Source organism: Bacteroides sp. DH3716P, assembly GCF_025914115.1.
In the GTDB taxonomy this organism is placed as follows: Bacteria; Bacteroidota; Bacteroidia; order Bacteroidales; family Bacteroidaceae; genus Bacteroides; species Bacteroides ovatus.
Window position 1 is genome coordinate 5,651,834 of the sequence record NZ_CP083673.1, and the last position, 57,481, is coordinate 5,709,314.

General features: G+C 44.1%; 50 protein-coding genes and 1 pseudogene. 27 read left to right on the forward strand and 24 right to left on the reverse strand.

Annotation, left to right across the window (positions count from 1 at the left end; all coding sequences use genetic code 11):
* Positions 1-45: 45 nt before the first annotated feature.
* The 3 genes and pseudogenes from KQP79_RS21620 to KQP79_RS21630 form a co-directional block, all read left to right on the forward strand.
* A pseudogene (locus tag KQP79_RS21620) lies at positions 46-231 on the forward strand (hypothetical protein); the annotation flags it as partial.
* A gap of 23 nt (positions 232-254) precedes the next feature.
* Entirely contained in the window at positions 255-929 is a 675-nt protein-coding gene (locus KQP79_RS21625) for an ABC transporter ATP-binding protein (protein WP_004295738.1), read from the forward strand.
* A gap of 18 nt (positions 930-947) precedes the next feature.
* Complete coding sequence (locus KQP79_RS21630; RefSeq protein WP_004295739.1) at positions 948-3,266, forward strand: ABC transporter permease; 2,319 nt, start codon at positions 948-950, stop codon at positions 3,264-3,266.
* A gap of 39 nt (positions 3,267-3,305) precedes the next feature.
* On the opposite strand, the gene KQP79_RS21635 is transcribed toward KQP79_RS21630, so the two are convergent.
* Positions 3,306-4,670, reverse strand: coding sequence for an MATE family efflux transporter (locus tag KQP79_RS21635; RefSeq protein ID WP_004295740.1), 1,365 nt, complete (start codon positions 4,668-4,670; stop codon positions 3,306-3,308).
* Between the two features lie 150 nt (positions 4,671-4,820).
* On the opposite strand from KQP79_RS21635, the gene KQP79_RS21640 reads away from it, so the two are divergent.
* The 3 genes from KQP79_RS21640 to KQP79_RS21650 all read left to right on the forward strand — a co-directional run bounded on the left by KQP79_RS21640 (position 4,821) and on the right by KQP79_RS21650 (position 7,702).
* Positions 4,821-5,468, forward strand: coding sequence for an HAD family hydrolase (locus tag KQP79_RS21640; RefSeq protein WP_004295741.1), 648 nt, complete (start codon positions 4,821-4,823; stop codon positions 5,466-5,468).
* A 245-nt stretch (positions 5,469-5,713) separates the two neighbouring features.
* The gene (panB, locus tag KQP79_RS21645) at positions 5,714-6,535 is read left to right on the forward strand and encodes a 3-methyl-2-oxobutanoate hydroxymethyltransferase (protein WP_004295743.1); all 822 of its coding nucleotides are present in this window, start codon (positions 5,714-5,716) and stop codon (positions 6,533-6,535) included.
* Positions 6,536-6,544: 9 nt separating this feature from the next.
* Positions 6,545-7,702, forward strand: coding sequence for an MFS transporter (locus KQP79_RS21650; RefSeq protein WP_004308817.1), 1,158 nt, complete (start codon positions 6,545-6,547; stop codon positions 7,700-7,702).
* A 14-nt stretch (positions 7,703-7,716) separates the two neighbouring features.
* Here KQP79_RS21650 and KQP79_RS21655 read toward each other — a convergent pair whose 3' ends face one another.
* Complete coding sequence (locus KQP79_RS21655) at positions 7,717-9,936, reverse strand: RelA/SpoT family protein (RefSeq protein ID WP_004308819.1); 2,220 nt, start codon at positions 9,934-9,936, stop codon at positions 7,717-7,719.
* Positions 9,937-10,042: 106 nt separating this feature from the next.
* Here KQP79_RS21655 and KQP79_RS21660 point away from each other — a divergent pair, with 106 nt between their 5' ends.
* The 5 genes from KQP79_RS21660 to KQP79_RS21680 all read left to right on the forward strand — a co-directional run bounded on the left by KQP79_RS21660 (position 10,043) and on the right by KQP79_RS21680 (position 15,550).
* Positions 10,043-11,560, forward strand: coding sequence for a DUF4301 family protein (locus tag KQP79_RS21660; RefSeq protein ID WP_004295746.1), 1,518 nt, complete (start codon positions 10,043-10,045; stop codon positions 11,558-11,560).
* 101 nt (positions 11,561-11,661) lie between these two features.
* Complete coding sequence (locus KQP79_RS21665) at positions 11,662-12,285, forward strand: chloramphenicol acetyltransferase (RefSeq protein ID WP_004295747.1); 624 nt, start codon at positions 11,662-11,664, stop codon at positions 12,283-12,285.
* A 33-nt stretch (positions 12,286-12,318) separates the two neighbouring features.
* Positions 12,319-13,713, forward strand: coding sequence for an acyloxyacyl hydrolase (locus KQP79_RS21670; protein ID WP_004295748.1), 1,395 nt, complete (start codon positions 12,319-12,321; stop codon positions 13,711-13,713).
* A gap of 24 nt (positions 13,714-13,737) precedes the next feature.
* The gene (locus tag KQP79_RS21675; RefSeq protein ID WP_004308858.1) at positions 13,738-14,301 is read left to right on the forward strand and encodes a Crp/Fnr family transcriptional regulator; all 564 of its coding nucleotides are present in this window, start codon (positions 13,738-13,740) and stop codon (positions 14,299-14,301) included.
* Between the two features lie 97 nt (positions 14,302-14,398).
* Positions 14,399-15,550, forward strand: coding sequence for an acyltransferase family protein (locus tag KQP79_RS21680; protein WP_004308859.1), 1,152 nt, complete (start codon positions 14,399-14,401; stop codon positions 15,548-15,550).
* A 151-nt stretch (positions 15,551-15,701) separates the two neighbouring features.
* Here the strand turns inward: KQP79_RS21680 and KQP79_RS21685 are convergent, their stop codons facing one another.
* Both KQP79_RS21685 and purT read right to left on the reverse strand, forming a co-directional pair.
* Entirely contained in the window at positions 15,702-16,172 is a 471-nt protein-coding gene (locus tag KQP79_RS21685) for a GNAT family N-acetyltransferase (RefSeq protein WP_004308860.1), read from the reverse strand.
* Positions 16,173-16,193: 21 nt separating this feature from the next.
* A complete protein-coding gene (purT, locus tag KQP79_RS21690; RefSeq protein ID WP_061448193.1) occupies positions 16,194-17,360 on the reverse strand; it encodes a formate-dependent phosphoribosylglycinamide formyltransferase in 1,167 nt (388 codons plus the stop codon).
* Between the two features lie 678 nt (positions 17,361-18,038).
* On the opposite strand from purT, the gene atpD reads away from it, so the two are divergent.
* From atpD to KQP79_RS21740, 10 genes are all read left to right on the forward strand, one after another.
* A complete protein-coding gene (gene atpD / locus KQP79_RS21695) occupies positions 18,039-19,559 on the forward strand; it encodes a F0F1 ATP synthase subunit beta (RefSeq protein ID WP_004295754.1) in 1,521 nt (506 codons plus the stop codon).
* Between the two features lie 12 nt (positions 19,560-19,571).
* Entirely contained in the window at positions 19,572-19,817 is a 246-nt protein-coding gene (gene atpC, locus KQP79_RS21700; protein WP_004303467.1) for an ATP synthase F1 subunit epsilon, read from the forward strand.
* An 83-nt stretch (positions 19,818-19,900) separates the two neighbouring features.
* Positions 19,901-20,335 carry a hypothetical protein gene (locus tag KQP79_RS21705; protein ID WP_004303466.1) on the forward strand — a complete coding sequence of 145 codons (435 nt, stop codon included), beginning with the start codon at positions 19,901-19,903 and terminating at the stop codon, positions 20,333-20,335.
* Entirely contained in the window at positions 20,319-21,461 is a 1,143-nt protein-coding gene (atpB, locus tag KQP79_RS21710) for a F0F1 ATP synthase subunit A (RefSeq protein WP_004303465.1), read from the forward strand. Before KQP79_RS21705 ends, atpB begins: the two co-directional genes overlap by 17 nt.
* A 108-nt stretch (positions 21,462-21,569) precedes the next feature.
* On the forward strand, positions 21,570-21,827 hold the full coding sequence (atpE, locus tag KQP79_RS21715; protein WP_004308863.1) for an ATP synthase F0 subunit C: 258 nt from the start codon (positions 21,570-21,572) through the stop codon (positions 21,825-21,827).
* Between the two features lie 56 nt (positions 21,828-21,883).
* Positions 21,884-22,387 carry a F0F1 ATP synthase subunit B gene (atpF, locus tag KQP79_RS21720; RefSeq protein ID WP_004295759.1) on the forward strand — a complete coding sequence of 168 codons (504 nt, stop codon included), beginning with the start codon at positions 21,884-21,886 and terminating at the stop codon, positions 22,385-22,387.
* A gap of 5 nt (positions 22,388-22,392) precedes the next feature.
* Positions 22,393-22,953, forward strand: coding sequence for a F0F1 ATP synthase subunit delta (locus KQP79_RS21725; RefSeq protein WP_004295760.1), 561 nt, complete (start codon positions 22,393-22,395; stop codon positions 22,951-22,953).
* Positions 22,953-24,536 carry a F0F1 ATP synthase subunit alpha gene (gene atpA, locus KQP79_RS21730; RefSeq protein WP_004308864.1) on the forward strand — a complete coding sequence of 528 codons (1,584 nt, stop codon included), beginning with the start codon at positions 22,953-22,955 and terminating at the stop codon, positions 24,534-24,536. Before KQP79_RS21725 ends, atpA begins: the two co-directional genes overlap by 1 nt.
* 123 nt (positions 24,537-24,659) lie before the next feature.
* Complete coding sequence (locus KQP79_RS21735; RefSeq protein ID WP_004308865.1) at positions 24,660-25,556, forward strand: F0F1 ATP synthase subunit gamma; 897 nt, start codon at positions 24,660-24,662, stop codon at positions 25,554-25,556.
* A gap of 735 nt (positions 25,557-26,291) precedes the next feature.
* Entirely contained in the window at positions 26,292-28,889 is a 2,598-nt protein-coding gene (locus KQP79_RS21740; RefSeq protein ID WP_022199401.1) for a helix-turn-helix domain-containing protein, read from the forward strand.
* A 28-nt stretch (positions 28,890-28,917) separates the two neighbouring features.
* Here KQP79_RS21740 and KQP79_RS21745 read toward each other — a convergent pair whose 3' ends face one another.
* The 3 genes from KQP79_RS21745 to KQP79_RS21755 all read right to left on the reverse strand — a co-directional run bounded on the left by KQP79_RS21745 (position 28,918) and on the right by KQP79_RS21755 (position 31,127).
* Positions 28,918-29,538, reverse strand: coding sequence for a lysine exporter LysO family protein (locus KQP79_RS21745; RefSeq protein WP_004295766.1), 621 nt, complete (start codon positions 29,536-29,538; stop codon positions 28,918-28,920).
* A complete protein-coding gene (locus tag KQP79_RS21750) occupies positions 29,535-29,813 on the reverse strand; it encodes a LysO family transporter (protein WP_004303461.1) in 279 nt (92 codons plus the stop codon). The genes KQP79_RS21745 and KQP79_RS21750 overlap by 4 nt, the downstream gene beginning before the upstream one ends.
* A 402-nt stretch (positions 29,814-30,215) precedes the next feature.
* A complete protein-coding gene (locus KQP79_RS21755; RefSeq protein ID WP_004308867.1) occupies positions 30,216-31,127 on the reverse strand; it encodes an SDR family oxidoreductase in 912 nt (303 codons plus the stop codon).
* Positions 31,128-31,265: 138 nt separating this feature from the next.
* Here KQP79_RS21755 and KQP79_RS21760 point away from each other — a divergent pair, with 138 nt between their 5' ends.
* On the forward strand, positions 31,266-32,435 hold the full coding sequence (locus tag KQP79_RS21760; protein WP_004308868.1) for an RtcB family protein: 1,170 nt from the start codon (positions 31,266-31,268) through the stop codon (positions 32,433-32,435).
* 272 nt (positions 32,436-32,707) lie between these two features.
* Here KQP79_RS21760 and KQP79_RS21765 read toward each other — a convergent pair whose 3' ends face one another.
* From KQP79_RS21765 to KQP79_RS21775, 3 genes are all read right to left on the reverse strand, one after another.
* Positions 32,708-33,991 carry a clostripain-related cysteine peptidase gene (locus KQP79_RS21765; RefSeq protein ID WP_004308869.1) on the reverse strand — a complete coding sequence of 428 codons (1,284 nt, stop codon included), beginning with the start codon at positions 33,989-33,991 and terminating at the stop codon, positions 32,708-32,710.
* A gap of 386 nt (positions 33,992-34,377) precedes the next feature.
* Positions 34,378-35,277, reverse strand: a complete 900-nt coding sequence (locus KQP79_RS21770) for a helix-turn-helix domain-containing protein (protein ID WP_004308870.1) — start codon at positions 35,275-35,277, stop codon at positions 34,378-34,380.
* Positions 35,278-35,307: 30 nt separating this feature from the next.
* Positions 35,308-36,210, reverse strand: a complete 903-nt coding sequence (locus tag KQP79_RS21775) for a helix-turn-helix domain-containing protein (RefSeq protein WP_004295775.1) — start codon at positions 36,208-36,210, stop codon at positions 35,308-35,310.
* A 204-nt stretch (positions 36,211-36,414) separates the two neighbouring features.
* Here KQP79_RS21775 and KQP79_RS21780 point away from each other — a divergent pair, with 204 nt between their 5' ends.
* Positions 36,415-37,422, forward strand: a complete 1,008-nt coding sequence (locus KQP79_RS21780; protein ID WP_004295777.1) for an SDR family oxidoreductase — start codon at positions 36,415-36,417, stop codon at positions 37,420-37,422.
* 139 nt (positions 37,423-37,561) lie between these two features.
* On the opposite strand, the gene KQP79_RS21785 is transcribed toward KQP79_RS21780, so the two are convergent.
* The 4 genes from KQP79_RS21785 to KQP79_RS21800 all read right to left on the reverse strand — a co-directional run bounded on the left by KQP79_RS21785 (position 37,562) and on the right by KQP79_RS21800 (position 41,214).
* Complete coding sequence (locus tag KQP79_RS21785; RefSeq protein ID WP_004295778.1) at positions 37,562-38,110, reverse strand: hypothetical protein; 549 nt, start codon at positions 38,108-38,110, stop codon at positions 37,562-37,564.
* An 81-nt stretch (positions 38,111-38,191) separates the two neighbouring features.
* Positions 38,192-38,965, reverse strand: a complete 774-nt coding sequence (locus KQP79_RS21790; protein WP_004295779.1) for a hypothetical protein — start codon at positions 38,963-38,965, stop codon at positions 38,192-38,194.
* Positions 38,966-38,988: 23 nt separating this feature from the next.
* A complete protein-coding gene (locus KQP79_RS21795) occupies positions 38,989-39,684 on the reverse strand; it encodes a response regulator transcription factor (protein WP_004295780.1) in 696 nt (231 codons plus the stop codon).
* A gap of 12 nt (positions 39,685-39,696) precedes the next feature.
* Positions 39,697-41,214, reverse strand: coding sequence for a sensor histidine kinase (locus KQP79_RS21800; RefSeq protein ID WP_004295781.1), 1,518 nt, complete (start codon positions 41,212-41,214; stop codon positions 39,697-39,699).
* Positions 41,215-41,346: 132 nt separating this feature from the next.
* Here KQP79_RS21800 and KQP79_RS21805 point away from each other — a divergent pair, with 132 nt between their 5' ends.
* A complete protein-coding gene (locus tag KQP79_RS21805) occupies positions 41,347-43,455 on the forward strand; it encodes an outer membrane beta-barrel family protein (RefSeq protein ID WP_004295782.1) in 2,109 nt (702 codons plus the stop codon).
* Between the two features lie 175 nt (positions 43,456-43,630).
* Here the strand turns inward: KQP79_RS21805 and aspD are convergent, their stop codons facing one another.
* Both aspD and aspT read right to left on the reverse strand, forming a co-directional pair.
* The gene (aspD, locus tag KQP79_RS21810) at positions 43,631-45,274 is read right to left on the reverse strand and encodes an aspartate 4-decarboxylase (RefSeq protein WP_004295783.1); all 1,644 of its coding nucleotides are present in this window, start codon (positions 45,272-45,274) and stop codon (positions 43,631-43,633) included.
* A gap of 22 nt (positions 45,275-45,296) precedes the next feature.
* The gene (gene aspT, locus KQP79_RS21815; RefSeq protein WP_004295784.1) at positions 45,297-46,991 is read right to left on the reverse strand and encodes an aspartate-alanine antiporter; all 1,695 of its coding nucleotides are present in this window, start codon (positions 46,989-46,991) and stop codon (positions 45,297-45,299) included.
* Positions 46,992-47,158: 167 nt separating this feature from the next.
* On the opposite strand from aspT, the gene KQP79_RS21820 reads away from it, so the two are divergent.
* Positions 47,159-48,826: a formate--tetrahydrofolate ligase gene (locus KQP79_RS21820; protein WP_004295785.1), complete on the forward strand. Its 1,668-nt coding sequence runs from the start codon at positions 47,159-47,161 to the stop codon at positions 48,824-48,826.
* A 338-nt stretch (positions 48,827-49,164) separates the two neighbouring features.
* Here the strand turns inward: KQP79_RS21820 and glyA are convergent, their stop codons facing one another.
* From glyA to KQP79_RS21860, 8 genes are all read right to left on the reverse strand, one after another.
* Complete coding sequence (gene glyA, locus KQP79_RS21825) at positions 49,165-50,445, reverse strand: serine hydroxymethyltransferase (RefSeq protein ID WP_004295787.1); 1,281 nt, start codon at positions 50,443-50,445, stop codon at positions 49,165-49,167.
* Between the two features lie 134 nt (positions 50,446-50,579).
* Entirely contained in the window at positions 50,580-51,317 is a 738-nt protein-coding gene (locus KQP79_RS21830) for a porin family protein (RefSeq protein ID WP_004295789.1), read from the reverse strand.
* Positions 51,318-51,333: 16 nt separating this feature from the next.
* Positions 51,334-51,903 carry a flavin reductase family protein gene (locus KQP79_RS21835; RefSeq protein WP_004325806.1) on the reverse strand — a complete coding sequence of 190 codons (570 nt, stop codon included), beginning with the start codon at positions 51,901-51,903 and terminating at the stop codon, positions 51,334-51,336.
* 16 nt (positions 51,904-51,919) lie between these two features.
* A complete protein-coding gene (gene pyrI, locus KQP79_RS21840) occupies positions 51,920-52,381 on the reverse strand; it encodes an aspartate carbamoyltransferase regulatory subunit (RefSeq protein WP_004295791.1) in 462 nt (153 codons plus the stop codon).
* A complete protein-coding gene (gene pyrB / locus KQP79_RS21845) occupies positions 52,378-53,319 on the reverse strand; it encodes an aspartate carbamoyltransferase (RefSeq protein ID WP_004325807.1) in 942 nt (313 codons plus the stop codon). The genes pyrI and pyrB overlap by 4 nt, the downstream gene beginning before the upstream one ends.
* A 112-nt stretch (positions 53,320-53,431) precedes the next feature.
* The gene (locus tag KQP79_RS21850; protein ID WP_138343532.1) at positions 53,432-54,211 is read right to left on the reverse strand and encodes a DUF4373 domain-containing protein; all 780 of its coding nucleotides are present in this window, start codon (positions 54,209-54,211) and stop codon (positions 53,432-53,434) included.
* Positions 54,212-54,234: 23 nt separating this feature from the next.
* Entirely contained in the window at positions 54,235-54,579 is a 345-nt protein-coding gene (locus KQP79_RS21855; RefSeq protein WP_008648001.1) for an SH3 beta-barrel fold-containing protein, read from the reverse strand.
* Between the two features lie 227 nt (positions 54,580-54,806).
* The gene (locus KQP79_RS21860) at positions 54,807-55,217 is read right to left on the reverse strand and encodes a DUF4119 family protein (protein ID WP_061448191.1); all 411 of its coding nucleotides are present in this window, start codon (positions 55,215-55,217) and stop codon (positions 54,807-54,809) included.
* Between the two features lie 131 nt (positions 55,218-55,348).
* Here KQP79_RS21860 and KQP79_RS21865 point away from each other — a divergent pair, with 131 nt between their 5' ends.
* Together KQP79_RS21865 and KQP79_RS21870 are read left to right on the forward strand one after the other, a co-directional pair.
* Positions 55,349-56,302, forward strand: coding sequence for a tyrosine-type DNA invertase cluster 3b (locus tag KQP79_RS21865; protein WP_008777059.1), 954 nt, complete (start codon positions 55,349-55,351; stop codon positions 56,300-56,302).
* A 354-nt stretch (positions 56,303-56,656) separates the two neighbouring features.
* Positions 56,657-57,310, forward strand: coding sequence for a UpxY family transcription antiterminator (locus KQP79_RS21870; RefSeq protein WP_264386562.1), 654 nt, complete (start codon positions 56,657-56,659; stop codon positions 57,308-57,310).
* Positions 57,311-57,481: the final 171 nt, after the last annotated feature.

Consider the following 57,481-nt stretch of genomic DNA (forward strand, 5'->3'; position numbering starts at 1 on the left):
TACACAAGGAGTATCGTCGGCAGCGTCAGATGTGTATAAGAGACAGGTGTAGCGGCATCATGGTACGTCAATGATATGTGGATGGATATGTTTGCCGAGCACGTGCCTGTCAGTTGGGCGGCGTATGTACTGATAGCGATTGTAAATCTTCTCGTTATCGTAGCCTGCGTACTTTGGAAATCGTGGCGGATTGCCAATGAAAATCCGGTGAATAGCCTTAAAAGTGAATAATTAAAAACATAAATAAAAAGAGTATGATTGAAATAAACAACATCAGTAAAGTATTCCGTACTTCCGAAGTAGAGACAGTTGCCTTGAATCACGTAAACCTTGAAGTAAAAGAGGGAGAGTTTGTAGCCATTATGGGCCCCTCCGGTTGTGGTAAATCCACTTTGTTGAATATTCTGGGTTTGCTCGATAACCCCACCGAAGGTTCCTACCGCTTGATGGGTGAAGAAGTGGGCGGATTGAAAGAGAAAGAACGTACCCATGTGCGTAAGGGCAAACTCGGATTCGTATTCCAGAGCTTTAACCTGATCGACGAGCTGAATGTTTACGAGAATGTAGAACTTCCTCTGACATACCTGGGCTTTAAAGCATCCGAACGCCGCCGCATGGTAGAAGACATTCTGAAACGGATGAACATCAGCCATCGTGCCAAACACTTTCCGCAACAACTTTCCGGTGGTCAGCAACAACGTGTCGCCATTGCCCGTGCCGTAGTGACCAACCCGAAACTGATTCTCGCCGATGAGCCGACCGGTAACCTCGACTCAAAGAATGGGGCAGAAGTGATGAACCTGTTGACCGAACTGAATAAAGAAGGAACAACCATCATCATGGTGACACACTCACAACACGACGCATCCTTTGCCCATCGTACAGTTCATTTGTTCGACGGCAGCCTGGTAGCCAGTGTGATAGCATAAACCAGATCAGAAGCAAGTATGAGACAAATCTATTATAGCATACGTACATTACTGCATGAGCGTACTTTGAATATCGTAAGAGTGCTCTCCCTTTCTTTAGGACTAACAGTTGGCATCTTGCTTTTCTCGCAAATAGCTTTTGAGATGAGCTATGAGAAATGTTACCCGGAAGCGGAGAATCTGATAATGGCGAGAATAGCGGCACAGAATATGACGACCGGCGAAGTGCAGGGTGATGACGGAATGAATTATGACTATACCGTCTGTGATCCGGTAGCTTTTACCTTGGCGCAGGATATGCCTGAAGAAATAGAATCAGCCACCTGTGTACTTCCTTCCCAGTTTTATCATATTTATAAGGAAGACAAACTGCTGTCAAAAGCAAATTACATGATGGTCGACACCTGTTTCTTTGAAACGATGGGTATACCCGTACTAAAAGGGAACGCGAAAGATCTCATCATCTCGAATAGCATATTTGTATCAGAACATTTTGCCCGTGAAACATTCGGTAGCGCAGACCCTATTGGGAAAACCCTTTCGGCCGACAAGCAGTTGGAGCTCACAATTCGCGGCGTCTATAAAGACATACCCGAAAATTCGATGCTCTCCCGTGACTTTGTGATTACCATCCACCGCGATGGTCGCTATGCGAGTGGTAACGGTTGGAATGGGAATGATATCTTTTATGCCTTTGCACGCTTGCGTCATGCGTCGGATATAGACAAGGTGAACAGCAAAATTCAACAAGTAATGGCAAAATACAGCCCCTTGCAATGGGATGACTGGAAGTTGGAATACAGCGTTGTTCCTCTTTCGAAACGCCATCTGGATTCTGCCGATACCCAGAAACGTTTGATGATATTCGGCTTCCTCGGCTTTTCAGTGTTTTTTGTAGCCATCATGAATTATATGTTGATTTCAATAGCCACTATCAGTCGTCGTGCAAAAAGCGTAGGAGTGCATAAATGCAGTGGAGCCAGTTCCGGAAACATCTTTGGCATGTTTCTGGCAGAAACCGGAGTATTGGTTCTACTATCCGTCCTGTTTAGCTTCCTGTTGATAATCAACATGGGCGAATTGATCGAAGACCTGTTGGGAACCAGCCTTGCCTCACTGTTTGCCTGGGACATCATTTGGATACCCTTGCTCACTGTAGTAGTCCTTTTCCTCCTGGCAGGAGGCATACCGGGAAAACTGTTCTCACGTATTCCCGTCACGCAGGTATTCCGGCACTATACGGATGGAAAAAGAGGATGGAAACGTTCATTACTATTTGTCCAGTTCACGGGTACCTCCTTTGTACTCGGATTATTGCTGGTTACCCTGTTACAATATTCTCACCTGATGAATGGAGATATGGGAATCAAGATTCCGGGACTGGTAGAAGCCGAAACCTGGATGTCCGGCGAAACAGTAGAACATGTAAAAGACGAGTTGCTCCGCCAACCGATGGTGGACGGGGTATCGGCATCCACACACAGCGTACTGGGAGAATATTGGACACGTGGATTGATTGGTAACGACGGCAAACGCATTGCCACCCTTAATTTCAATATGTGCGACTATGATTATCCGAATGTGATGGGAATCAGAATAACAGAAGGCACTACCATCAAGAAAAAAGGCGATCTATTGGTAAATAAAGAACTCGTTCGTTTGATGAAATGGACCGATGGTGCCGTAGGAAAATCAGTGAGTGGGGTAGAAGGTACCATCGTGGGAGTGTTTGATGATATTCGTAATAGAAGTTTCTATTCCAGTCAGTCTCCTATCGTATTGATTGCCGATAAAGAATCGGCCAATCACACCATCAATGTTCGTCTAAAAGAACCCTATGACGAGAACCTGAAACGCTTGAACGAATGTGTGGCAAAAACATTCCCGAATGTAGCCCTGAACTTCAATTCAGTAGACAGCATGATTCGCGAAGGCTATAAGAGCGTATACCGTTTCCGTAACGCAGTCTGGATTTCGTCCTGCTTCATCCTGCTTATTGTCATCACGGGATTGATTGGCTATGTGAATGGAGAAACTCAACGCCGCAGCAAGGAAATAGCCATACGCAAAGTGAATGGGGCAGAGGCCTCCGGCATCCTGAAACTATTGATATACGACATTCTGAATATCTCCGTAATCTCTGTGCTGATAGGTACTGCCGCTTCCTATTTTACAGGCCAAATATGGTTGGAACAGTTTAGCGAACGAATTGATATGGATCTGTTACTTTTTATAGGAATAGCCCTGCTGGTACTATTGGTTATCGTGGCTTGCGTGGTAGTGAAAGCCTGGCACGTTGCCAATGAAAACCCCGTAAAGAGCATCAAAGCAGAATAAAGAATAAAAACCAACAGGCGGAGTAAAGCAGTTAATGCTTTATTCCGCTACCGTTTCCGGATGTTGTTTAGACACTTTCTTAATGTAAATCATCAGACTGACAACCGCCGTAATAAACGCCAATGCATCCGATACCGGCATACTAATCCAGATACCTTCCAATCCCCACCAGTTGGGAAAGAGCAGCAAGCAAGGCAAAAGATAAAGCAACTGTCGCGTCAGCGAAAGGAAAATACTTATTTTAGCCTTCCCGATACTTTGGAAGAAGTTACCAATCACAATCTGCGCCCCTACAAACGGGAACATCAATACAGCCAGCCGGATACCGTCTACGGCCAAATCAATCAATTCATCGCTATCCGTGAAAAGAGCCGATACGGCATGAGGGAAGAACTCGCAGATAATAAACCCGCTACTGGTAATCACGACCCCGGAGATAATCCCCAGTCGCAATGTCTGTTTCACACGGTCTATCTTCTGTGCTCCGAAGTTATACCCCACAATAGGCTGCATACCCATCGTCAGACCTAACACAATCATCACATAAAGCGTCAGCAAACGGTTAATAATCCCATAAGCACCAATCGCCATATCGCCCCCGTAATTTTGCAGACTGTTATTGATGATAATCACAATGGCACACGCACACACATTCATCAGGAAAGGAGACATACCGATGGCGAAGATACTCTCCACAATCCTCCGTTTCATCTTCCAGATATTCCCCTCAAAATGCACCGTACTGTCTTTCTTGACAAAATGGCTCACCACCCACACCATACCGATCAACTGTGAAATCACCGTTGCCGTAGCAGCTCCCCTCATTCCCCATTCAAAGTGGAAAATAAAGATAGGAGCGAGGATAATGTTCGCTACCACCGTCACCATCGAAGTCAACATCGCCTTTTTCGGGTATCCGGTAGCACGCATCACGTTGTTCAACCCAATCATCGTATAAGTGATAGGAGTACCCAATAAGATCACCTGCATAAAGCTCCGCGCATAAGGAAGCGTCTCGCTACTGGCCCCGAAGAAAACCAATATATCATCCAGGAAGATGAAAGACAAAATACCAAAGAAGAACGAATTAGTGATACAGAGCATCAACGTGTGTGACAAGATTTCCGTAGCCCCCTTCATGTCCTTTTGCCCCAGACGGATAGACGCCAGCGTAGAACCGCCCGCCGATACCAATGTACAGAAAGCCACCACCAGATTCATCAGCGGAAAGCTGATGGCTAGTCCGGCAATCGCCATTGGGCCTACACCATGTCCGATGAAGATACTATCAATAATATTATAGATAGAAGTAATCGTCATTCCGATAATTGCAGGAATGGAATATTGTAACAGCAATTTGCCGATACTTTCTTTGCCTAAGATATGTGGGTCGTTCTTGCTCATGCGCTAGTAGATTTTGTTGGATAAAAACGTATGTTACGTTTTTTTTAGCTTTGCAAAGGTACGAATTATTTGCCTGATTCGATGATTATTCGGAACTTTGCAACGACGGATACACAAGGTTTAACGTTTAGGTAAAAAGAAAGTTTATATATGAATACAACGAAAACGATTGCGGCACTCTTCGATTTTGATGGTGTCATTATGGATACAGAAACGCAGTACACAGTCTTCTGGGACGAGCAGGGACGGAAATATCTGAATGAAGAAGATTTCGGCCGCCGTATTAAGGGACAGACATTATTGCAAATCTATGAAAAGTATTTCTCGGACCAACCCGAAGCCCAGCTTGAAATAAGCGCCGAACTCTACGTTTACGAGCAAAAGATGTCCTACGAATACATCCCCGGAGTAGAAGCCTTTATAGCCGATCTTCGCCGTAACGGTGCAAAGATAGCCGTAGTCACCAGCTCCAACGAAGAGAAGATGGCTAACGTCTACAATGCCCACCCCGAATTTAAAGGAATGGTAGACCGCATCCTGACCGGAGAGATGTTTGCCCGTTCCAAACCGGCTCCCGACTGCTTCCTGCTCGGGATGGAAATCTTTGAAGCCACCCCCGAAAACACCTACGTCTTTGAAGATTCTTTCCACGGCCTGCAAGCCGGAATGACTTCCGGGGCAACAGTGATCGGACTTGCCACCACCAATACACGTGAAGCCATCACTGGCAAAGCACATTATATAATAGACGACTTCACCGGCATGACCTACGACAAGCTCCTGATCCTGCATCGTTAAGAGAAAGAATAAATCCGAAACGCATTATTGCACTTGATAAATCGCTTCCTTATATTGTTAAGGAGCTTTTATTATACCTCACAGAATCCTTCCAACCGCCTCCCCAGCTATCCAAGCGAGGTGTTTGAAAGGATTTTTTGCATTTCCTTCTCTGTTATGAATTAAATGTTATAACTTTGCCGCGATTTTTGAAGGCGCTTGACGTCGTTTTAATTTTTAATCATTAATTTTTAATTTAAAAAGACATGGCTGGTTATATATCAGATGACTCAAGAAAGGTGACTACTCATCGCCTGGTTGAAATGAAACAGAGAGGTGAAAAAATATCTATGCTGACTGCTTATGATTACACAATGGCACAGATTGTAGACGGTGCGGGAATGGACGTAATCCTGGTAGGCGACTCCGCTTCCAATGTAATGGCAGGTAATGTGACAACACTTCCTATCACACTCGACCAAATGATCTATCATGCCAAATCCGTGGTACGCGGCGTGAAACGTGCGATGGTAGTGGTTGATATGCCTTTCGGATCCTATCAGGGCAACGAGATGGAAGGACTTGCTTCTGCCATCCGTATCATGAAAGAAAGCCACGCTGACGCTTTGAAGCTCGAAGGTGGTGAAGAAATCATAGACACGGTGAGACGCATCGTATGTGCTGGCATTCCGGTAATGGGACATCTGGGACTCATGCCTCAATCCATCAATAAATACGGCACCTATACCGTGCGTGCCAAAGACGACGCCGAAGCCGAAAAACTGATTCGCGACGCCCATCTATTAGAAGAAGCAGGCTGTTTTGCCATTGTACTCGAAAAGATTCCCGCAACCCTTGCCGAACGCGTAGCATCCGAACTGACCATACCTATTATCGGTATCGGTGCCGGTGGCCACGTAGACGGTCAAGTATTGGTGATTCAGGACATGCTTGGCATGAACAACGGATTCCGTCCGCGTTTCTTGCGTCGTTATGCTGACTTGTACACGGTGATGACCGATGCCATCAGCCGTTACGTTTCTGACGTGAAGAATTGCTACTTCCCCAACGAGAAGGAACAATATTAAATATAGTATATGGCAGTTAAATTGTGGACAGTTCATTTTATGCGGATATGTGTAGCTAATTTGCTGTTGTTTATATCCTTGTATGTGTTATTTCCGGTGCTTTCCGTAGAGATGGCCGACCGTCTCGGAGTGCCGGCTGCACAGACAGGAGTAATCTTTCTCTTTTTCACCTTGGGGATGTTCCTCATCGGTCCTTTCCATGCCTATCTGGTAGATGCATACAAGCGTAAGTACGTCTGTATGTTTGCTGCTGCCCTGATGGTAGTGGCGACCATCGGATACGCCTTTGTTACCAACCTCACAGAACTGATTCTGTTGGGCACCGTGCAAGGGCTTGCCTTTGGCATAGGCACAACAGCCGGCATCACATTGGCCATCGACATCACCAACTCCACACTGCGCAGTGCGGGAAACGTCAGTTTCTCCTGGATGGCACGTATGGGAATGATCGCAGGCATTATCCTCGGAGTATGGCTTTATCAAAGCCAATCCTTCCAAACCCTGCTCACTGTATCTGTCATAACCGGAGCTGTCGGAATCCTCATGTTATCAGGAGTCTACGTACCTTTCCGTGCGCCGATTGTCACCAAACTCTATTCCTTCGACCGCTTCCTATTGCTTCGTGGATGGGTTCCTGCCATCAATCTGATCCTGATAACCTTCATTCCGGGACTGCTGGTTCCCATGGTACACCCTTTCCTAAACGATTTCGTACTCGGAAACACAGGAATCCCCGTACCGTTCTTTGTAGGAACAGCCCTCGGATACATCGTTTCCCTGTTCTTTGCACGTCTGTTTTTCCTGAAAGAGAAAACACTGCGACTGGTCATTATAGGACTCGGATTGGAAATCGTAGCCATGTCCCTACTGAATACAGACATCTCCATAGGCATTTCCTCCGTACTCTTAGGACTGGGCTTAGGCTTTATCCTGCCGGAATTTCTGGTGATGTTCGTAAAGCTATCCCACCATTGCCAACGCGGAACAGCCAACACCACCCATCTGCTGGCAACCGAAATCGGCATTTCCCTGGGAATCGCTACCGCCTGCTACATGGAATTGGATACAGATAAGATGCTACATACCGGACAGATAGTAGCATCCATTGCTTTACTCTTCTTTGCATTGATTACCTATCCTTATTATATAAAGAAGAAAGTAAGATAGGAGAGTAGCCGGAATTAATTCCGGCTAACTTGTTTTACTCCCTTTATAGTACGTAATTTCTTGATAAGAGCCTCCAAACGTCCCGTATCACCCACCATGACCGTCAGTGTTCCGGAGAACAAACCGTCGTTCGAGTCAATACCGATGGAGCGCAGCGTGATACCATTCTCTTTGGATATAATAGAAGTGATATTAGTCACGATACCAATATCATCATGCCCTACAACCCGCAGCGTGATAGGATATTGCGTACCTACCGATTTCCCCGCCCAACGAGCCTTCACAATACGATAACCGAAACGTTCGCGCATCTGATTGGCATTCGGACAGTCCGCCCGGTGTATCTTGATACCACCGCTTACCGTAACGAAACCAAACACATCATCCCCGTAAATCGGATTACAACATTTAGCCAACTTGAATTCCAACCCTTTCAGATTCTGATCGATTACCAGAACATCTTCCTTAGACGTCGTTTCCTCTTGTTGCGCAGCCTGCAAGTTATACCCTTCGGCACTGCGATACACAATTTCATCGTGCGTATCACTGTCCCGCTTCTGTTGCTCCACATACTTATCCAGAATCTCGTTAACGTCCAGTCCACCGTCGGCAATCCGCTGATAAAACTCCGTCACATTCTTGAAGCCCAAACGCTTGATGAGGCGCATCATGGTCGCTTCATCATATTCCAACTTACGATTCTTGAATTTCCGTTCCAGCGTCTCCTTGGCAAAAGCGTGCTGGCGTGCCACCATCTCTTTGAGAGCCTGCCTTATCTTGGTGCGCGCTTTGGAAGTCGTCACGATGTTCAGCCAGTCCTGCTTCGGCGTCTGGGTGTTTGAAGTCATGATCTCCACTTGGTCGCCGCTGTTCAGTTTCTGTTTGAGCTGCACATTCTTGCCGTTCACTTTCGCGCCGATACACTTGCATCCCAACTTACTATGGATATGGAAAGCAAAATCCAATACCGTAGCCCCTTTGGCGAGCTTGAACAAATCCCCCTTGGGCGTGAAGACAAACACTTCATCCTCGTAGAGATCCATCTTAAACTGATCCATCACTTTCAGTGAATCGTTGTCTGCATTCTCCAACGCCTCCCGCACAGAAGTCAACCACTCGTCCAGACCCGTTTCACCCTTGATACCTTTATATCTCCAGTGAGCAGCCAATCCGCGTTCCGCGATCTCGTCCATGCGGCGGGTACGTATCTGCACTTCCACCCATTTCCCTTCCGGGCCCATCACAGTGATGTGCAACGACTCGTAACCATTGCTTTTCGGGATAGAGAGCCAGTCGCGCAGACGCTTCGGGTTCGGCTGGTACATATCCGTAACAATCGAATAAACCTGCCAGCATTCCTGCTTCTCCTTAGCCGGGTCCGGCTCCGAATCGAGGATGATACGGATGGCGAACAAGTCATAAATCCCCTCAAAAGACGTTTTCTGCTTCTGAATCTTGTTCCATATCGAATGAATCGACTTGGTACGCCCCTTGATGTCGAACTTCAATCCTGCTTCCGACACCTTCCTCTGGATCGGTTCGATAAAAGCAGCGATATACTTGTCGCGGGACGCCTTCGTCTCGTTCAGCTTATCCTTGATAAAATAGTACGTTTCCTTCTGCGTATATTTGAGAGACAAATCTTCCAGTTCCGATTTCAGCTTGTACAATCCCAGCTTATGTGCCAGCGGAGCATACAGGTAAGCAGCCTCGTTCGCCACTTTGAGCCGGTCCTCCTCGTTGCCCGTGTCCTTGATTTGGCGCATCACATTCACACGATCCGCAATCATAATCAGGATTACACGCATATCCTCCGCAAAAGAAAGCAGCAGATTACGGAAGTTTTCCGACTCGATAGCCGGACTCTTCGCATACAGCTCGTTCGTTTTCACCAATCCCTTGATGATACTTGCTACGTCATCCCCATATTCGGCGTTCACCTCGTCGATAGACAATACATGCCCCTTCACGATTTCGTGCAACATGATACCGATCAGGCACGAACCTTTCATACCGATTTCCTCGGCAACGATCACTGCCGTTTGTAAATCTCTGATGACGGGATTCATCCCGAAGTTATTGCGTTGCAGACCGTTACACTGGGCCGCTTTGATAAGATGTCTCTTTAACTTTAGGCAATCCTTCCAGGAAATGCTATCTCCTGCAGATTGCAACAAATGCCGGTAGAGTGAAAAAAGCTCCTTTTTTTCCTCTGATGTAAAAAAGTCGTCCATATTCAATCTTGTTAATTCGATGTAAAATTAGTTTTTTTCCCGGTTATTCGGCAAGAAGTAAATAACATTTTGTATTTTTGGGCATCAATTAATAAAATTAGATATTATGATAACGACACAGGACAAAGAGTTGCTTGCCAAGAAAGGCATCACGGAAGAGCAAATTGTAGAACAATTAGCATGCTTCCAGACGGGTTTCCCCTTTTTGAAGCTGGATGCGGCAGCCTCCATCGAAAAGGGAATATTAGCTCCCGATGCAGAAGAACAGAAGGCTTATTTGGCCGCCTGGGATGCATATACCAACACAGATAAGACTGTTGTGAAGTTCGTGCCCGCCTCCGGTGCAGCGAGTCGTATGTTCAAGAACCTGTTCGAGTTCCTGTCTGCCGACTATGACCGGCCAACTACCAAGTTCGAACAGACATTCTTCGACGGAATCAAGAATTTTGCTTTCTATGATGACCTGAATGTAGCCTGCCAGCGTATCGACGGAAAAGATATTCCCGGACTGATCGAAGACGGCAACTATAAAGCAGTGGTATCCGCCCTGCTCGAAACAGCCGGACTGAATTACGGCGCACTACCGAAAGGTCTGCTCAAATTCCATAAGTATCCCGAAGGTTCACGCACGCCGATGGAAGAACATCTCGCCGAAGGAGCCTTGTATGCTGCCGGAAAGAGCGGTAAAGTAAACGTGCACTTCACGGTATCTACCGAACACCGTGAACTCTTCAAGAAGCTGGTAGCCGAAAAGGTAGACGAATTTTCCAAACGCTATGGAGTAGACTATTACATCACCTTCTCCGAACAAAAGCCGAGTACCGACACGATTGCCGCCGACATGGACAACCAACCTTTCCGTGACAACGGCAAACTGCTGTTCCGTCCCGGTGGCCACGGCGCACTGATCGAGAACCTGAACGACCTCGATGCAGACATTATCTTCATCAAGAACATCGACAACGTAGTGCCCGACAGACTGAAAGCCGACACCGTTACTTATAAGAAACTGATTGCCGGAGTGCTCGTGACTTTGCAAGAACAAGTATTCGAATACCTTACCCTGCTCGACAGCGGTAAATACACCCACGACCAGATGATGGAAATGCTTCAATTCCTGCAAAAGAAACTCTTCTGCAAGAATCCGGAGACGAAAGACCTCGAAGATTCCGTACTCGCCATCTACCTGAAAAACAAGTTCAACCGCCCGATGCGCGTCTGCGGAATGGTGAAGAACGTAGGCGAACCCGGTGGCGGCCCGTTCCTTGCTTACAACAGCGACGGAACCATCTCCCTGCAAATCCTCGAAAGCTCACAGATCGACATGGACGATCCGGAAAAGAAAGAAATGTTCGAGAAAGGCACACACTTCAATCCGGTAGACCTCGTATGCGCCGTGCGCGATTATAAAGGACATAAGTTCGACCTGGTGAAGTATGTAGATAAAGCAACAGGCTTCATCTCCTACAAATCGAAGAACGGCAAAGACCTGAAAGCTCTCGAACTTCCCGGCTTGTGGAACGGAGCGATGAGCGACTGGAATACCGTCTTTGTAGAAGTGCCACTTTCCACTTTCAACCCGGTAAAAACAGTGAACGACTTGTTGCGTGAGCAACATCAGTAAAGAGTCTGAATTTAGAAACGCAGATTACCGCAAAGGAAATAGGCTAAATCTGCGATAATTTGCGTTAATCTGCGTTTCTCAAATAAAAAAGAGTGTTTAGAATGAATCAGATAGAGAAGATCATCGATATTGCTACTTGGAACAGAAGAGAACATTACGAACATTTCAGTGCTTTTGACGATCCGTTTTTCGGAGTGACCGTTCAGGTAGACTGTACGCGCGCATATCAGGAAGCCAAAACCAAAGGCATATCCTTTTCCCTGTTAGTCCTCCACCGGATAACGACTGCCGCTGCTGCGGTAGAAGAATTCCGTTATCGCATCGAAGGCGATAAGGTGGTGTGCTATGACAGCCTTCTGCCCGAAGCCACCGTAGGCCGTGACGACCATACCTTTTCTTTTGCCGCCTTTGAATACGATCCGGACGAACTCGTTTTTATCCGTCGGGCAAAGGCAGAAATGGAACGTTTGCAAGTCACTACGGGACTCAACAAAGGAGGCACTTTCCATCCCAATGCCATTCATTATTCGGCAGTGCCGTGGCTCTCATTCACCGACATGAAGCACCCCACCAATATGCGTTCGGGCGACAGTGTTCCCAAAATCTCCACCGGAAAGTACTTCCGTGATGGAGAAAGACTGATGATGCCCGTTTCCGTAACCTGCCATCATGGGTTGATGGACGGCTATCATGTGGCACAGTTTATTGAGAAGCTCCATTTGTAACTTCCGTTCTGAAAAGACAAACCAGACTATTATATGAGAGTAAAGATACCCAGATGGGAAATCGCCGTAATCTGTTCCGCTTTGCTTTTCCCCGGCACTTCGCTTAGTGCGCAGGAGGTAGGGCAGGAAGAGAAAGAGGTGAAGGAAATGCGGCAAGACGTAGAACAGCTCCAGCAGGACGTCCGCCAACTTCGTGAAGAAGTGCGGAGATTGCAGGAAGAAATTCATGGCTTCCGGCACAACAGCTTCCCGCAATGCGGAGCCGACACTGTAGCTCCCTACGTTCCCCACCATTTCATTCACCGGTTGGGGATAGAGGCGCGGCCGCAATACGTGTTCCCCACCAATCCTTTCCTGCAAGGCGAGAACGAACGGTGGAAACCCATCCAGAGTTCATTTGCCGCTCATCTGAAATACTCTTTCAAGTTTCGTCCCAACACCTGTGCCGACCGCATCTATGGCGGAGCTTATCAAGGTTTCGGCTTGGCTTTCACCACCTTTGGCGACAAAAAGCAACTGGGTGATCCGATGACGTTCTATGTCTTTCAAGGTGCACGCATTGCCCGTTTCAATCCCCGCCTTTCGCTCAATTACGAGTGGAATTTCGGTATTTCTGCCGGATGGAAACCTTATGACAACGATTACAACTCCTACAACGGAGCCGTAGGCTCACGGGTGAATGCCTACCTCAATGCGGGTATCTACCTTAACTGGTCGCTTTCCCGTTATTTCGACTTTATCATCGGCGGAGACTTCACGCATTTCTCCAACGGCAACACCAAGTTTCCCAATGCAGGTGTCAACACCACCGGAGCGAAAATCGGACTGGTGTACAACTTCAACCGGGAAGAAGCCGACCTCACTAAATCATTGGTTCATCCCTACGTTCCCCGTTTTCCGCGACACGTCAGTTATGACCTTGTGTTGTTCGGCTCGTGGCGTCGCAAAGGCGTCTATGTAGGCGAGAAGCAGATTGCATCACCGGGCAGCTATCCCGTAGCGGGATTCAACTTTGCTCCGATGTACAATCTCAACTATAAGCTGCGTTTCGGAGTTTCGCTGGACGGTGTTTATGACGGTAGTGCTAATGTGTACACTGAAGATGCGCTGGTGGAGTACGATGCAGGCAGTGGTTCCTCCCGTCGTAAATTTCTCGTGCCGGGCATTCAGAATCAGCTTGCGCTCGGACTTTCCGGACGGGCAGAATACGTGATGCCGTTTTTTACCATCGGTGTCGGCTTGGGAACGAATGTGCTGGGGCGTGGCGATTTGCGCGGACTGTATCAGGTCTTTGCGTTGAAGATCAACGTCACCCGGAGTTCATTCCTTCACATCGGCTACAATCTTCAGGATTTCCAGACCCCTAATTATCTGATGCTCGGTCTTGGTTTCCGTTTTAATAATAAATATCCTAAAGTACGTCATTAACCCCCAATACGCCATTACCCCCAAATGGAACATATCATTCGTAAAATCAGGCAAATCTATCCGGTTTCCGACGAAGCACTTCAAGCGCTTCAGGCGAATATGGAATTAAGGTATTATCCCAAAGATACCCGTATCGTTCAGGCAGGCGTCACAGACCGCCTGGTATATTTCATTGAAGAGGGCATCGCCCGTTCTGTATTCCACCACAACGGAGAGGACACCACTACGTGGTTCAGTCAGGAGGGCGACGTCACGTTCGGCATGGATTCGCTCTACTATCAGCAACCATCGGTAGAAAGCGTTGAAACGCTTTCCGATTGCAAAATCTACGTCATCCACATCGACAAGCTGAATGCCCTCTACGAAACATATATCGACATAGCCAACTGGGGAAGAATCCTGCATCAGAATGTGAATAAGGAGCTTAGCCACATGTTTGTGGAGCGCCTCCAACTTTCGCCCAAAGAACGCTACGAACAGTTCAACCGTCGCTATCCCGGATTAATAAACCGAGTGAAGCTGAAATATGTGGCTGCTTTTCTGGGCATTTCCATCTATACCCTTAGTCGGGTACGTGCTAAAAAATAGCGATTAGCAGGGCTTTTTTGCTTTAGAGCAAAGAAACTTCGTAGCGCAAACCGTATCTTTGCCTTCTGAAAATACTAACTTACTAATAGAAAAACAAATGTCGAACATTTCTGCTTCAGCTTTTTCAGACACCAAGGCGCATTATGATCTTCTTGACGGACTTCGCGGTGTGGCGGCTCTTATGGTGATATGGTATCACGTATTCGAGGGCTTCGCTTTTGCCAGTAATAGCGCTATTGAAACTCTGAATCACGGATATTTAGCCGTGGATTTCTTTTTTATCCTTTCGGGTTTTGTGATCGGTTATGCTTACGACGACCGTTGGGGTAAAAGTCTCACCATGAAAGATTTCTTTAAACGCCGATTGATACGTCTTCATCCGATGGTCATTATGGGTGCCGTTCTCGGTGCTATCACGTTCTGTATTCAGGGGAGTGTGCAATGGGACGGGACGCACGTAGCTATCTCCATGATAATGTTGTCTCTGCTTTGTACGATCTTCTTCATTCCTGCCATGCCGGGTGTTGGGTACGAAGTTCGTGGCAACGGTGAGATGTTTCCGTTGAATGGTCCTTGCTGGTCATTGTTTTTTGAGTATATCGGCAATATCCTGTATGCGTTGTTCATTCGCCGCTTGTCCAACAAGGCACTGACGGTGTTTGTGGTGTTGCTGGGCGTAGCGTTGGCGGCGTTTGCTGTTTTTAATGTCTCCACTTATGGAAACATAGGAGTGGGCTGGACGCTGGATGGGGTTAACTTTTTGGGCGGTTCCTTGCGTATGCTTTTCCCTTTTTCGTTGGGTATGCTTATGTCGCGCAATTTCAAGCCTATGAAGGTGAAAGGTGCATTTTGGATATGTGCTATTGCGCTGATTGCCCTGTTCTCTGTTCCTTATCTGGAAGGGTTGGAGCCGCTTTGCATGAATGGTGTTTATGAAGCGTTTTGCGTGATTGTGGCTTTCCCTATCATTCTGTGGATAGGAGCGTCGGGTACCACCACGGACAAGCAATCGACAAAGATATGTAAGTTTTTGGGAGATATATCTTATCCGGTTTATGTGATACATTATCCGTTGATGTATCTGTTCTATGCATGGCTGATTGAGAATCAACTCTACACGTTAGGTGAAACCTGGCACGTAGCTTTGTGTGTCTTTATTTTGAGTATTATTCTTGCTTATCTGTGTTTGAAGCTGTATGATGAACCAATACGTAAATATTTGGCTAAACGTTTATTGAGTAAGAAATGACGTTTTCATTTCATGAAGTTAAAAAGAAAAACTCCACTAATGTAACTTTATCCGTCACCATAGCTGGAGTTTTTCTTATATAAAATAAGACTTTCTTTATCTGCAAATGAGCTTTCTTCTATGTTTTCATCTTAGAAATGATTAGATGTGATTAACAGAACTGCTTGCTCATCTTATAATTGGTGAGACACATTTGATTAGCTTTCCGCTTTTGCTCTTCATCGACCTGAAAACCTTGTTTTTCAAAAAATGGTTTTGCCGTGATGCTAACTTCCGATGTTAATCTTTTCGCACCTCTTTCTCGTGCATATGCTTCGAGATGCTTATACAAAGATGTTGCGACACCTTGATGCTGAAAGTCCTTGTGAACGAACAGCGTGTGCATATATCCGTCATCGTTTACAGAGCCAAAGCCTACAATCACGCCTTCTTCGTTTTCTGCAACCACATAATGTTGTTCTTCGAAAAGCTCATTCCAGTGTGACGTATCGTCTCCGCACGAAGCCCAATCTGCTACTTCTTCGGCTGTATAATCTTTTCGGTTCACAGTCAGAACTGTATGCTGATATAGCTCTTGCAGTGCTGGAATATCAGACAGGTTTACTTGGCGGATTTTATTCATCTTATCTCTGAATTTCTTGTATTAATGAACTTCTACTTTCTCTGCAATTCTCTTAGCCTTGTCGCGCAACGCATCCAAATCAGAATCAAGCGGAGCATAACAAAGTACCACACCCATACGGCGGTTGACACGTGTAAACGGTTTGCCGAAAATGCGGAGATAAGTATCTTCTTCTTTGGTCACTTCTTCTAGTCCGCGATATTGAGGACGTTCCTGGCTGGCAATCGGGGAAAGGATCACAGCGCTTGCGCCTATCCGTTCTTGTTTGATGCTGGGAATGGGCAGGCCGAGTACGGCACGCAGATGCAATTCAAATTCATTCAGGTTTTGTGTGCCCGCCAGTGTCACCATACCTGTGTCATGCGGACGAGGAGAGAGTTCGGAGAAATAGACTCCATTATCATGGCTTAGGAAGAACTCAACTCCCCAAAGTCCTGCACCTGTGAGGGCACGGGTTACTTTCTCCGCCATCTCTTCCGCTTCTTTCAAATGGGCGGGATCAATGTGTGCAGGCTGGAAACTTTCGCGGTAGTCGCCACCTTTCTGCACGTGTCCGATAGGAGGGCAGAAGAGGGTAGGGCCGTTCTTTTGGGTAACGGTGAGCAGGGTGATTTCGCTGTCGAACTTGATAAATTCTTCAATGATAAGTTCGCGAATATCGCCACGACTGCCGCTGCATCCGTATTCCCAGGCATGTTCGAGTTCGTCGGCACTCTTCACGAGCGATTGTCCTTTGCCGGAAGAAGACATCAATGGTTTAACGACACAAGGGAAACCGATTTTATCGGCAGCTTCTTTCAGTTCTTCCAGAGTTTTGGCATAGAAGTATTTGGCTGTTTTCAGTCCGAGTTCTTGGGCGGCAAGGTCGCGAATGGCTTTACGGTTCATGGTGAAGTTCACAGCACGAGCGCTGGGAACTACCTGAATGCCTTCTTTTTCGAAGTCGTATAAACGTTCTGTACGGATGGCTTCAATCTCCGGAACGATGATGTCCGGGCGGTGTTTCTTCACCACGCGTTCCAGCTCTTCACCGTTCAGCATGTCGAATACTTCAAATTCATCGGCCACTTGCATAGCCGGTGCTCCTGCATAGGAGTCGCAAGCAATGATGTGCTGGCCTTTACGTTGAGCTGAAATTACAAATTCTTTTCCTAGTTCGCCAGAACCGAGTAACAGTATTTTCTTCATCATTTTGAGTGTTTTATATTAGTGGTGCAAAATTACAGCAAAAAAATGAGATAATAATTGTATGTGGCGTTATTATATTGCTCTTTTATGCAAATTGGGAACTTTATAAAGATGGATGTGAATCTTAATGCAAAAATGCGGAATATATAAGGAATAGAATAGATAGGAGAAAAACAGGAAATATGGCTTTAAACTTTCTTAAGGAAAACATGAAAATACGGACTTTTCTGTGTTCGAGCACAAAACTAGTTGTTTTTGCCACTATTTCTTGTTTTTGCTAATCCATTGATTTTTAACAAAGAGATAGGAAACTCGATGGGTTAATTTAGTTTATTGATAGATTATTGCCCCCAAACTTGTTTTGCTATTGATTTGTAGCAGAAATTTGCCTGAATTGGTCAATCTGTAGTCATTGTAGGTCTAATAAGTGTTATCGAACGACAAATTATGAAAAAGGAAGCACAACGACACGGAATTGTTTCTACATTTGCGCAGTTGTTTCTTTAACTATTTCTAAGGACAGAAGTTTATGGGATATAGAAAATAGTTGAACAAAAACTGAACTCAACTGTTTATTATAATAATGAAATAGGTAAAACGCGAAAAATGTGCATTCCTTTCATATTATAAAGTCAAAAAGGAGAGAAAAGAATAATATAAATAAATTAGAGATTGCTTATGTCACAGATTATCGGACATATCTCGCAGGTGATCGGCCCTGTGGTCGATGTGTACTTTGAGGGTACGGATGCAGAATTGGTGCTGCCAAGCATCCACGACGCACTGGAGATAAAGAGGCCAAACGGCAAAATACTGGTTGTAGAAGTTCAGCAACATATCGGCGAAAATACGGTGCGTACCGTAGCGATGGACAGTACTGACGGACTTCAGAGAGGCATGAAAGTGTATCCCACCGGAGGCCCGATCACGATGCCGATTGGCGAACAGATTAAAGGACGACTGATGAACGTAGTCGGTGATTCGATCGACGGTATGAAAGGACTCGACCGCAAAGGTGCATATTCCATTCATCGCGACCCCCCTAAGTTTGAGGATTTGACTACTGTGCAAGAGGTGCTCTTCACAGGTATCAAAGTGATCGACCTGCTCGAACCGTATGCCAAAGGTGGTAAAATCGGTTTGTTCGGCGGTGCCGGTGTAGGAAAGACTGTATTGATTCAGGAACTTATCAATAATATCGCCAAGAAACATAATGGATTCTCTGTATTTGCCGGAGTAGGTGAACGTACCCGTGAAGGTAACGACTTGCTGCGCGAAATGATTGAATCCGGTGTAATCCGTTACGGCGAAGCATTCAAAGAAGGAATGGAGAAAGGTCACTGGGATCTTTCGAAAGTGGATTATAACGAACTGGAGAAATCGCAAGTGTCTCTGATTTTCGGTCAGATGAACGAGCCTCCGGGCGCACGTGCCTCTGTGGCATTGTCCGGACTGACGGTGGCGGAATCTTTCCGCGACGCAGGAAAAGAAGGTGAGAAACGCGATATTCTGTTCTTTATTGATAATATCTTCCGTTTCACGCAAGCAGGTTCGGAAGTGTCCGCCCTTTTGGGACGTATGCCCTCCGCTGTTGGTTACCAGCCCACGTTGGCTACGGAAATGGGTGCGATGCAGGAACGTATCACGTCTACCCGCAAAGGTTCTATCACCTCCGTACAGGCGGTGTATGTGCCTGCCGATGACTTGACCGACCCGGCTCCTGCAACAACTTTCAGCCACTTGGACGCAACTACCGTGCTCGACCGTAAGATTACGGAGCTGGGTATTTATCCGGCGGTAGACCCGTTGGCTTCTACGTCACGTATCCTCGACCCGCACATTGTTGGCCAGGAACACTACGACGTAGCGCAGCAAGTGAAACAAATTCTGCAACGTAACAAGGAATTACAAGATATTATCTCCATCCTCGGTATGGAAGAACTCTCGGAAGAAGACAAGATGGTAGTGAACCGCGCCCGCCGTGTGCAGCGTTTCCTTTCACAACCGTTTGCCGTGGCTGAACAGTTTACAGGCGTTCCGGGTGTGATGGTGGGTATTGAAGACACCATCAAGGGATTCAAGATGATTCTGGAAGGAGAAGTGGATTATCTTCCCGAACAGGCTTTCTTGAATGTCGGAACCATTGAGGAGGCAATAGAGAAAGGTAAGAAATTGCTGGAACAGGCAGCAAAAAAATAAAAAGATAGCATGATGAAAGAACTGCATTTGAGTATAGTATCGCCCGAAAAGAGCATATTCGACGGAAATGTGAAGATTGTCACATTGCCGGGAATGATCGGTTCGTTTTCTATTCTCCCCGGGCATGCGCCCATTGTTTCGTCGTTGAAAGCGGGAACGTTGAGTTACACGACGATGGACGGAGAAGAGCACACGATGGATATTCAGGGCGGTTTTGTCGAAATGAGTGACGGTACGGTTTCTGCCTGTGTTTCCTGACGGAAACTCCTCACCGGCACAAAGACTAAGCATTAAAAAATTGAAAAAAACGAGGTTATAATCTTACAGAAAAACACAGTAACATGGTGAATATTAGTAAAACTAAACGGAATTTTATTTGGTGGCATACCTTATTTGCGGTAATTAGCGGGGCACTCGGAGCTGTCATTCTACACTTCGCTTTGCCGGGGCATTATTTCGGAGGGTATCCGTTTATTCCGATCTATTTTTACTTCTTCGGGCTGTTTAGCATTTATGCTTTCGACGCTTGCCGTCGGCATGCTCCACAGAGAATGTTACTGTTGTATCTGGCAACGAAGATGATAAAAATGATTCTTTCGCTGATTCTGGTATTGATTTATTGTCTTGCCGTTCGCGAAGAAGCCAGAGCCTTTCTGCTGACGTTTATCTTGTTCTATTTGATATATCTGGTATTCGAAACCTGGTTCTTCTTCTCTTTTGAGTTGAATCAGAAACGGAAAAAGAAAAATAAGAAGAAAAATGAAACAGTTGCATAACATAGTAGCTCCGTTGATTCTGTTCTGCCTCATGGCGGCAGTCAGCTTGCCGGTTCTTGCACAGGAACAGGAGGGGGAAGCGGTGTCACAACAGACGCAGGACGAGATTACTCCGAAAGAGGAACAGGAGAACACGGTGGATGTGAAAGAAATTGTGTTCGGTCATATCGGCGACTCCTACGAATGGCATATTACGACGTGGGGTAACACGCACATTACTATACCATTACCTATTATTGTTTATAGTAGCACTACAGGTTGGCACACGTTCCTTTCTTCCCGTCTCGAAGAGAATGGAGGGACTTATGAAGGACTTTCCATCGCTCCCGAAGGAAGTAAGTACGAGGGCAAACTGGTAGAGTATAATGCGGCAGGCGAACAGGTCCGCCCGTGGGATATTTCCATCACGAAAGTGACATTTGCTTTGCTGTTCAACAGCGTGTTGTTGCTCATCATCGTATTGAGCGTGTCACACTGGTACAGAAAACGTCCGCAAGGAGCGAAAGCGCCGGGAGGATTTATCGGATTCATGGAGATGTTCATCATGATGGTGAACGACGATATTATCAAGAGTTGTGTAGGACCCAACTACCGGAAGTTTGCACCGTATCTGCTGACAGCGTTCTTTTTCATCTTTATCAATAACATGATGGGATTGATTCCGTTCTTCCCCGGAGGTGCGAACGTGACGGGAAATATCGCTATCACTATGGTGCTTGCAGTCTGCACATTCCTGGCAGTGAATATCTTCGGTTCGAAACATTACTGGAAGGATATTTTCTGGCCTGATGTACCTTGGTGGCTGAAAGTGCCTATACCGATGATGCCATTCATCGAGTTCTTCGGAATCTTTACGAAACCGTTTGCTTTGATGATTCGTCTTTTTGCCAATATGCTGGCGGGACACATGGCGATGCTGGTGCTTACCTGCCTGATCTTTATCTCGGCAAGCATGGGGCCTGCACTGAACGGCACGCTGACGGTGGCTTCTGTATTGTTCAACATCTTTATGAATGCGCTTGAGTTGTTGGTTGCTTTCATCCAGGCTTACGTATTTACGATGTTGTCGGCAGTGTTTATCGGTCTGGCACAGGAAGGTGCCAAAGTGAAAGCTGAAGAAAATTGAAATGAAACGCGGTGAAAACGTTGATAAAAAGAATACGGAATAAACGCGCGGAATGAATGATTAAATAATAAACAAGAGAAAATATAAACCATTTTAAAACTGAAAATTATGTTACTATCAGTATTGTTACAAGCCACTGCAGCAGCAGTAGGAGTTAGTAAATTAGGTGCAGCTATCGGTGCAGGTCTTGCAGTAATCGGAGCTGGTTTGGGTATTGGTAAGATTGGTAGTTCGGCAATGGAGGCAATCGCACGCCAGCCGGAAGCATCAGGGGACATCCGTATGAACATGATTATCGCCGCCGCCTTGATTGAAGGTGTGGCTCTGTTGGCGGTAGTAGTTTGTCTGTTGGTGTTCTTCCTCTAAAAGGGAGAACCCACCCCAGCTTTTAATTTATAGTCTTTAATTTCTAATTAAAAGATATGTCATTACTATTACCTGATAGTGGCCTGCTGTTCTGGATGTTTCTCTCATTCGGGATTGTGTTCGTGATATTGGCGAAATACGGCTTCCCCGTCATCATCAAGATGGTGGAGGGTCGTAAGACCTATATCGACCAGTCTTTGGAGGTGGCGAGAGAGGCTAATGCCCAGTTGTCTAAACTGAAAGAGGAAGGCGACGCATTGGTGGCTGCCGCCAACAAAGAACAAGGACGCATCTTGAGGGAAGCAATGGAAGAACGTGACAAGATTGTTCACGAGGCCCGTAAACAAGCCGAAATTGCCGCACAAAAAGAACTGGATGCGGTGAAACAACAAATCCAGATAGAGAAAGACGAAGCCATCCGCGACATCCGTCGCCAGGTAGCCGTGCTTTCTGTGGACATCGCCGAGAAAGTGCTCCGCAAGAGTCTTGAGGACAAGGAAGCACAGATGGGCATGATCGACCGTATGCTGGATGAAGTACTAACCCCGAATAAGAACTAAGGAAGATGGAAGTCGGAATACTCTCAATGCGTTATGCAAAAGCCATCATTGAATATGCACAGGAAAAAGGTCTGGAGGACAGGTTATATCAGGAGTTCCTGACGCTGTCGCACAGTTTTTGTGAACAGCCCGGTTTGCGCGAAGCACTTGATAATCCGGTCATCACAACGAAGGAAAAGTTGGCGTTAGTCTGCACGGCTGCCGACGGTGACGGAAAATCGACCAGAGAGTTTGTCCGTTTTATCACTTTGGTACTGCGAAACAGGCGTGAAGGCTATCTGCAATTTATCAGCCTGATGTATCTGGATCTCTACCGGAAGCTGAAGCATATCGGAGTGGGTAAGCTCATTACAGCCGTTCCCGTCAACAAGGAAACGGAAAACCGGATTCGTTCCGCAGCAGAGCATATCTTGCACGCCCAGATGGAACTCGAAACGGTGATAGATCCTTCGATCGAAGGCGGATTTATCTTTGATGTCAACGACTACCGACTGGATGCAAGCGTTGCCACGCAGTTGAAGCGAGTGAAACAACAATTTATTGATAAGAATAGGAGAATTGTATAATGTCTGAAAATATAAAAGTAAGCGAAGTATCTGATATATTGCGCAAGCAGCTCGAAGGAATCAACGCCAATGTGCAACTTGACGAAATCGGTACGGTGCTCCAGGTGAGCGACGGCGTAGTGCGTATCTATGGATTGCGAAATGCCGAAGCCAATGAATTGCTGGAGTTTGACAATGGTATCAAAGCAATCGTGATGAACCTCGAAGAGGACAACGTGGGTGCTGTGCTGTTGGGTCCGACGGACAAGATCAAAGAGGGATTCGTCGTGAAGCGTACCAAACGTATCGCCTCCATCCGTGTAGGAGAGGACATGCTGGGACGTGTGATCGACCCGCTGGGCGAACCGCTCGACGGCAAGGGGCTGGTTGGTGGCGAACTGTATGATATGCCATTGGAACGGAAAGCTCCGGGGGTAATCTACCGTCAGCCTGTGAACCAACCGTTGCAGACGGGATTGAAGGCGGTAGACGCCATGATTCCTATCGGTCGCGGACAGCGTGAGTTGATTATCGGCGACCGCCAGACGGGAAAGACTGCCATCGCTATTGATACGATTATCAACCAGCGCAGTAACTTCCTGGCAGGTGATCCTGTATATTGTATTTATGTGGCTATCGGTCAGAAGGGTTCTACCGTTGCTTCTATCGTTAATACGCTTCGTGAGTACGGAGCACTGGACTACACGATTGTGGTGGCTGCTACGGCTGGTGATCCGGCTGCATTGCAGTATTACGCTCCTTTTGCGGGTGCTGCCATTGGCGAGTATTTCCGTGATACCGGTCGTCATGCGTTGGTGGTTTATGATGACCTTTCCAAGCAGGCGGTAGCTTATCGTGAGGTTTCTCTGATTCTTCGCCGTCCATCAGGTCGTGAGGCTTATCCGGGTGATATCTTCTATCTGCACTCCCGTCTGTTGGAACGTGCTGCCAAGATTATCAGTCAGGAGGAAGTGGCTCGCGAAATGAACGATCTTCCGGAAAGTCTGAAGGGAATTGTCAAAGGCGGTGGTTCGCTCACGGCATTGCCTATCATCGAAACGCAGGCTGGTGACGTATCGGCTTATATCCCGACGAACGTGATTTCTATCACCGACGGACAGATATTCCTTGAAACTGACTTGTTCAACCAGGGTACGCGTCCGGCTATCAACGTCGGTATCTCTGTATCCCGTGTAGGTGGTAACGCGCAGATTAAGGCTATGAAGAAAGTGGCGGGAACATTGAAGATCGACCAGGCACAGTATCGTGAACTGGAAGCGTTCTCCAAGTTCAGTAGCGACATGGACCCGATTACCGCATTGACGATTGACAAGGGACGTAAGAACGGCCAGCTGTTGATTCAGCCTCAATACAGCCCGATGCCCGTAGAACAGCAGATTGCTATTCTCTACTGTGGTACACACGGACTGCTCCACGATGTTCCTCTGGATAAGGTGCAGGACTTTGAACGTAGCTTCATCGAATCGCTGCAACTGAATCATCAGGAGGATGTATTGGATGTATTGAAAACGGGTGTGATTGATGATAATGTGATTAAGGCTATCGAAGAGACTGCCGCCATGGTCACTAAACAATTTATCTAATCGGTCATTGATTTATCTGATTGGCCTTTAAAATAAATCTGAATGGTTTTTGATTTATCTAATTGGCTTTTTTATAAATCAGATCGCCCTTTAATTTTTAATTATTAATTTTTAATTATCACTATGGCTTCACTGAAAGAAGTAAAAACCAGAATAAATTCGGTCAAGAGTACCCGAAAAATCACTTCAGCAATGAAGATGGTGGCTTCTGCCAAATTACACAAGGCACAAGGGGCCATTGAGAATATGCTGCCTTATCAAAAGAAGTTGAACAAGATTCTGACTAACTTCCTAAGCGCGGACCTGCCTATCGAATCTCCTTATGTGCAGGAGCGTGAAGTGAAGCGTGTAGCAATCGTTGTTTTTTCTTCGAACACTTCTCTTTGTGGTGCTTTCAACGCCAATGTCATCAAAATGATGATGCAGACTATCGGGGAATTCCGTACTTTAGGACAGGATAATATCTTGATATTCCCGGTAGGCAAGAAGGTGGATGAAGCGGCCAAACGGATGGGTTTCAAACCGCAGGAGGTTTCTCCAACGCTCTCCGACAAACCAACGTATCAGGAGGCTGCCGAACTGGCTCACCGACTGATGGATCTGTATGTAGCAGGCGAAGTGGACCGGGTGGAAATAATCTATCATCACTTCAAATCAATGGGGGTACAGATTCTTCTTCGTGAGACGTATCTCCCCATTAATCTGACGAACGTCGTAAGTGAAGAGGACAGAGAGAATAAAGAGGAGGTACAGGAGAACGAGATTGCCAATGATTATATCATCGAACCGAACGCAGAGGAATTAATCGCGAGCTTAATCCCCACTGTATTGAGCCAGAAGATTTTTACTGCCGCTGTTGACTCCAATGCTTCGGAACATGCTGCACGTACGTTGGCTATGCAAGTGGCTACGGACAACGCAAACGAGCTGATCCAGGATTTGACGAAGCAGTACAATAAGAGTCGTCAGCAGGCGATTACAAACGAATTGCTGGATATTGTAGGGGGATCCATGAAGTAATTAATCATCTTTCTTTTGTCTTGAAACAAAAGAAAGAAGCAAAGAAAAATTCAAGGCTGACTTTTTTCTCCTACTCGCTTCCTTCACTTCGCTAAAGGGCAGAAACTCGCTACGCTCAAACAGTCTGCCCTTCTTAACGCTCCGTTACGGGCGCTCGCCTGATGGAGAAAAAAGTAGGCCGGGGAACCTGGTGGGGTGGGTGTTGCTGCTTGAATGTTCTAGGGTAGGTTTGTGGGGAAGCTGTGCGATATGTCTGATATTGCTTTGGTGAGTCGCTGTTATATCGTTAATAGTTTTATTATATATTGTTCTGCTTTGCTATATTGAGTCGTATAACGTCTGCGATTTTTATATAGCAAAGCTTTTTTATAAGGGGTATAAACCTTTCATAAGTCTCTTTATACTACATAGGCTACATCGGTTATCATTCTATTAGCCTTTTATTCTATGTCCTCTTTTTATATGGTGAGTTTTTTAATAATAAAGCTTCCCACATTGTAAGGCTTCCACCCGCAGGTCTTCCGGCCTCGTTTTTCCGGCGTCAAGCGCAGGTGGTTTCTCCGGCGTTAAAAAGGGCAGACTGTTTGAGCGTAGCGAGTTTCTGCCCTTTAGCCGGAGGAAGCACCGGAGTAGCCGGAAAAACGCAGCCTTGATTCTTTCTTTTTGGTTCTTTTTCTTTCGTATCAAGACGAAAGAAAAAGAATATTCAGTAACTTTACCGAAAATTGGAAAAGCATGGAAAATAATCCGGAACTGCAGCTTGCTTGGCAGTTCATTGAAAATACAGGCACCCATTTATTTCTTACCGGAAAAGCTGGAACCGGGAAAACGACATTTCTTAGACGATTGAAAGAACATACGCCCAAACGCATGGTCATATTGGCTCCGACAGGGATTGCAGCTATCAATGCGGGAGGCGTAACGATTCATTCTTTCTTTCAGTTGTCTTTTGCTCCTTTTGTGCCCGAAACAACCTTTAATTCTTCCCAGACACATTATCGTTATAGTAAAGAAAAGCGGAATATCATCCGTAGTATGGATTTGCTGGTTATTGATGAGATCAGTATGGTGCGTGCTGATTTGTTGGATGCGGTGGATGCAACTCTGCGGAGGTATCGCGATAGGGAGAAACCTTTTGGTGGGGTGCAACTGTTGATGATTGGAGATTTGCAACAGCTGGCGCCTGTCGTGAAAGACAATGAGTGGGAGTTTTTGAGAAAGTATTATGAGACTCCTTATTTCTTTGCAAGTCATGCATTGAAAGAAACGGCATATATGACGATTGAACTCAAGAAAGTATATCGTCAGAGTGATACGTTCTTCCTTTCTTTATTAAATAAAATTCGGGAGAATAAGGCGGATGATGAAGTGTTGAATGAACTGAACCGTCGTTATCAGCCCGGCTTTCAGCCGCAGAAAGAAGAGGGATATATTCGTCTGACGACACATAATAATCAGGCACAGAGGGTTAATGATTGCGAACTGGCATCGTTGCCCGGCAAGGCGTATCATTTTAGTGCCGAGATAGAGGGGGATTTTCCTGAATATTCGTATCCTGCGGATAAACTTCTGACAATTAAGGAGGGAGCACAGATAATGTTCCTGAAGAATGATCCATCGTCCGAGAAACGGTATTATAACGGTATGATTGGTGAGGTGGTAGCGGTTAATGAAACGGGTATTGTGGTGCGTGGTAAAGGGGATAGATCCGAATTTCAGTTGTTGTCGGAAGAGTGGGGGAATTATAAGTATGTGTTGAATGAGGAGACGAAGGAGATCACTGAAGTGATAGAGGGGACGTTCCGCCAGTATCCTATTCGTTTGGCGTGGGCTATTACGATACATAAGAGTCAGGGTTTGACATTTGAGCGTGCTATTATTGATGCGCGGAATTCCTTTGCACATGGACAAACTTACGTGGCTTTGAGTCGTTGCAAGACGCTGGAGGGTATGGTGTTGGAGTCTCCTTTGCGCAGGGAAGCCATAATAAGTGATGCTACGGTGGATAATTTCACCAAAGCGGTGGAGCAGAATAAGCCGGGTAGCCAGCAGTTGAATGATATGCAAAGGGCGTATTTCTTTGATTTGTTGAGTGATTTGTTTAATTTCTATTCGATCGATCAGGCTTATAAACGGTTGCTTCGTCTTATGGATGAGGATTTGTACAAGCTCTTTCCGAAGCAGTTGGCTGAATATAAGGCGTTGGCTCCCCATGTTAAAGAGAAGATTGTGGAGGTGTCTCAACGTTTCCGCAATCAGTATACCCGGTTGATACATGAGAGTGAGGATTATGCGGCGAATGAGGAGTTGCAGGAGCGGATTCGTTCCGGTGCCGGATATTTTCATAAGGAGTTGGAACCGGTTCGGGCTTTGTATGATAAGACTAATATGCCTCTTGATAATAAAGAGTTGAGAAAGCTGTTGGCAGAGCGTATGCAGGCGCTGGATGATGCGTTGTGGATTAAAGAGTCTTTGTTGGAAGCTGTGTCTACAAGAGGGAAGTTTGCTATCACGGATTATTTGAAGTTGAAGGCTAAAGTAATGTTGAGCCTTGAAGATGATTCTACGTCCTCCGGTTCTTCGAAGGCTTTGAAAGAGAAGAAAGAACGCAAGGAACGGAAAGAGCGTACACGCAGTGCTGAAAAGGTAAAGGTGGAAGTTCCTACGGATATTCTGCATCCGGAGCTTTATCGTGCCCTGTCTGAATGGAGAACAGCTAAAACAAGGGAGATGAATGTTCCTGCTTATGTGATTATGCAACAAAAGGCATTGATGGGGATTGTGAATCTGCTACCGGATAGTCCAAGAGCTTTGGAGGCAATACCTTATTTTGGAGCGAAAGGAGTAGAGAAATACGGGCTTGAGATTCTGGGTATTATCCGCAAGTATGTGGCGGAGAATCAATTGGAAAGACCGGAGATGACGGATCTGTTAATCTCCTCCGGTAATAGTGATGATACTGCAAGGCAACGAAAGACGAAGCTGCAGAAAGAGGCAGAGAAACAGGAGAAAGAGGCGGAGAAGGAGAAAAAGAAGGAGGCGAAGAAAGATACGAAGTTGGTTAGCTATGAAATGTTCCGTCAGGGAATGAATATAGATGAAATAGCCAAGGCTCGTGATTTGGTATCCGGAACCATTGCCGGACATCTGGAGCATTATGTCCGTTCGGGAAAGATCAAAGTGGAGCAGGTGGTGAAAGCTGAAAATATAGCGAAGATTCGCAAGTATTTGGATGAACATGAATACATGGGAATATTCGCTATAAAGGTAGCATTAGGAGACGATGTCTCCTATGCTGATATCAAGTTTGTATTGGCTGTTTCCGGGCATTAATAAATAAGGTTATTATTCCCGGACAGGGTTAAAGATTACAGAAGAAAGAAACGAAAACGGGAACGCTGATGTCAATCAGAATGCCGTGCAGGATGGCGATGGGAATCATTTCTTTTCCTGAATATCTGGTGATGGAAGGCAGCAGTACATCCATCGAGTTGACTCCTGCTGCTGAAATAGGAGCGAGTTTCCCGAAGTACTTCTTGATGATTGGAGTACCAAGAAGTGCCATCATCTCACGGAAAATATTAGTCAGTAGGGCAATGGTTCCCAGTTCCGTAGCCAGTTGCAGTCCTATGGAGGGTTCTTTGAATTGGGTGATAAGGATGGAAGAGAGTGAATAGTAGGCAAATCCACTTCCCACTGCCATACAGTCGAACACGCTCCATTGACGCAATAGCAAACTTGCCAGGGCGGAGAATAACAGCGTACCGATAATTGTTCCCAATGGAATCAGCAACATTTTAGGGTGCAAATGTGAAACAATGGCTTTCAGGTTCTTATTGGAACCGATGCTGATTCCTACTTGTAACATTAATGCATAAAGTATGTACATGGAAACTGTGTGCGTATCGAACTCGAACTTATTGAAAGCTCCCATGATACAGCCTACACAAAAGAATACTATAACGATCAGACTTCCTTTCATTGTTCGCCTCCTTTCCTGAAAAATAATTGTAGTACCAAACGGGCAGCAATCAGGCTTCCCAATACACCGGACACAGCAAGAACAATGGCTTGCCATCCGAACTTACCAAGATTGTTCACAATCAGGCTATTAGAACCGATAGATACACCGAGAATAAAGAGCAACAGGAATATTGTAAGAGAAATTGTCTTTTCTGTCTTCTGTAGAATACTCCAGTTACGCAATACATAGCCGATGCCGATTCCTAAAAACATGGTAGATATAATAGAGAACATAATTGTATATATTTGGGGTTAGGTTAAACTGATGATTGACAACACACAAAAGAATTTTCAAAGAAGATGTTACATCTGCTTGAAAATCAGAAAGGAATACTGCTATGGCTAACAAAACAAGTCAGCAGGTAGTTCCTGTAAAGAAATAGTTGGGAAATTTAGATGAATCCACTGAACCAATGCACATGCACGCAACAAGACTTACAGAAAATAGGTATTCCTGCAAGAAAAAGAGTAGCGTTATGTAATTGTAATGTTTGATTCATCATTGGTCTTTTTTGAATTTGGTGCAAAGATAGTTATTTATTGCATATTTTCAAAATAAATATGCAATAAATAAAGAGAAAGGAATATCCGGAACGAGATAGATGGTTGTAAAAAGTTGGTTATGTGCTCTTTCCCTTATAATTTATCCCAGTTCGCAAGAATTTCTTTTAACTTTTGGGGCCTGTATCCGAGCATTGTCCGGGCTTTATCAATACTCATACCACTGAAGCGGGGACGGGGAGTGCTTTCATTCATTTCTTCTGTGGTGGTAGGATGGATAAGAGAACGGTCGAGTTTCATATAATCTGCTACCTGGTAGGCAATCTCTGCAATGGTCATACATTCATCGCCACAGATGTGGAAGATGCCATTCGCCGTATGTTCTATTAAACGTAGCACTCCATCCGAAACGTCTCCAACATAGGTTGGTGTCCGCCATTGATCGGATACGACACGTATTTCTTGTCCGGCTTTCAGACGGTTCATTACTAGCTGTACAATATTACCGTGTTGTCCCGGCAGTGCCTTGCCATAAACGATTTCTACACGGACAATGGCATAACTGCTGCAAGTTTCTGCCACTCTCTCTTCTCCTTTCCATTTGGTATATCCGTAGTAGTTGACCGGGGCAGGGAGGTCTTTTTCTGTATATAACAGCCCGGCAGTTTCGTTTATCTTTCCATCAAAAACAAAGTCCGTAGATAAATGAATGAACCGGCTTTTGTATTCTTCGCATAAATCGGCCAGTTGGCCTACTGCGGTAACATTGGTAAGATAGGCTTCTTCATGATGCGTTTCGCAATAGTCCGGCACGGACAGAGCGGAGCAATTAATGACTACATCGGGTTGAACCTCTTTGAAGAGATGACTAACGTCCGCTTCATTCCGTATATCTGTTTCGATGAAACGATAATCCTCCGCGTTATTGGGAAGAATATCCGGATGCAGGGAGCAGCCCGTCAGCTTGTATTGTTTACAAGCAGATAAATCATTTACAATCTGGCGTCCGGTGAATCCGTTGGCGCCGATAATTAATATCTTCTTCATTAGGTTCTATATATAGATGTTATAGATTATTTCTACAAAAATAAAAAATAATATCAACTACGCAAATAGATTTCGTACTTCCCTTCTTACTTTGCTCCCGATAACGAGATTTATATGAATTGATAAAAGAAAAGATGTATGGAAAAAGTAATTATGGGAACACGTTTACCCGCTAAACTTTGGTTGGATGAAGTAGAGGACTCTTGTATGTCGCAGATCATGGATTTGACTTCACTGCCTTTTGCATTTAAACATATTGTCATCATGCCTGATGCGCATGCGGGAAAAGGAATGCCTATTGGCGGTGTGTTGGCTACCAATAGCGTGATTGTTCCCAATGCTGTGGGAGTGGATATCGGTTGTGGTATGTGTGCGATTAAGACGAATCTAAAAGCGGAAGGTTTTAGTTATACGGATTTGACTTCCATTATGTCGAAGATTCGTGCAGTTGTTCCTTTGGGATTCGATCATCAGAATAAAAAGCAGGATCAGGAATTGCTTCCGCAAGGATTCGACTTTGAAGAGATGCCTGTTTTGAAGAATCAGTACGAGGCTTGTTTGAAGCAGATAGGAACTCTGGGAGGTGGAAATCACTTTATTGAGATTCAAAAAGATACCGCGACGTCTGATGTTTGGGTGATGATTCACTCCGGAAGCCGTAACATTGGTTTGAAGGTTGCCAATCACTATAATAAGATTGCGCAATATTGGAATGAGAAATGGTATTCTGAAATGGTATCGGGACTAGCTTACCTGCCAATGGAGACACAGATGGCAAAGGATTATTTCCGTGAAATGAATTACTGTGTGGCCTTTGCCTTTGCCAACCGTCAGTTGATGATGACTCGTATTTGTGAAGCCATCCAGGCAGTGAAACCTGAAACGGACTTTGATCCTATGATTAATATTGCCCATAACTATGCAGCTTGGGAGAATCACTTCGATCAGGATGTGATTGTACACCGAAAAGGTGCTACGCGTGCCTATGAGGGCGAGATCGGTATTATCCCCGGATCTATGGGTACCAAGTCTTATATTGTTGAGGGACTGGGTAATCCGGAGAGTTTCAAAAGCTGTTCGCATGGTGCAGGTCGATTAATGGGAAGAAAGGATGCCTGTCGCCGTTTGTCACTGGATGAAGAGAAGGAGAGAATGGATCAGCAAGGTATCATTCACGGACTTCGTTCGCAGAACGAACTGGATGAAGCACCGGGAGCTTATAAAGATATTGCGCAAGTGATAGCGAATGAGCGGGACTTGGTGAAGCCGTTGGTGGAGCTGGCTCCAATGGCGGTGATTAAGGGATAATGTCATGCCATGTTTAAAGGAGTATCTAGCGTATGGACATAAAAAAAGGAGCAACGCCTTGCTCCAACCTTTGTTAACCTTAAATCTAATACTATGAAAAACACAATGCAAAGATACAGACTATTGCGAAATTAGCAAATAATCCAAGAAAAAAAGTATGTTTTATAACATTGATTAAGAATTGGTTTTCTCAATTCAATTTTTATTAAGAGATTTGACAGACCACATGTGAAGAATCAACTCTCTACCACCGTATGCTTCTTAGAGTAGATTTAATGAGTGGCAATATACCACGCTGTTTCGTTCTTTTTTGAAGCACCCGGATTAGTGCTTGGGTCGGAAATCGTGATTCCGGAGAAAGTATTGATATCAATTCTTTCTCCATAGTAGGAGGAAGAGATTGCTGTAAAATACTGTTTGGTATTCCTTTTAAAGGGTACAGTGCGTTTCAGCTGTTCGTTGAATTGTTCTAATAGATCCGGATCGGAACATAGTTTGGAAACGTAATCGCCGTAATCAAAGAATATGGTAGGCGTATATCCGTCTAATCTTTGTAATTCGCCCGTTAATTCTTCGTTAAACGTATAACGCTGATTTATTTCTTTCATAATAGCCGCCAGGTTGTCTAATTCCGAGCAATCAGTAACACCGATTGTTCCGCAGGGAGTCACATAATTTGAATAAAAAGAATAGAAACCGTCACAGACCTTTTCGTAATCTATATTTCCGATTAAGTACTGGCCTATCTTGTCGTATGGCATCCCATAGGCCATTATTTCACTTGTAGAAGCTATCAAGTGGCTTGTTACGTTTTTAAGGTCATAGGCAACCTCTACCGTAGACATATAGCAGTCATCGAAAAGTATATATTCCATCTTTAGGCCCGCGTTCGAAATACCTCCGGCAAGCGTAGTAATATCAGTTTGATATTTCGTTTGTGTTCCTCCAAAAAAACGTGTCATCGGTGCATGTTCATAATCCCAGTGCTTTTTACTAATCTGCAAGCTGCTGCGTGAAACTGCTCTCGATACAGGTATCCATCCCATTCCGTGACATCCGATAATCATTGCATATCGTTTGGCGGGAGCATAGGTTTGTACATCGTTCAAAATAGAAGTGATGCCCTCTGCGGTTGTATAGGTAGGATCCGGATAATCGTAGTTTTTTAAAGTCTTCTGTACACTTTTGCCATTCTCATAGACAAGTTCGGAGAGAGTGGCTTTGGTGGCCGATGTACATATAAATACGATCACCCGTTCATTCTTCAATATATTGTTTCCGATGATACTTTTCAAATCGGCAATGTTCTGATAGAAAAAAGAAGTGAGATTGTTCGACCAGGGTAGATACATGAACACCGTCTGTTCATTATTCGAACGAACAACAGGATCAGTCGGATCGGGATCTGTCGGATCAGTAGTTGAGTCATCCGTTTGCCTTGTAGTTGGAGAGGTAGAAACAGGATCCTCTTTCTCACATGAAATCATGCCAAAAGAAAGAAATAATACAAAGAGGATTGATTTCATCAGACGATAATATGGTTGCATTGTTTCCATTATTCTACAAGGATTAAATAATCTTTTTATATGTAACGTAAAAAGAGAACCTTTTGATCTGTCTTATCGAGACATAATTGACATCTCTCTTTTTGCAAAGTTATTGAAAAATAGCGTAATTCCTATATTATCATGAATAAGAAAAAGGAGAGAGCTTACGTATAGACATAAAAAAAAGGAGCAACGCCTTGCTCCAACCTTTGTTAACCTTAAATCTAATACTATGAAAAACACATTGCAAAGATACGGACTATTGCGAAATTAGCAAATATTCCAAGAAAAAAAGTATGTTTCATAACATAGATTAAGAATTTGATATTCCAATTCAAATTTTATTAAGACTTTTTGATTGCTTTATCTTCCTCTAATCCCTTTGACATATACTTTCAATTAGGTATCCTGAAATCATTCGGAGAACAACCTGTGATTTTCTTAAATAACCGGCTGAAATACTGTGGATTCTGAAAACCCAGCTCTTGCGTTATCTGATTGATTGTTTTATCAGTATTCACCAACCAATCTTTGGCAATCTCGAAGCGTTTGAACTCGATATACTCTTTAAATGATTTCCCCGTTTCATACTTCAGTAAGTCGTTGAAATATTCAGGAGACAAATGAAGCAGGTTCGCGCAATACTTATGTGAAAGTATATCGACAGTCGGTACCTGTTTCGTCTCGAAATGGTTATTTATGATTTTATCGAATTGTTTGATAATCGTTTTATTCGCTTCATTACGTGTAATGAATTGGCGTTCGTAGAAACGGATACAGTAATCCAGCAATAATTCTATATACTTGGAAACTATCTTCTTGCTATGTCGGTCAATGCAACGTTCGAGTTCCTGGTTTATTTTATCCATAAACCCCAGAATGATTTGCTTCTCGCGCAAAGATATATGTAATGCTTCTTCAGGCAGATAAGAGAAGAAAGTATAGTTATGTATATTAAGTCCGAGCGGAGTGCCACAAATCAGATCGGGATGAAAAGCCAATATCCATCCTTTGGAAGGAAAATTCTTACTGTTTTCCTTCATATTGATAGACTCTCCGGGACTAAGGAAGAGCAAAGTACCATCCGAAAAATCATAATACTGGTGACCATACATATACGCTTCACATTTACACTCACTCAATAGAATCGTATAAAAGTCGAACTTGATGCCCGCATGAGCTGACAAGTCAGCCTTTGAGAGATCGATGACACTTACCAGCGGGTGTAGTGTCTTACTCCCCAGGCAACAATTGCATTGATGCACGGTTCCTATTTTGAGTACTTTATCTCCCATGATGTTGAGACTCCTGTATCTAAAATACGTCTAGTTTTTTTGTTTATATTCGTTCGGGGTGCAGCCGACATGCTTTTTAAATAACCGACTGAAGTGCTGTGGATATTGAAATCCCAGTTCATAAGCTACCTGGCTGACAGTTTGAACACCTTCCAGTATTCTTTCTTTGGCCAGTTCGATAATCCGGCACTGGATATATTCCTGTGCAGTTTTTCCGGTTTCCTTCTTTATCAGGTCCCCGAAATAATTAGGAGAGAGGCATGCCTTGTCTGCAAAGTATTTCACGGATGGCAGTCCTTCGGTCATTGCCACCTGATTTTGGAAATATTCGTCCAGTAATTGCTCGAATTTAACGACTATATCTTTATTCGCCTGATTGCGTGTAATGAACTGCCGTTCGTAGAAACGCATACAGTAATCCAATAGCAGTTCGATATTCCGTACGATAAGTTGCTTGCTATGCTTGTCGATAGTATGCTCCAGTTCGAGCCGGATTTTATGTATGCAATCGGTTACGATTTCTCTTTCCTGATCTGAAAGATGCAATGCCTCATTTACCTCGTAAGAGAAAAAAGTATAGTTTTTGATATTCTGTCCTAATGAAGTTCCACGGATTAAATCGGGGTGGAATAAAACCCCAATCGACTTGGTACGGGGAGCCGTTCGGTTACGGTTGTCTATTCCGCTCACTTGTCCCGGTGCCATACAGACAACCGTTCCTTCCTGATAATCGTAATTCTTACGTCCGTATGTGAGATCCCCGCATTTGGCATCTTTCAGGAACAGACAATAGAATCCGATGTTCATACGGATATACTCAACCGACTTGGTAGCTTTTGAGAAGTCGATTACATTAACTAAAGGGTGCAATGTCTCCAGTCCAAACAACTGGTCATACTGATCGACGGTTTCAATTTTTGTTATTTCATCCATATGCTTTGTTATTAATCTGATACAAAGATAAAACATTTGGAGGTATCTTTTTTATTTCATACCTCAAATCAGTAATAAGGGTACAAGAATCAGTAATCTGTATACTACATAAACTTGCGGGCGGAAAAATAAATGGCAATGATTGCTGGAAGTAAGTCATGGAATTGATATATTTGCTCCGGAGAATATAAAAAAACAGGTTTTATGAAAGCATTATTCATTGGAGGAACGGGTACTATCAGTACAGATGTAGTTGCATTGGCGCAACAGAGAGGGTGGGAGATTACTCTCCTTAACCGCGGCTCAAAAAAAATGCCGGAAGGAATTCACAGTATCATTGCGGATATTAATGATGAAGAAGCTGTGGCAAAAGCCATCGCACTTGAACATTACGATGTGGTTGCGCAATTCATCGGTTATACGGCAGAAGACGTAAAGCGTGATATCCGCCTGTTTCAGAATAAAACGCGGCAATACATCTTTATCAGCAGTGCCTCTGCCTATCAAAAGCCATTAACCGATTATCGCATTACCGAAAGCACCCCTCTGGTCAATCCCTACTGGCAGTATTCCAGAAACAAGATAGAAGCGGAAGAAGTATTGATGTCAGCCTACCGGACAAGTGGCTTTCCGGTGACCATCGTTCGTCCCAGCCATACCTATAACGGAACCAAACCTCCCGTAGCCGTACATGGAGATAAGGGAAACTGGCAGATTCTCAAACGGATTCTTGACGGAAAACCTGTCATTATTCCCGGTGATGGCTCCTCTTTGTGGACACTGACTCACTCCAAAGATTTTGCCAAAGGCTATGTCGGACTGATGGCGAATCCACATGCCATTGGGAACGCTTTTCATATCACTACCGATGAAAGTATGACTTGGAATCAGATTTACCAGACAATCGCCGATGCGTTAGGCAAACCTCTGAACGCATTGCACGTAGCATCCGATTTCCTTGCCAAACATAGCGATCATTATGATTTCAGGGGGGAACTCTTAGGAGATAAAGCGGCTACGGTTGTTTTCGATAATTCGAAGATAAAGCGGCTCGTCCCAGATTTTATATGCCATATCTCTATGGCGGACGGATTGCGGCAAGCTGTACATTATATGCTTTCTCATCCGGAAACTCAAACACCCGATCCGGAATTTGATTCGTGGTGTGACCGTATAGCCAATGCAATCAGTGCGGCAGACAAAGCCTTCTGATTTTCCTGATTTTAATAAGTACCTGCCACTAATTAATTGCTATTTTTTAGGCACGGATTACACGGATTAACGCGGTTATTTTTCAGCAATGATAACCCTAAAGACCGTGACATACGTGTAATCCGTGCCTAATTATTATTTAATAAGGAACATTTCTTCCTTGCTGCACCTCAATTCGTATTCCGAAATTACCATTGGCAGATTTCAGTTCGAACGCTCCCCGGAAATTATTCCTTTCCCAAGGCATAGCGCTACGGTTAGGCACCCGCCAGCCATCCTTGTTGTAATCTCCGTAAGTATTGATTCTCATTCCGTTTTTCAGTTTGAAAGATCCCATCTGCATAAACTGTGGAGAAGAAGACAATCCCCAACCATATCCGTATCCAAAACCGGCAAACCCGGAGTAAGAAGACGAAGAAAAAGAGTCGGTGAATCCTTGAGAATAGGTAATATCCGTGTTTAAACGAAAGAGCTGATTATAATCTTTCGTCATATTAGGCATATCTAAATTAAACTTGGGAAGTTCGGGAGTTGCTACGTTCATTAACCCCATATCCAGCAGAAAACCACCAAACTCTTTGATATTGGTAGATGGAGCACGACGAATACTATCGGAAGGAATTTCCGACTGTGCGGATGCAAAACCGACCGATAATATCAGCGAAAGAAATAGAATCAGTTTTTTCATCTTCGTAAAGGTTGATTTACCACAAAGATAGATAATTTCCACCTGACTATCCGCTTCCGTTATGTTTTCTTAGAAAAAAACTTATCTTTTCAATTTAATCACCGGATAAACGACAGGAGCCGTCTCCCATTTCCTTTTCATCGGGTTGTATGAGCGTTCCATACCTCCATGGAGTTCGATATAATCGTTGAACTTGATTTCAAGCATCATGCCATAACCGCTTTGCGGATAGATAGGAGTGAGATATCCCTGCGAAGCATTTCGTTCGCCATTCACAGAATATTCGCCGAAAGCCCGTATACGCAGAAATTTATTAATCCGGTAAGCGGCCGAACCGCTAAAACCAAAATCATTTCTGGCACCATGTTGGAAAGAAGGCATTGTGTACTTGGCACTGAACAGCCCACCTGAAAGCTCCCATCGTTCATTAGGGGCATACGTATAAATGGCACCTACCTGAATATGCGTCCCCATGGTAGGATACGTATTATGCAAACTATACGTACTTAAATAGCTGTTAGCATTGATCCCGAAAATATCCGACCGATTATAGTCACGGCTGAAGGGATCGAAAGAAGTACCCAGTCTGGGAGTAGGCCAGGGAGTATCCATAAATTCGGGAGGAGATATATGAAGCGTCATGCTATCCGTTTGAATGGTTGGCTTCCTGTCGTTCGGCGTTATATTCATATCGGGTAAGATGAAGCCCTCCTTATCCATATTTAATGGCTGCTTTTGCTCCGGTGGCAGAAGAACCGCACGGCCGATGCTATCCTTTTTTACTTCCACCTGTTGCGCAAATGCGGTACAGGTACAAAGTAAAAACATAAATCCTGTGAACTGTCTTTTATTCATGGCACTTTGCGGTGTTAAAGAGTTTAGTTGACAATCAGTTTATAACCGATTCCCCGTACATTGACAATACGTATCTGTTCATCTTGCGAGAGTTTATGCCGCAATTTGGTAATGAACACATGCAAGCTTCGGGAATTGAAAAAACTGTCGTCTCCCCAAAGTTCGAGCAAGACATCCTGCGTGTTGACCACCTGATTCCGGTTTTCGCAAAGCCGTTTCAAGATTTCCGATTCACGATGAGAGAGTTCCTGTCTCGTTCCTGCGTGTAATAAAGTTTGTGCAACAGGATCAAACAGATAACTTCCTATCTCAAAATGATTGGCAACCTTATTCTCTGTGAAGAGAAAAGCCTTTCCCATCAGTGCTTTGATTCGGATAATCAGCTCTTGTATACCGAAAGGTTTTTTCAGGTAATCATTCGCTCCGAGTTCAAACCCCTCCACCACATCATTGATGGCCGAACGGGCAGTCAGGAATAAGACAGGAGTCTGTTTATCCGTCTGGCGGATGCGACGTACCATTTCAAAGCCATCCATTTTCGGCATCATCACATCGGCTACAAGTACATCCGGATGAAGTTCGAAGAAAAGGCTTAGTCCTTCCTCACCGTCATTCGCCGTATGAATGATAAAATCATTTTCTTCAAGTGTATCCTTGATAATCATGGCGAGCGTCTGTTCGTCTTCTACCAGTAATACGGTAATTTTGTTTTTACTCATGATTTTATGGGTTTATAAAGTAATGGTAAAAGTGCTTCCTTTGTCCGGTTCACTTTTTACGGTGATAGTTCCTCCATGTTTTTCGACCATACTCTTGACATAGAACAGTCCTAGTCCGTAACCTTTTATATTATGAAGATTACCCGTCGGGACCCGGTAGAATTTATCAAATATGTGCTTTTGTTTATCAAGTGGAATCCCGATTCCCCGGTCGGTAACGCTGACGGTTACTGTCCCCCCAGTCTGTCGGCAGGAAATAGACAATTCGGCTTCCTCTTTCGAGTATTTCACTGCATTATCTATCAGGTTACTGATGATGTTGCTGAAATGCGTACGGTCGGCTACAATGACAAGCGTTTCCGGTTGAATATCCAATTCGATATGTACAGGCTTGTCCGCTTTTAGCTGGTGCTGCTCCATGAGCGGAGTAATCAACTCCTTCAGGTTGATTTCCTCCGGATGCAAACGAAACGTTTTGCGACGCTCCATTCCCATGGATAAAATCTGTTCCACCAGCCCGCTAAGCCTTTGCAACTGCTCCTGACTGATGCGTAGATACTGGTCGCGCTTGCTTTTCTCTTCCGCCTGGTTAAAGTTCAGTAATGCGTCATTAGCCGCATAGGCTACGGCAATGGGAGTCTTTAATTCGTGCGTGATATTATTGGTAAAATCACTTTTCATTTCATCCAGCGTTTTCTGTTTCAGAAGCGTCCGGATAAGGAACCAGAAAGAGAATCCGAGAATCAGAAGAATTACAAATGAAGTGACCAGAATACCTGTCATCTGCTTTAACACCAATGAATTGATCGGCTCGAACACCAGTTGGTAGCGTTGGCTGTGATGCATATTAAATTCATAGTCATAGCGGATTGCCTTGGGACTGGGAATATAACTGCTATCTCCCGCAATACCTAATGTATCGGTATATACAATGGAAGAATCGGCACTGATTCCGGTATAAATCAAAAGAGTGTGATGAGGAATAGAGAGATTATGCTCTTTCATCACATGGGTGAGCAAACTGTCATATCGCTGCAGGTTGACATCTATATAAGTGTCCACACCCGAATGAATACCCTGCTGAATACTCATTAACAGCTCCTTTAGCGAATCTTGCTTTTTCAATAACACATCCAGCCCGTTCTCGCTACTTGCAACAGGTGTAGAATCTTCCGGAGCGTTACCAACGGCCTTTACCGTATCCGTAGTAGTTTCTGTCCGGGAGTGTATCGTATCCTGACGGCTACTATCCGTATAAGAAATCGTTTGTTTAGTCACTAATGAATTGCCGTCCGCATCATATCCGGCTGATACCGTCAGCGAACCGTGTTCCACATTATCTTTTTGCAAATCATTTACCCGGAGCACGACCTCGTTAAAGTCACTCGTCCGCATCGCATCTCTGATATTGCTCTCCATTTCCATCTTCATAGACCGGTAAAGCCCTGTCAACCAATAAGCTTGATAAACAAAGATTCCGATTAATGAGCAGATAACCAGTATGACAATATGTTTTAGTGGTAATTTCATACTGACAAAGATAATAGGAAACTATTCTTATTCTTCTCTTTGATAAGACTAAATAACACTAGATAAGCCAGTGATAACGCAAATTTTCATTTTTTCTACCGTATTTTGTCGTATTCCAAAAATAAAGACGAAATGAAACGGATTAATTTACTATTTATGTCTCTTCTATGTGTGTGGATATCCGCTACAGCACAAGTCGGACAACAGTCACAGGAACCTGTCGACAGTATCAAGAATATAGGTTATATGGATAGTTTGTTTCAGGAACTGCCCGAAGTGATGATTATAGGTGAACGCCCTATCGTGAAAGCCGAACAAGGCAAACTCGTGTATGACGTGCCGAGACTGGTGGGCAACCTGCCTGTGGATAATGCCTATGATGTTGTGAAAAATCTTCCGGGTATAGTAAATATGAATAATAGTCTGATGTTGGGAGGACAGGAGGTAACTGTTGTCATCAACGGAAAAGTGACCACTCTGTCTGCCGAACAATTGGATGCTTTATTAAAATCGATTCCTGTCAGCCGGATTGAAAAGGCGGAAGTGATGTATTCCGCTCCGGCACGCTATCAGGTACGCGGACCGATGATTAACCTGATATTAGCACCCGGCACAGGACAAGCATCTTCCCTTCAAGGAGAACTCTATACAGCTTTTAACCAACATCACTACGAATCTTTGGCAGAACGTGGAAGTCTTCTGTACTCCGGACGTAAATTCTCTGCAGATCTTCTTTACTCTTACTCTTATGATCGTGACCGAAGGATTACGGAGAAAGAAGCACTTCACACATTAGCCGATGGTTCAGCGCATCAGATGGATATGGATGAAATAATGACTTCCCGTACCAACAGTCATCAGATACGTCTCGGAATGGATTACTCTCTAGCAGAAGATCATCTGTTAAGCCTGGTCTACACAACAGCTTTTACCGATTCCAAACATTATTCCATAGCTACCGGTGCGCAAAACTCTGTTACCGATTCACAGGGAGACAGCCAGCTCCATAACGCAAAGTTAGATTATCAAACCCCTTTCGGGCTGAAAGCTGGAGTGGCATTTACATCCTATCATTCTCCTGGCAGCCAATTATTATATAGCACGATGGGAACAGAGACAATGAATTTCTTAAGCCGCGATAAACAACAAATCAATCAATGGCGTTTTTATGCCGGGCAAGAACATACCTTAGGCAAAGGGTGGGGATTGAATTATGGTATGGCTTACACGACCGCCTTAGACCATAGTTACCAGAAATATTACGATCCTGAAACAGACCACTTACTGCCGGATAATAATATGGCCTCCCGCCGTCGCGAACAAACCCTGAATGTTTATGCAGGACTGAATAAGAGCTTTGGCGATAAACTCTCGGCCGATGTTTCCCTGGCAGCAGAGCAATATCATACAGATATCTGGAATGGATGGAGCCTCTATCCGGTAGCTAATCTGACTTATATGCCTGCCGCCGGACATGTCCTGCAACTCTCATTGAGTAGTGATAAGGAATATCCTGAATACTGGAGCGTGCAGAACTCTATTTCTTACATGGGAGCCTATTCTGAAATTCAAGGTAATCCCTATCTTAAACCTGCAACGAACTATGAAACGAGTTTCACTTATATATTGAAAAGCAAGTACGTCTTTTCTGCCTTTTATAGCTATACAAAAAACAACGAAATGCAAACCCTTTACCAGTCACCTGAACGTTTGGTGGAGATTTACAAGCTCTTCAACTTTGATTTTTCATCGCAGGCCGGATTAATGATGACAGTTCCCTTCAAGGTAAAAAAATGGCTGGACTCCCGTATTACAGCCATCGGCTTTCGCTATCGCCAAAAAGACAGTGATTTTTGGGATATCCCGTTTGACCGTAAACTATATACATTTGTGTTGACGATGAACAACACCTTTACCCTTTCCACAAAACCCGACTTAAAATTCACTTTGACCGGATTCTATCAAAATAGAGCCATCCAGGGTATTTTCGATCTTCCCCGTTCGGGAAACCTGGATGCGGCACTTCGTTACACCTTTGCAAAAGGAAAAGCACAACTAACCTTGAAGTGTGATGATATATTCAACACTTCTACCGTTTCGACACAAGTTCGCTACGGATTGCAGAATGTAAAGAACCATTATATGCGGACCACCCGTACATTCGGCGTTTCGTTTAACTATAAGTTTGGGGGATACAAAGAGAAGAAAAGGGAAGAAGTAGATACCTCCCGTTTTAAATAAACGCTAATTAATTTTTAGACATAAGAGCGAGAAAAATTTCAGACATAAGAACAAAAGAACATAAATGCTGCGCTTTGAAAATTATTTCTGTTGTTTATTTAACTGCTATTTTATTTTTTGTTCTTATGTTCTTCTGTCTGAATTAAATTCTCATTTATAAAATGAACTACTTAGTTCATTCTTTTGATGCTTTCCATGTTTGGGCATATTCTTCCAACACACACTTGATGCTTTGTCCGATTTTCACATAATCGGCCTCATTCAAATTGGCTAGTGACACACGCACACTCCATTTCGGTCCGGCAAAGCCACCACCATTCAACAGAACGAGTGAAGTTTCGTTTGCCAGGCGGAAAACCACATCCAATGGATTGTAGGTCTTTTGCAGATAAGTAACGAAGTCATCCCCATAGAATTTCTTCGCCCATACCAGCATATCAATCTCCGAATAATATCCGGCACGCAGCGGATCTTCTACCAGTGTGAAACCTGTATTATCCCACAATGCATGCAGGCGGCGATGAATAATTTCCTGCATCTTGGCTTTATAACTGTCCTCTTTATCCAAAAGCGAGAAGAGGGCAAACAAACTCATCTGTATCTGTTGGGGCAGGGAAAGCCCTGCAGTATGATTCAGCGCAATTTGTCGGCTGTCAGCCACCATGCGGTCAATAAATTTCATCTTTTCCGGTTGCAGGCTAAGGCTGGAATAACGTTTGTTTAATATTGATTTCTGCTCCTCCGACAGGCGGGCAATCATTTTGTCGTAGATGTTGTCTTCGTGTAGAGCGATCACAGCGGTTCTCCATCCTGTAGCTCCGAAATATTTGGAGAACGAATAAACGCAAAGCGTATTGTGCGGCAACTCTGCCATCAATGAACGGAAATGAGGAATAAACGTTCCGTACACATCATCCGTGATAATCATCAGGTTCGGATTATCATTCTTCACAATGTTGATGATACGTTCGGTAGTCTCTTTGCTAAGTGCATAGCTGGGCGGGTTGCTCGGATTGGTGATAAACAACGCTTTGATCCGCGGATCTTTCAGCTTGTCTATATCTTCATCCTTATACTGCCAGGTATGTAAACCGTCAGGAGTCATCTGGTCGGCAGAAATTTCGGTAACGTCGAACTGATAGCGTCGCAGTTCCGGGATTTCTATATAAGGAGTGAACACAGGAACCATCAAAGCAATAGCATCCCCCTGGTTCAACAGGAAATTCTCTTGCAAAGAATCGAACAGATAACACATGGCTGCTGTACCTCCTTCAGTCGCGAAAAGGTCAAAAGTTCCTTTCGGCGGACGGCGGTCACACATCTCTTGCGCCAGGTAATCCTGTACGATTAACTCCGTAAAATGTAAAATACGGTCGGGCACAGGATACTGGTCGCCAATCACCGATTCCGCCCATTCGTGAATAAGCGTATCCGGATCGGCAGCATGTTCCATCAGCATATAATTATAGCCCTCTTTCAACAGGTTAGCACCGGGAGCTTTCTCGTTTTCTTTCAGGAAAGCCTCGAAACGGGCAGCAATTCCCGCCTTTTGCGGAATACCTGCTATTCCTTCTTCCAGTGAAAACGCATGACGACATTCGCAAAGGCCGAATTGTCCCAGCAGAAAAAAGGCTTCGCGTGGTTCGGTAGCAATCCAGTTCGGGTTACCTCTTCCGGCATTCAACATGGTATGTGCTATCTTCTTGATACTTTCATCTGCCATATTGATCAGTTTGTTTTTCAGCTCGAACGGGCTGATCGTTTCCATTTTCTTGGCATAACTTTTGGTAATGGCAGGGTTATTTGTTTTCTTTTCCATAATGATATTTATTTATATAGTTTTACATAAGTAGTACGATGACAACTCCCCAGATAATCAGGAGCGTATTGCCGACTGCATACGTCACCGTATATCCTAATGCCGGTGTGTCGCTTTCCACTGCATCCTGAATAGCTCCCAATGCAGCTGTTGTAGTACGTGCTCCTGCCGTACATCCCAATGACAGGGCAGGGTGGAATTTGAACAAGTATCTCGCCATCAGCAATCCGGCGAGGAGAGGAATGGCCGTTGCCAATGCGCCGACGATAAACAGACTGACGCCTACTTCCTTGAATCCGGCAATGAAACTGGGACCTGCGGCGATACCGACCACTGCGATAAACATATTCAGTCCTACATTATTCAATACCCATAAAGAAGGTTCGGGGATACCTCCGAAAGTAGGATGCTTGCTGCGTAGCCAACCGAACAGAAGTCCGGCTATCAATGCGCCGCCACTGGTAGAAAGACTGATAGGAACACCTCCCAGATGAATAGCCAGTGCACCGAAAAGACCACCGAGCAAAATACCCAATCCAACGAAGATCATATCCGTCTGGTTGGTAGGCCGGTCAATATAGCCCATTTGTTTGGCAGCACTTTCCACTTCATGTTTAAGACCGGTAAGTTCGAGAATATCTCCCGAATCTACAATCGTTTTAGGCAATACCGGAACATTGATTCCGGCACGTTTGATATTCCGGATACTAACCCCGTGCATAAACTTCTGCGCCCTGATTTTGGAAACCGTTTCTCCGGCAAAAGTCCGGTGGGTCACCATTACAGGAAGAGTTTCTGCAGGGAAGTCGAGTAATTGTGCATCAATCACTTCCGGACCGATCCAGTCTTCTTCTCCAATCACAAATTCACGGCGTCCGCTAAGTACCACTTCGTCATTCTTATGAAGAATCAGGTTCGGATCTACTTCCTTCACCACTCTTTTTTGACGAATCCGTTCTACAAACAGCCGTTTATCATTTTTACATAGATAAGCTTCGAGTTCACTGACTTTCTTTCCTTTGTCAAACCATTCATTGGTGATTTTATAAGCACGGAACACAACCGGACGAAGAGCCGGGGAAAATCCGGGTTCGTCAGCTTCCGATGTTCCCATTTGAGCCTCCAATTCCTTGCAGTCGGCCTTCACCTTATCCAGTCCACCCAGCATTTTAGGGCCGAGAGAAGCCAGAATCCACGCCGAACCGGCCGTTCCGAAAATATAAGTTACGGCATACGCTACCGGAATTGCATTGATGAACGTGGCTTTCTGTGCATCGCTGATTCCCAGCTGGTTGATCGTATCGCTTGCCACGCCGATAACGGCGGATATTGTTTGTGAGCCTGCCAACAGTCCGGCAGCTTCTCCTACATGATATCCCATGATTTTGGCCAGTATCCACGGGGCTACCAGACTGACAATACACATCAGTACGGCAAATCCCACTTGTGGCAGGCCGTCTTTCTTCAATCCGCGGAAAAACTGCGGACCTACCTTATAGCCAACGGCAAATAAGAAAAGCAGAAAGAACACAGCTTTCATCGGACCATCTACAGTGATATTCAGTTGTCCGACCAATACTCCGACCAGAAGAACGCTGGTGACTGTCCCCAAGGAGAATTTCCCTATTTTGAGTCTGCCAAGCCAGAACCCGGCAAAGAGCGTCAGGAAAATAGCAAGTTCAGGATGTACCCTTAGTTGATTAATAATCCATTCCATAATTAAGTTGTTGTTTTAGGTTATGTCATTTACAACAGTTATAGCGTAAAAAGAGTTTGTTGTGTTATGAAAAATAGAGATATAATATCCGTCGAACTTTAAATTTCTCTATTTCGCTTTTTTGTTATACTTTTGTTCCTTCAAAAATAAAACTAATCATATTCTGTATGAAATCAGACATAGAAATAGCTCGCAGTATTGAGCTGAAGAAGATTAAGCAAGTTGCCGAAGGTATCGGAATCCCTCGTGAGGAAGTGGAGAATTATGGCCGCTACATAGCAAAGATCCCCGAACAACTGATTGATGAAGAGAAAGTGAAGAAAAGCAATCTCATTCTGGTAACTGCTATCACAGCAACCAAAGCGGGCATTGGCAAAACTACAGTATCTATCGGTCTCGCTTTGGGATTGAATAAAATTGGAAAGAATGCGATTGTCGCTCTTCGCGAGCCGTCTCTCGGTCCATGTTTCGGAATGAAGGGAGGAGCAGCCGGTGGGGGATATGCACAAGTGCTTCCGATGGACAAAATTAACCTCCATTTTACCGGAGATTTTCATGCCATCACTTCTGCCCATAACATGATTTCCGCCCTGCTCGATAATTATCTCTATCAGAACCAGGCAAAAGGTTTCGGATTGAAAGAAATTCTTTGGCGGAGAGTGCTTGACGTGAACGACCGTTCGTTGCGCAGCATCGTTGTCGGCCTCGGACCTAAATCGAACGGGATTACCCAAGAGTCCGGTTTCGATATTACTCCTGCTTCGGAGATTATGGCAATTCTTTGCCTTTCCAAAGATGTGAGTGATCTGCGTCGCCGTATTGAAAATATCCTGTTGGGCTTCACGTATGACGACCAACCTTTTACTGTGAAAGATTTGGGAGTGGCAGGAGCCATCACTGTGTTGTTGAAAGATGCTATCCATCCTAATTTAGTGCAGACTACCGAAGGAACCGCTGCTTTTGTACATGGTGGTCCGTTTGCTAATATCGCACATGGTTGTAACTCTATTCTGGCCACTAAATTGGCAATGTCTTTCGGTGATTATGTAATAACAGAAGCCGGATTCGGTGCCGATCTCGGTGCAGAAAAATTCTATAATATCAAATGCCGCAAGAGCGGACTCCAACCACGTCTCACGGTGATTGTCGCTACGGCACAAGGATTAAAGATGCACGGAGGTGTCAGTCTCGACCGTATCAAAGAGCCGAATATGGAAGGCTTGAAAGAAGGATTGCGTAATCTCGACAAACACGTTCGTAACCTTCGCTCATTCGGTCAGACCATCATCGTAGCTTTCAATAAGTTTGCATCCGATACGGATGAAGAAATGGAATTACTGCGCGAACATTGCGAACAGTTGGGAGTGGGTTTCGCCATTAACAATGCGTTCAGTGAAGGAGGAGAGGGAGCAGTAGATATGGCCCGTCTGGTAGTAGATACCATAGAGAACAATCCGTCCGAATCTTTACGCTACACTTATAAAGAAGAAGATAGCATACAGCAGAAGATTGAAAAGGTAGCCACTAATATTTACGGAGCCAGCGTTATTACTTATAGCAGTATTGCCCGCAACCGTATCAAACTGATCGAGAAAATGGGAATTACTCATTATCCGGTTTGTATTGCGAAAACACAATATTCATTTTCTGCCGATCCAAAGATTTATGGTGCGGTAAACAACTTCGAGTTCCATATTAAAGATATTGTTATCAATAACGGAGCTGAAATGATTGTAGCCATTGCCGGAGAAATTCTTCGTATGCCGGGATTACCCAAGGAGCCGCAGGCATTGCACATCGATATTGTGGATGGAGAAATAGAAGGATTGAGCTAAAATATATACCTCAAAAAAATATTCCGGTATGATGCCGGTAAAATAAATCCCCGTCTTTCCCTATGAAATAAAATGTGGAAAGACGGGGATGACTGTATATAGAGTCCAGTGCGCTTCTGTTTTCTCTTCTTGCACACTGTACGGTTGAATTCGTCCTTGCTATGAGTGATATATGACATCATATATTTCTTTTATAGTAAGAAAAACGAAAATATGGACAGATGGTTCGGGCGGGACCGTTAATAAATAAAAAAAGCCTGCTCCTTTCACAAAGAGCAGACCTTATAAATAAGAAATAAAGCTGATAACAGTGAAGCTATTAGCTTTGAAATCGTTTTTTAATAAGCAAAAAGAGGATATTTCTTCATTGTCTCATTGACACGTGCACGTACTTGTGCAATAACTTCCTCATTTTCTACGTTAGACAATACAGTCTCGATCATTTCAGCAATTTCGAGCATCAAATCTTCTTTTGCACCACGAGTTGTGATAGCAGGAGTACCCAAACGGATACCGGAAGTCTGGAAAGCTGAACGGCTGTCGAACGGAACCATGTTCTTGTTAACAGTAATATCGGCAGAAACCAATGCTTTTTCTGCCACTTTACCTGTCAGTTCAGGATATTTGCTACGCAGGTCGACCAACATAGAGTGGTTGTCTGTACCACCGGAAACGATAGTAAAGCCACGGTCAATCAAAGCCTGTGCAAGTACAGCAGCGTTCTTTTGTACTTGTTTAGCATATTCCTTAAATTCAGGTTGCAGGATTTCACCGAAAGCAACTGCTTTAGCAGCAATTACATGTTCCAACGGTCCGCCTTGAACCCCTGGGAATACGGCAGAATCCAGTAATTGAGACATCATCTTGATCTCACCTTTCGGAGTGGTCTTTCCCCACGGATTGGGGAAATCCTTACCCATCATGATGACACCACCACGAGGTCCGCGAAGTGTTTTATGTGTAGTAGAAGTGACGATATGTGCATATTTAACCGGATTTTCGAGCACTCCGGCAGCGATCAGGCCGGCAGGGTGAGCCATGTCAATCATCAGGATAGCGCCTACTTTGTCGGCGATTTCACGCATACGTTTGTAATCCCATTCACGAGAGTATGCAGAACCACCACCGATAATCATTTTCGGTTTCTCACGTAGAGCGACTTCTTCCATCTGGTCGTAGTCAACGCGTCCAGTTTCCTGATTCAGGTTATATTCGCAAGGAGTATAGATGATACCGGAAGTGTTTACCAGTGAGCCATGAGAAAGGTGTCCGCCGTGTGCAAGATTTAATCCCATGAATTTGTCGCCCGGATTCAGAACTGCGAGGAAAACAGCAGCATTAGCTTGTGCTCCCGAGTGTGGTTGTACGTTTGCCCATTCCGCGCCAAAAATTTCTTTCAGGCGGTCGATAGCGATTTGTTCGCTTTGGTCTACTACTTCGCAACCTCCGTAATAACGTTTGCCGGGATAACCTTCTGCGTACTTGTTAGTCAGGCAAGAACCCATTGCCTGCATAACCTGGTCACTCACAAAATTTTCTGATGCAATAAGCTCGATTCCTTTCAACTGACGTTGATGCTCTTTTTCGATGATGTCGAAAATGATGTCGTCTCTTTTCATTCTTTTATAAGTAAGATTAAATTTCTAATTCGAGATACCTATTTTAAGCGCACAAAGTTAATGAAAATAAATAAAGAATGAAGGAAGTACAAGAAAAATGTTAGTAAAAAGCCGGATTTAATGATATTTTATTCTTAAAGGATGAATCCCAGCGAAAAACTTAACGCGCTGTCACGGCGACGGAAAATAATGTTGCTCACTCCTGTGCTGCCGTCGGAATTGATATTGTCGTAAATGATGGACTTGGAGATATTTCCGATGCCTTGCTCGTAGCGGAAATCGAAAAAGATACGGGAGATGTTGACGCCTACACCGATCACTGCACTGACATTGAACGGATACAGCCTTTCGTGAATCCCTTTTTGGTCAAAATTCTTAAAAGTGATTTCATTGTGTTTTCCCCATAAGTAGCGAAGTTTGGGGCCTGCGAAGATAGACATTCCGTAAGGCCCTTTTTTCACCACATTATAGCCGTATAAAATAGGGAAATCCACACTGTGCAACACCGATTGCACGGAAGCATAATCAGGCTCGATGGCAGGATGCTGCGAACCGAGCTTATCGAAAGTGATCTCACATTTGCTTACATTATAGGACACTTCCGGCTGAATGAAATGCTTCTTCATGTTGATGCGCATAAAGAGGGCGCCGAAATAACCTATCTTGTAGTTATTCTGCACCTCATCGATAGTTACATCCTTAATTTTCAGTTCAGACACCATGAACATGGAAGAGTTGAATCCCGCCTTGATACCGATATTTATTTTTTTTGTATTGGGGCGGTCTACTTTTTCTGCGTTATAGTTCTGGCCGACAGCCGTGCAGGCTATAGCTAACAAACCGGGAAGGATGAATTTACGCAGCATATTCATGGCAATATCGCACTTTTTATGATTTCTTCTTTTCTACACTCCAACCGAACTTACCGATTTTCTCTCCCAGATTATAATATCCTCCGTGCACATATACCAGCGGATTGGCTTCGGCCAGTTCCAGCTTTCCGGTTTCAGGATTCAGGTTCCGGTCGTCCGCACGCACATTTACTACGTCAGCGATAAACATATCGTGTGAGCCGAGAGAGATGATTTCTTTCACACGGCATTCAATGCAGAGAGGAGATTCTTCAATCAACGGAGCACTAACCACCGTACACTGTCCGGGTGTCAGCTTCATCTCATCAAATTTATGATAATCACGTCCCGAACGAACTCCGCACCAGTCAGTGGCAAAAGCCATATCTTTCGTTGTCAGGTTGATGACAAACTCCATGTTTTTTTTGATAATGTCATAAGAATGGCGTTCCGGACGTACGGATATATAACACATGGGCGGGTTTGTACAAATCGTACCCGTCCATGCTACTGTGAACATATTATATTCGCTTTCTTCCTTTCCGCAGCTGACTAGTACAGCCGGCAGCGGATAGATCATCGTTCCTGGTTTCCAGTCCTGTTTCATAGGGCTATACGTTTATTCAGAGGATTGTAATCTCTTCACGTTTCTGCTCTTTCTCGCAATAATGGCACTTTACGATACAATTATCCTTGTCTATCACATGAAAGATAGTGGCCATCGGTTCGTTGTTGGTGATACATTTCGGATTGGCACATTTCACGATGCCCCGAAGTTCATCCGGCATTTTCACCTCTTTCTTTTCCACTACTTCGTAATCGCGGATGATATTCAGCTTGACGTGCGGGGCAACTACTGAAATACGGTTAATCTCTTCGTCGCAGAAGAATTTATCTGCAATCTTGATGATCCCTTTTTTACCCAGCTTCTTGCTGTCGAGGTTGAATCCGATAGTGATATTGCTAGTCATCTGTTCCACACCGAGCAGTTGCACTACGGTAAAGAGCTTTTCGGATGGGATATGGTCAATCACTGTCCCGTTTTTCAGGGCAGCTACTTGCAATGCTTGTTTATTTTCGCTCATAATAAAATATCGTTTTTAACGTCATCTAATGTGATACCTAATACATCGCAAAGGATTGCTTCGCGGGCATACAGACCGTTTTGTGCCTGTTGGAAATAATATGCTTTCGGATTGTCATCCACATCGTAAGCAATTTCGTTGACACGGGGAAGCGGGTGCAGGATACGCAGGTTCGGACGTGTGTTTTCCAGCATTTTGTTACGGAGAATATATACATTCTTCACCCGTTCATATTCCATCAGGTCGGTGAAACGTTCGCGTTGCACACGGGTCATGTACAGAATATCGGCGTCAGCGATAATCTCTTCGGTAAAATCCGTATGTTCAACGTATTTTATTTGGTGCGTTTTACAGTAAAGTTTGTATTCTTCCGGCATTTTCAGCTCTTCGGGAGCGATGAAGTGGAAAGTCGGATTAAAGTGTCGCATCGCCATCAGCAAAGAATGTACGGTGCGGCCGTATTTCAAGTCACCCACCAGGAAAATGTTCAGATTTTCCAGCGTTCCTTGTGTCTTGTAGATAGAGTAGAGATCGAGCATCGTCTGCGACGGGTGCTGGTTGGCTCCGTCACCTGCGTTGACAATGGGCACCGGGGCTACTTCGCTGGCATACCGTGCAGCTCCTTCGAGATAGTGTCGCATGACGATAATATCTGCATAGTTGCTCACCATCATGATCGTGTCTTTAAGTGTTTCCCCTTTGGAAGAGCTGGTAGCTTTGGGGTCAGAGAATCCGATTACTCGTGCACCGAGACGGTTGGCAGCTGTTTCAAAACTCAAGCGGGTACGGGTGGAAGGTTCAAAGAACAGGGTTGCTACAACCTTTCCTTGTAATAACCGGCGATTGGGGTTCATTTCAAACTGCTTCGCCATTTCGAGCATGTAGAGGATTTTTTCTTTAGAATGTTCGGCAATGGTTACTAAACTTCTGTTTTCCATTTTGTTATCTTTTATGTGGATAGAACTTGTTTTACCGGAGCGTAAAGGTACGAAGAATTTGTGAAAAGCACAGATTTTTCGTACCTTTTTTATCAGCTTTTAATCAGTCGGTTTATTTCCGTCCGCTAGCTAACGCTGCAATGATATATTTCCCCGGTGCTCCGATTTTACTCCAGGCCGTATTGGAGAGCAGTTTCCACACCTGGGTGCCTTTCCTGCCATAGTCCGATAGCCGGAGAATCGTCTGTTTCTCTTTTGGGTCAGTCACTTTATGGTTGTCCAGACTCTCCATCAATCCTGCTATGTTGTGTGTAGCCAGATTGTAGGCATACCCCGGAATTTCAATCGAAGCATCGTTAATTTCTTCTTCTTCAGAATTTAGTTTAGTTTCCTTTAGTTTAGTTTGTCGGGAAATGTCTGCATTTTCTTGACTCACCTCCTCTTGAGTTTCAAAAATGTCTGCATTTTCCGCGTTCAACTCTTCTTTTTGCATCCCTTTTTTCTTCTTGGTCTCTAATAAATAAGGTAGTTGGGAGAAATCTATTTTCCTTCGTGTAGTAGCTTCAAACCACACCCTTTGAATCTGTTCCGAAGTGAGTATGCCGTATTTTTCGTAGGTTTCCTTATGGAAAAATCCTTTTTCCAATAATAGGTCGACAATCTTTTCCATCATGTCCTCTTTGATCCCGCCGCCCACTTTACGGACGAAAATCAGGTTTTGTTCCTTTCTCCAAGAGATATAATATCCCTCTTTATATATTTTACAAAGCAATCGCATGACAATGTAAGAAGCTAATACTCCAAACTTAGCTTCTAATAGTTCCATCACTTCTTCGTCAAAGAAGTTTGCCGGTGTCGGAAAATAAGGTATCCCTTTATTAATCATATTCATTGTTCAATATATTTTAATCTAACTTATACAATAGCTCTCCACTCCATCAGGTTCCCGATCATAAATCTTCTCCATCCTTTTTGTTCTTCACTCCAATAGAGAATAGACTCTTGTTTTGCTGTGATATTGAATTCTCTATGGAAGAATTTTTCATATCCTACCAGTGTTCCTCTTTCCAGACAAAACGTGCCATCCTGCTTGTAAAAAGCTATCACTACATTCCCATACAACATGCGATCTATTAGTTTAATGCACTCTTGTACAATTCTCTCCGCACATTTATCCGAAATCCCCTTTTCAGCAGTAATACGTTTTTTCCATACTAATTTGCAAGCTTCTAACTTGCCTTTCCTGATTTTTTGTCTCATTTTCTTCTGTTTTTAATTTTGAAAAATAAATTTCTGTTTGAGCGTAAATCTTCCCTTATAGATAGTGACGGTATGTTGTTGTCATAGCGTCACTATCCTTTCATTATAGTGACGCTATAACGATAGCATACCGTCACTATTTTTTTAAGAGAAAATCTGTTAGTTTTCGACCGGTTGAAAACGGCGGCGAAGGTAAGCCTTATATTCCAACTGTCCCATTATTTTTTTTAGTACTTGCTTTTGATCTTTTCAGCTTGTTCTCTTTTTTCCTTTTTCTCTTTCATGTACTCTTCTTCAACAGGTTTTCTCAATGCCCCTAATTCAGCATGTATACTACTAAGTTCCATTAACTTATAGCCACCGTGTTTGTGGATGTATAATACTTTTTGGTCATAGATATATTGGGCTAGATTTATCAGCTTTCTTTTCTTGGGATGGCGGAAATGTCCATCAATAAAGATTTTTAAATACATGGTGAAATAAAGACGGATATCTCCATCGATTGCTATTCTGTTATCCAGTTCTTCTTCACTGATGATTTCTTCCCTTGAATGCCTCCTGGGGGCTTTTTTCATTGTTTGGACATTTCTTTTCACCTTGCCGTTTTTACTACCTTTTTTGGCATTTTTACTTTTCATAATCTACTAATTTTAACGTTGGTTAAATATATATTAATTCTAAAAATAATATCTGGAAAGCGGAATTAAACGTGCAAAAAGATTTGTTCTTTTGCCGCTTGCCAAATAGTATATATATAAAATAACTAGTGATGCAAATGATGAATAAAAATGGATTTAGTCGATGTGGGGAGAACTACATCAATCGTTTACGAAAGGAGGGGCGTTATTCTACAGCGCATGTCTATAAGAATGCCCTTTATTCTTTCAGTAAGTTTTGTGGTACGTTGAATATGTCGTTCAGACAGGTCACCAAAGAACGTTTACGACGTTATGGTCAGTATCTTTATGAGTGTGGTTTGAAGCCTAATACGATTTCTACGTATATGCGTATGCTTCGTAGCATTTACAATCGGGGAGTGGAAGCGGGTAGTGCTCCTTATGTTCCCCGATTATTTCATGATGTCTATACAGGCGTGGATGTCCGCCAAAAGAAAGCTTTGCCTGCCGGTGAATTGCACAAACTTCTATATGAGGATCCCAAATCGGAGCGTTTACGTCGCACACAAACTATTGCCGCCCTGATGTTCCAGTTTTGTGGAATGTCATTCGCCGATTTAGCGCATCTGGAAAAATCAGCTTTAGAGCAGAGTGTATTACGTTATAATCGAATCAAGACGAAAACTCCCATGAGCGTGGAAGTGCTTGATACTGCCAGGGGAATGATTAATCAACTCCGAAATAATCAGGAACCCATTCCCGATTGTCCGAACTATCTGTTCGACATACTTTGCGGTAACAAGAAACGAAAGGATGAAAGGGCATACCGTGAATATCAGTCTGCTCTTCGAAGATTCAATAATAGTTTGAAGGATTTGGCGAGAGCTCTACGTTTGAATTCTCCCGTTTCTTCTTACACACTTCGCCATTCCTGGGCAACGACAGCCAAGTATCGTGGAGTGCCAATTGAAATGATTAGTGAATCATTGGGACATAAATCTATAAAAACCACACAAATCTATTTAAAAGGTTTTGAGCTAAGAGAACGTACAGAGGTAAATAAAGGGAATTTATCTTACATTAGAAACTATCGTTTAGGTAGATAATTGACGATAAAGTATTAGAAATCAAGGGCGAAATGTTTCTGTTACTTCTTAGGTAACGGATAATTATTCGGTGCAAAGATATGCAAAAATACAAATAGTAAACAAGTAAAATCTTCTTTTTTTTCTGATTTGTTGAAATATGCAACAAAAATATATCAGGACATGATGGTTTTGTTTTATCATGCCCGATATTCCTATATTCTGTTTTCAAAGATGCTTTTCCCTTCGCGTAGGTTAGAAAAACATTGCTGTAGGCGGTTCTTGTCCATGTTTTTCTGTTTTCATCTGTTTTCCTGTGAATGAGTACCTTATCCGTTACCTAAGAAGTAACGGAAACATAAGGGGTAAAAAAGTATGATTCTAACGAAAGAAACTTTAAGTGCTGGGCCTAGTATTGGGACAGGGGAAGGCGTAGCACACTCTAAACGCTGGTATGTCGCTCTGGTCCGTATGCATCATGAGAAGAAAGTAGCCGAGCGTTTAGACAAAATAGGGATTGAAAATTTTGTACCGGTCCAGCAAGAAGTACATCAATGGAGTGACCGCCGTAAAGTAGTTGAGTCCGTGTTGCTTCCGATGATGGTTTTTGTACATGCTGATCCTAAAGAACGTAAAGAGGTTCTTTCCTTTTCTACAGTTAGTCGGTATATGGTAATGCGCGGTGAGAGCAGTCCGACTATTATTCCTGATGAACAAATGGCCCGTTTCCGTTTTATGCTCGATTATTCCGAAGAGGCAATCTGTATGAATAGCGCTCCTTTGGCACGTGGTGAAAAAGTACGTGTTGTCAAAGGTCCTTTGACTGGTCTTGTNGAAGAGGCAATCTGTATGAATAGCGCTCCTTTGGCACGTGGTGAAAAAGTACGTGTTGTCAAAGGTCCTTTGACTGGTCTTGTAGGAGAACTTGTCACGGTGGATGGCAGGAGTAAGATTGCTGTCCGGTTGAATATGTTGGGGTGTGCTTGTGCGGATATGCCGGTTGGGTATGTGGAACCGGTGAAGCTTTGAATATGTGATTATATTTCAGACACACAACTTTATTCATTTATACTATAATGGAAAAGACATTGAAGAGCATAGTGCAATATGCCCGCAAAAATTATTTCAGTTATTGGGTTATTTTAGGTATTGACACGGCAATTTCTGTATTATGTTCGTTGGTCGCTTATGCGGTAATTC

Excerpts from the sequence above, each read along its gene's own strand:
- KQP79_RS21625 (WP_004295738.1), top strand. The coding sequence starts at position 255 with ATGATTGAAATAAACAACATCAGTAAAGTATTCCGTACTTCCGAAGTA.
- KQP79_RS21630 (WP_004295739.1), top strand. The coding sequence starts at position 948 with ATGAGACAAATCTATTATAGCATACGTACATTACTGCATGAGCGTACT.
- KQP79_RS21635 (WP_004295740.1), bottom strand. The coding sequence starts at position 4,670 with ATGAGCAAGAACGACCCACATATCTTAGGCAAAGAAAGTATCGGCAAA.
- KQP79_RS21640 (WP_004295741.1), top strand. The coding sequence starts at position 4,821 with ATGAATACAACGAAAACGATTGCGGCACTCTTCGATTTTGATGGTGTC.
- panB (WP_004295743.1), top strand. The coding sequence starts at position 5,714 with ATGGCTGGTTATATATCAGATGACTCAAGAAAGGTGACTACTCATCGC.
- KQP79_RS21650 (WP_004308817.1), top strand. The coding sequence starts at position 6,545 with ATGGCAGTTAAATTGTGGACAGTTCATTTTATGCGGATATGTGTAGCT.
- KQP79_RS21655 (WP_004308819.1), bottom strand. The coding sequence starts at position 9,936 with ATGGACGACTTTTTTACATCAGAGGAAAAAAAGGAGCTTTTTTCACTC.
- KQP79_RS21660 (WP_004295746.1), top strand. The coding sequence starts at position 10,043 with ATGATAACGACACAGGACAAAGAGTTGCTTGCCAAGAAAGGCATCACG.
- KQP79_RS21665 (WP_004295747.1), top strand. The coding sequence starts at position 11,662 with ATGAATCAGATAGAGAAGATCATCGATATTGCTACTTGGAACAGAAGA.
- KQP79_RS21670 (WP_004295748.1), top strand. The coding sequence starts at position 12,319 with ATGAGAGTAAAGATACCCAGATGGGAAATCGCCGTAATCTGTTCCGCT.
- KQP79_RS21675 (WP_004308858.1), top strand. The coding sequence starts at position 13,738 with ATGGAACATATCATTCGTAAAATCAGGCAAATCTATCCGGTTTCCGAC.
- KQP79_RS21680 (WP_004308859.1), top strand. The coding sequence starts at position 14,399 with ATGTCGAACATTTCTGCTTCAGCTTTTTCAGACACCAAGGCGCATTAT.
- KQP79_RS21685 (WP_004308860.1), bottom strand. The coding sequence starts at position 16,172 with ATGAATAAAATCCGCCAAGTAAACCTGTCTGATATTCCAGCACTGCAA.
- purT (WP_061448193.1), bottom strand. The coding sequence starts at position 17,360 with ATGAAGAAAATACTGTTACTCGGTTCTGGCGAACTAGGAAAAGAATTT.
- atpD (WP_004295754.1), top strand. The coding sequence starts at position 18,039 with ATGTCACAGATTATCGGACATATCTCGCAGGTGATCGGCCCTGTGGTC.
- atpC (WP_004303467.1), top strand. The coding sequence starts at position 19,572 with ATGAAAGAACTGCATTTGAGTATAGTATCGCCCGAAAAGAGCATATTC.
- KQP79_RS21705 (WP_004303466.1), top strand. The coding sequence starts at position 19,901 with ATGGTGAATATTAGTAAAACTAAACGGAATTTTATTTGGTGGCATACC.
- atpB (WP_004303465.1), top strand. The coding sequence starts at position 20,319 with ATGAAACAGTTGCATAACATAGTAGCTCCGTTGATTCTGTTCTGCCTC.
- atpE (WP_004308863.1), top strand. The coding sequence starts at position 21,570 with ATGTTACTATCAGTATTGTTACAAGCCACTGCAGCAGCAGTAGGAGTT.
- atpF (WP_004295759.1), top strand. The coding sequence starts at position 21,884 with ATGTCATTACTATTACCTGATAGTGGCCTGCTGTTCTGGATGTTTCTC.
- KQP79_RS21725 (WP_004295760.1), top strand. The coding sequence starts at position 22,393 with ATGGAAGTCGGAATACTCTCAATGCGTTATGCAAAAGCCATCATTGAA.
- atpA (WP_004308864.1), top strand. The coding sequence starts at position 22,953 with ATGTCTGAAAATATAAAAGTAAGCGAAGTATCTGATATATTGCGCAAG.
- KQP79_RS21735 (WP_004308865.1), top strand. The coding sequence starts at position 24,660 with ATGGCTTCACTGAAAGAAGTAAAAACCAGAATAAATTCGGTCAAGAGT.
- KQP79_RS21740 (WP_022199401.1), top strand. The coding sequence starts at position 26,292 with ATGGAAAATAATCCGGAACTGCAGCTTGCTTGGCAGTTCATTGAAAAT.
- KQP79_RS21745 (WP_004295766.1), bottom strand. The coding sequence starts at position 29,538 with ATGAAAGGAAGTCTGATCGTTATAGTATTCTTTTGTGTAGGCTGTATC.
- KQP79_RS21750 (WP_004303461.1), bottom strand. The coding sequence starts at position 29,813 with ATGTTCTCTATTATATCTACCATGTTTTTAGGAATCGGCATCGGCTAT.
- KQP79_RS21755 (WP_004308867.1), bottom strand. The coding sequence starts at position 31,127 with ATGAAGAAGATATTAATTATCGGCGCCAACGGATTCACCGGACGCCAG.
- KQP79_RS21760 (WP_004308868.1), top strand. The coding sequence starts at position 31,266 with ATGGAAAAAGTAATTATGGGAACACGTTTACCCGCTAAACTTTGGTTG.
- KQP79_RS21765 (WP_004308869.1), bottom strand. The coding sequence starts at position 33,991 with ATGGAAACAATGCAACCATATTATCGTCTGATGAAATCAATCCTCTTT.
- KQP79_RS21770 (WP_004308870.1), bottom strand. The coding sequence starts at position 35,277 with ATGGGAGATAAAGTACTCAAAATAGGAACCGTGCATCAATGCAATTGT.
- KQP79_RS21775 (WP_004295775.1), bottom strand. The coding sequence starts at position 36,210 with ATGGATGAAATAACAAAAATTGAAACCGTCGATCAGTATGACCAGTTG.
- KQP79_RS21780 (WP_004295777.1), top strand. The coding sequence starts at position 36,415 with ATGAAAGCATTATTCATTGGAGGAACGGGTACTATCAGTACAGATGTA.
- KQP79_RS21785 (WP_004295778.1), bottom strand. The coding sequence starts at position 38,110 with ATGAAAAAACTGATTCTATTTCTTTCGCTGATATTATCGGTCGGTTTT.
- KQP79_RS21790 (WP_004295779.1), bottom strand. The coding sequence starts at position 38,965 with ATGAATAAAAGACAGTTCACAGGATTTATGTTTTTACTTTGTACCTGT.
- KQP79_RS21795 (WP_004295780.1), bottom strand. The coding sequence starts at position 39,684 with ATGAGTAAAAACAAAATTACCGTATTACTGGTAGAAGACGAACAGACG.
- KQP79_RS21800 (WP_004295781.1), bottom strand. The coding sequence starts at position 41,214 with ATGAAATTACCACTAAAACATATTGTCATACTGGTTATCTGCTCATTA.
- KQP79_RS21805 (WP_004295782.1), top strand. The coding sequence starts at position 41,347 with ATGAAACGGATTAATTTACTATTTATGTCTCTTCTATGTGTGTGGATA.
- aspD (WP_004295783.1), bottom strand. The coding sequence starts at position 45,274 with ATGGAAAAGAAAACAAATAACCCTGCCATTACCAAAAGTTATGCCAAG.
- aspT (WP_004295784.1), bottom strand. The coding sequence starts at position 46,991 with ATGGAATGGATTATTAATCAACTAAGGGTACATCCTGAACTTGCTATT.
- KQP79_RS21820 (WP_004295785.1), top strand. The coding sequence starts at position 47,159 with ATGAAATCAGACATAGAAATAGCTCGCAGTATTGAGCTGAAGAAGATT.
- glyA (WP_004295787.1), bottom strand. The coding sequence starts at position 50,445 with ATGAAAAGAGACGACATCATTTTCGACATCATCGAAAAAGAGCATCAA.
- KQP79_RS21830 (WP_004295789.1), bottom strand. The coding sequence starts at position 51,317 with ATGAATATGCTGCGTAAATTCATCCTTCCCGGTTTGTTAGCTATAGCC.
- KQP79_RS21835 (WP_004325806.1), bottom strand. The coding sequence starts at position 51,903 with ATGAAACAGGACTGGAAACCAGGAACGATGATCTATCCGCTGCCGGCT.
- pyrI (WP_004295791.1), bottom strand. The coding sequence starts at position 52,381 with ATGAGCGAAAATAAACAAGCATTGCAAGTAGCTGCCCTGAAAAACGGG.
- pyrB (WP_004325807.1), bottom strand. The coding sequence starts at position 53,319 with ATGGAAAACAGAAGTTTAGTAACCATTGCCGAACATTCTAAAGAAAAA.
- KQP79_RS21850 (WP_138343532.1), bottom strand. The coding sequence starts at position 54,211 with ATGAATATGATTAATAAAGGGATACCTTATTTTCCGACACCGGCAAAC.
- KQP79_RS21855 (WP_008648001.1), bottom strand. The coding sequence starts at position 54,579 with ATGAGACAAAAAATCAGGAAAGGCAAGTTAGAAGCTTGCAAATTAGTA.
- KQP79_RS21860 (WP_061448191.1), bottom strand. The coding sequence starts at position 55,217 with ATGAAAAGTAAAAATGCCAAAAAAGGTAGTAAAAACGGCAAGGTGAAA.
- KQP79_RS21865 (WP_008777059.1), top strand. The coding sequence starts at position 55,349 with ATGCAAATGATGAATAAAAATGGATTTAGTCGATGTGGGGAGAACTAC.